The organism is Streptomyces sp. NPDC002773 (assembly GCF_040295605.1).
Classification (GTDB): domain Bacteria; phylum Actinomycetota; class Actinomycetes; order Streptomycetales; family Streptomycetaceae; genus Streptomyces.
The window spans coordinates 1-55,118 of the sequence record NZ_JBEOVO010000037.1 but is presented as its reverse complement, the minus strand read 5'-3'; the positions used below and the strand labels follow the sequence as shown (position 1 = coordinate 55,118).

At 71.6% G+C, this 55,118-nt stretch carries 56 protein-coding genes, 1 tRNA gene, 4 pseudogenes and 1 riboswitch (1 of these 62 running past the window's edge); of the genes and pseudogenes, 38 read left to right on the top strand and 23 right to left on the bottom strand.

Annotated elements, in window-relative coordinates; all coding sequences use genetic code 11:
• The 6 genes from ABT034_RS30435 to ABT034_RS30410 all read left to right on the top strand — a co-directional run.
• Positions 1–421, top strand: partial view of a DUF881 domain-containing protein gene (locus tag ABT034_RS30435; protein ID WP_502973089.1) — the 3' portion only. It extends 455 nt beyond the left edge of the window; the window shows 421 of its 876 coding nt (coding positions 456–876); the start codon falls outside the window, past its left edge; the stop codon is at positions 419–421.
• A gap of 81 nt (positions 422–502) precedes the next feature.
• On the top strand, positions 503–1,444 hold the full coding sequence (locus ABT034_RS30430) for an FHA domain-containing protein (protein ID WP_351220296.1): 942 nt from the start codon (positions 503–505) through the stop codon (positions 1,442–1,444).
• Between the two features lie 29 nt (positions 1,445–1,473).
• Positions 1,474–2,217 (top strand): transcriptional regulator FtsR, encoded by a 744-nt coding sequence (gene ftsR, locus ABT034_RS30425; RefSeq protein ID WP_351220288.1) that lies wholly within the window; start codon positions 1,474–1,476, stop codon positions 2,215–2,217.
• A 65-nt stretch (positions 2,218–2,282) separates the two neighbouring features.
• A complete protein-coding gene (locus tag ABT034_RS30420; RefSeq protein ID WP_017238433.1) occupies positions 2,283–2,756 on the top strand; it encodes a bifunctional nuclease family protein in 474 nt (157 codons plus the stop codon).
• A gap of 192 nt (positions 2,757–2,948) precedes the next feature.
• A complete protein-coding gene (locus tag ABT034_RS30415) occupies positions 2,949–3,617 on the top strand; it encodes a MerR family transcriptional regulator (protein WP_351220287.1) in 669 nt (222 codons plus the stop codon).
• 73 nt (positions 3,618–3,690) lie between these two features.
• The gene (locus ABT034_RS30410; protein ID WP_351220286.1) at positions 3,691–5,040 is read left to right on the top strand and encodes a DNA polymerase IV; all 1,350 of its coding nucleotides are present in this window, start codon (positions 3,691–3,693) and stop codon (positions 5,038–5,040) included.
• Positions 5,041–5,070: 30 nt separating this feature from the next.
• On the opposite strand, the gene ABT034_RS30405 is transcribed toward ABT034_RS30410, so the two are convergent.
• Positions 5,071–5,436 carry a PRC-barrel domain-containing protein gene (locus ABT034_RS30405; RefSeq protein ID WP_351220285.1) on the bottom strand — a complete coding sequence of 122 codons (366 nt, stop codon included), beginning with the start codon at positions 5,434–5,436 and terminating at the stop codon, positions 5,071–5,073.
• 113 nt (positions 5,437–5,549) lie between these two features.
• Positions 5,550–5,649: riboswitch (glycine riboswitch) on the top strand.
• 177 nt (positions 5,650–5,826) lie between these two features.
• On the opposite strand from ABT034_RS30405, the gene gcvP reads away from it, so the two are divergent.
• A complete protein-coding gene (gene gcvP / locus ABT034_RS30400; RefSeq protein WP_351220284.1) occupies positions 5,827–8,712 on the top strand; it encodes an aminomethyl-transferring glycine dehydrogenase in 2,886 nt (961 codons plus the stop codon).
• 126 nt (positions 8,713–8,838) lie between these two features.
• Here gcvP and ABT034_RS30395 read toward each other — a convergent pair whose 3' ends face one another.
• Together ABT034_RS30395 and ABT034_RS30390 are read right to left on the bottom strand one after the other, a co-directional pair.
• On the bottom strand, positions 8,839–9,045 hold the full coding sequence (locus ABT034_RS30395; protein ID WP_351220283.1) for a DUF5999 family protein: 207 nt from the start codon (positions 9,043–9,045) through the stop codon (positions 8,839–8,841).
• Between the two features lie 333 nt (positions 9,046–9,378).
• A complete protein-coding gene (locus ABT034_RS30390) occupies positions 9,379–9,969 on the bottom strand; it encodes a hypothetical protein (protein WP_351220282.1) in 591 nt (196 codons plus the stop codon).
• Between the two features lie 482 nt (positions 9,970–10,451).
• Here ABT034_RS30390 and ABT034_RS30385 point away from each other — a divergent pair, with 482 nt between their 5' ends.
• Positions 10,452–11,951, top strand: a complete 1,500-nt coding sequence (locus tag ABT034_RS30385; protein ID WP_351220281.1) for a glutamate-cysteine ligase family protein — start codon at positions 10,452–10,454, stop codon at positions 11,949–11,951.
• 97 nt (positions 11,952–12,048) lie between these two features.
• Complete coding sequence (locus ABT034_RS30380; protein ID WP_351220280.1) at positions 12,049–12,846, top strand: CPBP family intramembrane glutamic endopeptidase; 798 nt, start codon at positions 12,049–12,051, stop codon at positions 12,844–12,846.
• A gap of 107 nt (positions 12,847–12,953) precedes the next feature.
• Here ABT034_RS30380 and ABT034_RS30375 read toward each other — a convergent pair whose 3' ends face one another.
• Entirely contained in the window at positions 12,954–13,763 is an 810-nt protein-coding gene (locus ABT034_RS30375) for a PhzF family phenazine biosynthesis protein (RefSeq protein ID WP_351220279.1), read from the bottom strand.
• 165 nt (positions 13,764–13,928) lie between these two features.
• On the opposite strand from ABT034_RS30375, the gene ABT034_RS30370 reads away from it, so the two are divergent.
• Positions 13,929–14,561, top strand: coding sequence for a PadR family transcriptional regulator (locus ABT034_RS30370; protein WP_351220278.1), 633 nt, complete (start codon positions 13,929–13,931; stop codon positions 14,559–14,561).
• 110 nt (positions 14,562–14,671) lie between these two features.
• Here the strand turns inward: ABT034_RS30370 and ABT034_RS30365 are convergent, their stop codons facing one another.
• Both ABT034_RS30365 and ABT034_RS30360 read right to left on the bottom strand, forming a co-directional pair.
• Positions 14,672–15,100: a type II toxin-antitoxin system Rv0910 family toxin gene (locus tag ABT034_RS30365; protein WP_351220277.1), complete on the bottom strand. Its 429-nt coding sequence runs from the start codon at positions 15,098–15,100 to the stop codon at positions 14,672–14,674.
• A gap of 68 nt (positions 15,101–15,168) precedes the next feature.
• Positions 15,169–15,393: a hypothetical protein gene (locus tag ABT034_RS30360; RefSeq protein WP_351220276.1), complete on the bottom strand. Its 225-nt coding sequence runs from the start codon at positions 15,391–15,393 to the stop codon at positions 15,169–15,171.
• Between the two features lie 195 nt (positions 15,394–15,588).
• Between ABT034_RS30360 and ABT034_RS30355 the strand changes: the two genes are divergently transcribed.
• The 3 genes from ABT034_RS30355 (at position 15,589) to ABT034_RS30345 (ending at position 18,501) form a co-directional block, all read left to right on the top strand.
• Positions 15,589–16,191 carry a Clp protease N-terminal domain-containing protein gene (locus ABT034_RS30355; RefSeq protein ID WP_502973088.1) on the top strand — a complete coding sequence of 201 codons (603 nt, stop codon included), beginning with the start codon at positions 15,589–15,591 and terminating at the stop codon, positions 16,189–16,191.
• 113 nt (positions 16,192–16,304) lie between these two features.
• Positions 16,305–17,351 (top strand): EamA family transporter, encoded by a 1,047-nt coding sequence (locus ABT034_RS30350; protein WP_351220274.1) that lies wholly within the window; start codon positions 16,305–16,307, stop codon positions 17,349–17,351.
• A 175-nt stretch (positions 17,352–17,526) separates the two neighbouring features.
• Positions 17,527–18,501, top strand: a complete 975-nt coding sequence (locus ABT034_RS30345; RefSeq protein ID WP_351220273.1) for a DMT family transporter — start codon at positions 17,527–17,529, stop codon at positions 18,499–18,501.
• A 197-nt stretch (positions 18,502–18,698) separates the two neighbouring features.
• Here the strand turns inward: ABT034_RS30345 and ABT034_RS30340 are convergent, their stop codons facing one another.
• On the bottom strand, positions 18,699–19,370 hold the full coding sequence (locus ABT034_RS30340; protein ID WP_351220272.1) for a pyridoxamine 5'-phosphate oxidase family protein: 672 nt from the start codon (positions 19,368–19,370) through the stop codon (positions 18,699–18,701).
• Positions 19,371–19,406: 36 nt separating this feature from the next.
• Here ABT034_RS30340 and ABT034_RS30335 point away from each other — a divergent pair, with 36 nt between their 5' ends.
• Positions 19,407–20,741 carry an aminotransferase class I/II-fold pyridoxal phosphate-dependent enzyme gene (locus tag ABT034_RS30335; RefSeq protein ID WP_351220271.1) on the top strand — a complete coding sequence of 445 codons (1,335 nt, stop codon included), beginning with the start codon at positions 19,407–19,409 and terminating at the stop codon, positions 20,739–20,741.
• Here the strand turns inward: ABT034_RS30335 and ABT034_RS30330 are convergent.
• The gene (locus ABT034_RS30330) at positions 20,732–21,814 is read right to left on the bottom strand and encodes a DMT family transporter (RefSeq protein WP_351220270.1); all 1,083 of its coding nucleotides are present in this window, start codon (positions 21,812–21,814) and stop codon (positions 20,732–20,734) included. The two genes, ABT034_RS30335 and ABT034_RS30330, sit on opposite strands and share 10 nt — an antisense overlap.
• A 73-nt stretch (positions 21,815–21,887) precedes the next feature.
• On the opposite strand from ABT034_RS30330, the gene ABT034_RS30325 reads away from it, so the two are divergent.
• Complete coding sequence (locus ABT034_RS30325; protein ID WP_351220269.1) at positions 21,888–22,790, top strand: LysR family transcriptional regulator; 903 nt, start codon at positions 21,888–21,890, stop codon at positions 22,788–22,790.
• Between the two features lie 41 nt (positions 22,791–22,831).
• Here the strand turns inward: ABT034_RS30325 and ABT034_RS30320 are convergent, their stop codons facing one another.
• Entirely contained in the window at positions 22,832–23,299 is a 468-nt protein-coding gene (locus ABT034_RS30320) for a pyridoxamine 5'-phosphate oxidase family protein (RefSeq protein WP_351220268.1), read from the bottom strand.
• Positions 23,300–23,377: 78 nt separating this feature from the next.
• Here ABT034_RS30320 and ABT034_RS30315 point away from each other — a divergent pair, with 78 nt between their 5' ends.
• On the top strand, positions 23,378–24,103 hold the full coding sequence (locus ABT034_RS30315; RefSeq protein WP_351220267.1) for a cysteine hydrolase family protein: 726 nt from the start codon (positions 23,378–23,380) through the stop codon (positions 24,101–24,103).
• Here the strand turns inward: ABT034_RS30315 and ABT034_RS30310 are convergent.
• The 5 genes from ABT034_RS30310 to ABT034_RS30290 all read right to left on the bottom strand — a co-directional run bounded on the left by ABT034_RS30310 (position 24,090) and on the right by ABT034_RS30290 (position 29,024).
• Positions 24,090–24,500, bottom strand: a complete 411-nt coding sequence (locus ABT034_RS30310) for a Rieske (2Fe-2S) protein (RefSeq protein WP_351220266.1) — start codon at positions 24,498–24,500, stop codon at positions 24,090–24,092. The genes ABT034_RS30315 and ABT034_RS30310 overlap by 14 nt on opposite strands.
• 196 nt (positions 24,501–24,696) lie before the next feature.
• Positions 24,697–25,455, bottom strand: coding sequence for an anti-sigma factor (locus ABT034_RS30305; RefSeq protein ID WP_351220265.1), 759 nt, complete (start codon positions 25,453–25,455; stop codon positions 24,697–24,699).
• Positions 25,452–25,976 (bottom strand): ECF RNA polymerase sigma factor SigK, encoded by a 525-nt coding sequence (gene sigK / locus ABT034_RS30300; protein WP_351220295.1) that lies wholly within the window; start codon positions 25,974–25,976, stop codon positions 25,452–25,454. Before sigK ends, ABT034_RS30305 begins: the two co-directional genes overlap by 4 nt.
• A gap of 104 nt (positions 25,977–26,080) precedes the next feature.
• Positions 26,081–28,327, bottom strand: a complete 2,247-nt coding sequence (locus ABT034_RS30295; protein ID WP_351220264.1) for an MMPL family transporter — start codon at positions 28,325–28,327, stop codon at positions 26,081–26,083.
• Positions 28,328–28,532: 205 nt separating this feature from the next.
• On the bottom strand, positions 28,533–29,024 hold the full coding sequence (locus tag ABT034_RS30290) for a MarR family winged helix-turn-helix transcriptional regulator (protein WP_351220263.1): 492 nt from the start codon (positions 29,022–29,024) through the stop codon (positions 28,533–28,535).
• Between the two features lie 115 nt (positions 29,025–29,139).
• Here ABT034_RS30290 and ABT034_RS30285 point away from each other — a divergent pair, with 115 nt between their 5' ends.
• The 6 genes from ABT034_RS30285 (at position 29,140) to ABT034_RS30260 (ending at position 34,602) form a co-directional block, all read left to right on the top strand.
• Positions 29,140–30,768, top strand: a complete 1,629-nt coding sequence (locus tag ABT034_RS30285; protein WP_351220262.1) for an SDR family oxidoreductase — start codon at positions 29,140–29,142, stop codon at positions 30,766–30,768.
• A gap of 101 nt (positions 30,769–30,869) precedes the next feature.
• Positions 30,870–32,243: a cryptochrome/photolyase family protein gene (locus ABT034_RS30280; RefSeq protein ID WP_351220261.1), complete on the top strand. Its 1,374-nt coding sequence runs from the start codon at positions 30,870–30,872 to the stop codon at positions 32,241–32,243.
• 278 nt (positions 32,244–32,521) lie between these two features.
• On the top strand, positions 32,522–33,058 hold the full coding sequence (locus ABT034_RS30275; protein ID WP_502973091.1) for a sigma-70 family RNA polymerase sigma factor: 537 nt from the start codon (positions 32,522–32,524) through the stop codon (positions 33,056–33,058).
• A gap of 106 nt (positions 33,059–33,164) precedes the next feature.
• Positions 33,165–33,395, top strand: coding sequence for a DUF1295 domain-containing protein (locus ABT034_RS30270; RefSeq protein WP_502973090.1), 231 nt, complete (start codon positions 33,165–33,167; stop codon positions 33,393–33,395).
• Entirely contained in the window at positions 33,392–34,048 is a 657-nt protein-coding gene (locus ABT034_RS30265; RefSeq protein ID WP_351220260.1) for an alpha/beta hydrolase, read from the top strand. Before ABT034_RS30270 ends, ABT034_RS30265 begins: the two co-directional genes overlap by 4 nt.
• A gap of 95 nt (positions 34,049–34,143) precedes the next feature.
• Positions 34,144–34,602, top strand: a complete 459-nt coding sequence (locus tag ABT034_RS30260) for a hypothetical protein (RefSeq protein ID WP_351220259.1) — start codon at positions 34,144–34,146, stop codon at positions 34,600–34,602.
• Positions 34,603–34,613: 11 nt separating this feature from the next.
• Here ABT034_RS30260 and ABT034_RS35360 read toward each other — a convergent pair.
• Positions 34,614–34,763 (bottom strand): annotated as a pseudogene (locus ABT034_RS35360) (IS21-like element helper ATPase IstB); the annotation flags it as partial.
• A gap of 43 nt (positions 34,764–34,806) precedes the next feature.
• Here ABT034_RS35360 and ABT034_RS30255 point away from each other — a divergent pair.
• Positions 34,807–34,880 (top strand) — tRNA-OTHER (locus ABT034_RS30255).
• A 78-nt stretch (positions 34,881–34,958) separates the two neighbouring features.
• Here ABT034_RS30255 and ABT034_RS30250 read toward each other — a convergent pair.
• Complete coding sequence (locus ABT034_RS30250) at positions 34,959–35,339, bottom strand: DUF6221 family protein (RefSeq protein WP_351220258.1); 381 nt, start codon at positions 35,337–35,339, stop codon at positions 34,959–34,961.
• Between the two features lie 94 nt (positions 35,340–35,433).
• On the opposite strand from ABT034_RS30250, the pseudogene ABT034_RS30245 reads away from it, so the two are divergent.
• A pseudogene (locus tag ABT034_RS30245) lies at positions 35,434–35,650 on the top strand (helix-turn-helix domain-containing protein); the annotation flags it as partial.
• A gap of 373 nt (positions 35,651–36,023) precedes the next feature.
• Here the strand turns inward: ABT034_RS30245 and ABT034_RS30240 are convergent.
• Positions 36,024–36,452, bottom strand: a complete 429-nt coding sequence (locus ABT034_RS30240) for a DUF6086 family protein (protein WP_351220257.1) — start codon at positions 36,450–36,452, stop codon at positions 36,024–36,026.
• A gap of 162 nt (positions 36,453–36,614) precedes the next feature.
• Between ABT034_RS30240 and ABT034_RS30235 the strand changes: the two genes are divergently transcribed.
• The 3 genes from ABT034_RS30235 to ABT034_RS30225 all read left to right on the top strand — a co-directional run bounded on the left by ABT034_RS30235 (position 36,615) and on the right by ABT034_RS30225 (position 38,583).
• A protein-coding gene (locus ABT034_RS30235) for an IS5 family transposase (RefSeq protein WP_351220256.1) occupies positions 36,615–37,468 on the top strand; the annotation gives its coding sequence in 2 pieces (ribosomal slippage) (positions 36,615–36,957 and positions 36,957–37,468; 855 coding nt in all).
• 55 nt (positions 37,469–37,523) lie between these two features.
• Positions 37,524–38,024 (top strand): hypothetical protein, encoded by a 501-nt coding sequence (locus tag ABT034_RS30230; RefSeq protein ID WP_351220255.1) that lies wholly within the window; start codon positions 37,524–37,526, stop codon positions 38,022–38,024.
• Positions 38,025–38,277: 253 nt separating this feature from the next.
• A complete protein-coding gene (locus tag ABT034_RS30225) occupies positions 38,278–38,583 on the top strand; it encodes a DUF7677 family protein (protein WP_351220254.1) in 306 nt (101 codons plus the stop codon).
• Positions 38,584–38,614: 31 nt separating this feature from the next.
• Here the strand turns inward: ABT034_RS30225 and ABT034_RS35355 are convergent.
• Positions 38,615–39,019: pseudogene (locus ABT034_RS35355) on the bottom strand (transposase); the annotation flags it as partial.
• A 242-nt stretch (positions 39,020–39,261) separates the two neighbouring features.
• On the opposite strand from ABT034_RS35355, the gene ABT034_RS30215 reads away from it, so the two are divergent.
• The 5 genes from ABT034_RS30215 to ABT034_RS30195 all read left to right on the top strand — a co-directional run bounded on the left by ABT034_RS30215 (position 39,262) and on the right by ABT034_RS30195 (position 42,974).
• The gene (locus tag ABT034_RS30215; RefSeq protein WP_351220253.1) at positions 39,262–39,822 is read left to right on the top strand and encodes a GNAT family N-acetyltransferase; all 561 of its coding nucleotides are present in this window, start codon (positions 39,262–39,264) and stop codon (positions 39,820–39,822) included.
• Between the two features lie 140 nt (positions 39,823–39,962).
• A complete protein-coding gene (locus ABT034_RS30210; RefSeq protein ID WP_351220252.1) occupies positions 39,963–40,118 on the top strand; it encodes a hypothetical protein in 156 nt (51 codons plus the stop codon).
• 79 nt (positions 40,119–40,197) lie between these two features.
• Positions 40,198–41,010 (top strand): class E sortase, encoded by an 813-nt coding sequence (locus ABT034_RS30205; protein WP_351220251.1) that lies wholly within the window; start codon positions 40,198–40,200, stop codon positions 41,008–41,010.
• 210 nt (positions 41,011–41,220) lie between these two features.
• A complete protein-coding gene (locus tag ABT034_RS30200; protein WP_351220250.1) occupies positions 41,221–41,394 on the top strand; it encodes a hypothetical protein in 174 nt (57 codons plus the stop codon).
• A gap of 224 nt (positions 41,395–41,618) precedes the next feature.
• Positions 41,619–42,974 (top strand): outer membrane protein assembly factor BamB family protein, encoded by a 1,356-nt coding sequence (locus ABT034_RS30195; RefSeq protein WP_351220249.1) that lies wholly within the window; start codon positions 41,619–41,621, stop codon positions 42,972–42,974.
• Positions 42,975–43,516: 542 nt separating this feature from the next.
• On the opposite strand, the gene ABT034_RS30185 is transcribed toward ABT034_RS30195, so the two are convergent.
• On the bottom strand, positions 43,517–45,550 hold the full coding sequence (locus ABT034_RS30185; RefSeq protein ID WP_351220248.1) for a serine/threonine-protein kinase: 2,034 nt from the start codon (positions 45,548–45,550) through the stop codon (positions 43,517–43,519).
• Positions 45,551–45,752: 202 nt separating this feature from the next.
• Here ABT034_RS30185 and ABT034_RS30180 point away from each other — a divergent pair, with 202 nt between their 5' ends.
• Positions 45,753–46,337, top strand: a complete 585-nt coding sequence (locus tag ABT034_RS30180; protein ID WP_351220247.1) for an SMI1/KNR4 family protein — start codon at positions 45,753–45,755, stop codon at positions 46,335–46,337.
• A gap of 37 nt (positions 46,338–46,374) precedes the next feature.
• Positions 46,375–46,861 (top strand): annotated as a pseudogene (locus ABT034_RS30175) (hypothetical protein).
• A gap of 362 nt (positions 46,862–47,223) precedes the next feature.
• On the opposite strand, the gene ABT034_RS30170 reads toward ABT034_RS30175, so the two are convergent.
• A complete protein-coding gene (locus ABT034_RS30170; RefSeq protein WP_351220246.1) occupies positions 47,224–48,249 on the bottom strand; it encodes a MerR family transcriptional regulator in 1,026 nt (341 codons plus the stop codon).
• A gap of 71 nt (positions 48,250–48,320) precedes the next feature.
• Positions 48,321–49,025 (bottom strand): adenosylcobinamide amidohydrolase, encoded by a 705-nt coding sequence (locus tag ABT034_RS30165; RefSeq protein WP_502973087.1) that lies wholly within the window; start codon positions 49,023–49,025, stop codon positions 48,321–48,323.
• 235 nt (positions 49,026–49,260) lie between these two features.
• Between ABT034_RS30165 and ABT034_RS30160 the strand changes: the two genes are divergently transcribed.
• The 4 genes from ABT034_RS30160 (at position 49,261) to ABT034_RS30145 (ending at position 53,090) form a co-directional block, all read left to right on the top strand.
• A complete protein-coding gene (locus ABT034_RS30160) occupies positions 49,261–49,917 on the top strand; it encodes a fasciclin domain-containing protein (RefSeq protein WP_351220245.1) in 657 nt (218 codons plus the stop codon).
• Between the two features lie 254 nt (positions 49,918–50,171).
• A complete protein-coding gene (locus ABT034_RS30155; RefSeq protein ID WP_351220244.1) occupies positions 50,172–50,615 on the top strand; it encodes an STAS domain-containing protein in 444 nt (147 codons plus the stop codon).
• Positions 50,612–50,749 (top strand): hypothetical protein, encoded by a 138-nt coding sequence (locus ABT034_RS30150; protein WP_351220243.1) that lies wholly within the window; start codon positions 50,612–50,614, stop codon positions 50,747–50,749. The genes ABT034_RS30155 and ABT034_RS30150 overlap by 4 nt, the downstream gene beginning before the upstream one ends.
• A gap of 202 nt (positions 50,750–50,951) precedes the next feature.
• Positions 50,952–53,090, top strand: coding sequence for a hypothetical protein (locus ABT034_RS30145; RefSeq protein WP_351220242.1), 2,139 nt, complete (start codon positions 50,952–50,954; stop codon positions 53,088–53,090).
• A 43-nt stretch (positions 53,091–53,133) separates the two neighbouring features.
• On the opposite strand, the gene ABT034_RS30140 is transcribed toward ABT034_RS30145, so the two are convergent.
• Positions 53,134–54,081 carry a 3-oxoacyl-[acyl-carrier-protein] synthase III C-terminal domain-containing protein gene (locus tag ABT034_RS30140; protein ID WP_351220241.1) on the bottom strand — a complete coding sequence of 316 codons (948 nt, stop codon included), beginning with the start codon at positions 54,079–54,081 and terminating at the stop codon, positions 53,134–53,136.
• A gap of 133 nt (positions 54,082–54,214) precedes the next feature.
• The gene (locus ABT034_RS30135; RefSeq protein ID WP_351220240.1) at positions 54,215–54,982 is read right to left on the bottom strand and encodes an iron-containing redox enzyme family protein; all 768 of its coding nucleotides are present in this window, start codon (positions 54,980–54,982) and stop codon (positions 54,215–54,217) included.
• Positions 54,983–55,118: the final 136 nt, after the last annotated feature.

The following is a 55,118-nucleotide window of genomic DNA, read 5'->3' as shown; positions in this document are numbered from 1 at the left end:
GGAGCAGCAGCTCGGCATCCTGGCCGGCACCGTCGCCGCCGAGGGGCCGGGCATCACCCTGACCGTGGGCGACCCCACCGGGGCCGTCGAGTCGGACATGCTGCTCGACGCCATCCAGGAGCTGCGGGCCGCCGGCGCCGAGGCGATCCAGGTCAACGGCGTGCGGGTGGTCGCGGACAGTTATTTCACCGGGATCGGTGATGACATGCGGATCGATGGAACGAAGGTGGCCGCTCCGTACGTCTTCAAGGTCATCGGCAAGCCGGAGGATCTCGAGCCCGCGCTCAACATCCCCGGTGGAGTCGTGCAGACCCTGGAGAAGGAGCAGGCCACAGCCACGGTGGAGCGGTCGGCGAAGATCGTCGTCGACGCCTTGCGACCCGCGAAGCGGCCTGACTACGCTCAGTCGTCCTCCCAGTGAGAGGGGGACGAGGGGGGTCCCGCGACATGGGCAAGGCGTTGCGGGGGGTCGGCGCACCACAACAGTGGTGCGTGGTGGAAACTGTCCGGAGGATACGGACGTTGTGAAGGTGTCCGGGTCGGCAGGTGTGATGGATCTCGGTTCGTCCTGCCCCACGGGCGGGTCTGTTTCGGTCAAGGGGAATCGCCCGTGAGTTTTTTTTCGAAGTTGTTCGGCAAGAGCGGACGCGAGGACGGCGGCAACGCCAAGCACCGCGCGTCGCGCCACGCCCAGAGTGACGAGCAGAGCGGCGAGCGCCCGCTCTTCCGCGATGAGGTCGGCGGCCAGGGCGGTGACATTTCGGGCGCTCAGGGCGCGTCGTCTGTTGACCCTGCCGGTGCTGCCCGCATAGGTTTCGGAGAACCATCAACCTCAAGTACGGGTGGAGGGTTTGCCCCCGATCCGTACGCGACACAGACCTCGGCGGGGCAGCCGCGGCAGGAGGATGCGTCCATGCCGGTGTGTACGAGGTGCGGTCACCGCAACGCGGCCGACAGCCGCTTCTGCTCCCACTGCGGCACGCCGCTGCGGGGCGGGGTCGCCGCCGAGCGTGCTTCGGAGACGACGTCCACGATCTCCATCTCGGGCCTCGAGGCCTACGAGTCGGAGGTCACCGGCCAGACCCAGCTGCCCTCGCTCTCTCCCGAGGCGCTGGCGGCCGTGGAGGCGCTGCCGTCCGGTTCCGCGCTCCTCGTGGTGCGCCGTGGGCCGAACTCCGGCAGCCGGTTCCTGCTGGACGGCGAGCTGACGACGGCCGGCCGTCACCCGCAGAGCGACATCTTCCTGGACGACTTCACGGTCTCCCGGCGCCATGTCGAGTTCCGGCGGGGTCAGGACGGCAGCTTCACCGTGTCCGACGTCGGCAGCCTCAACGGCACGTACGTCAACCGTGAGCCGATCGACTCGGTCGTTCTGTCCAACGGCGACGAGGTGCAGATCGGCAAGTACCGGCTGGTCTTCCATTCGAGCCAGCGGGGCGTGTGACGCCTCGGAGAAGCCTTCAGGGAAGGTCCATGTTGCGAACACCGACGGGTGGCGCCGGTTCCGGCGCCCCCACCGCGGGCGACCGGCTGGTCAGCATCGGCACGGTGCTGAACCAGCTGCGTGACGAATTTCCCGAAGTGACCATCTCCAAGATCCGGTTCCTGGAGGCCGAGGGGCTCGTGGAGCCCCGGCGTACGGCCTCCGGGTACCGGAAGTTCAGCCCGCAGGATGTGGAGCGGCTCGCTCAGATCCTGCGGATGCAGCGGGACCACTATCTTCCGCTGAAGGTCATCCGCGAGCACCTCGACGCCCTCGCCAGGGGGGAGCAGATCAAGCTCCCGGCCCCCGGGCGTCGGCGGGACCTGGCCGAGGGGGCCTGGGAGCAGGACGTGGAGCCGCCCGCCGCCGTGCGGATCGGGCGGGCGGAGCTGCTGGCCGCGGCTGAGGTCTCCGAGGCCGAGCTCGTCGCGTGGGAGGCGTACGGTCTGATCGCCGAGTCCGAGGGCGGCGGCTATGACGCGGAGACCGTCACCGTCGCGCGGCTCGTCGCGGATCTGGGGAGATTCGGTCTGGAACCCCGGCACCTGAGAGCCGTGAAGGCGGCCGCGGACCGGGAGGCGGGGCTGATCGAGCAGGTCGTCGCGCCGCTGCGCCGGCACCGTAATCCGCAGACCAGGGCCCATGCGGAGGCCACGGCGCAGGAGCTCGCCGCGCAGTCCGTACGGCTGCACGCGGCCCTCGTGCAGACCGCTCTGGGGATCCGTCTCCAGTGAGCTCGGCGGGGGCCTTGGCAGGGCCCGACTATCCAAACCGGTCGGGCACGTCCTAGGGTTGCTGTGTGAACGAGCTCGACGTTGTGGGTGTCCGGGTGGAAATGCCCTCCAACCAGCCGATCGTGCTCCTGCGTGAAGTGGGAGGCGATCGGTACCTCCCCATCTGGATCGGACCGGGTGAGGCGACCGCGATCGCCTTCGCCCAGCAGGGGATGGCCCCGCCGCGGCCGCTGACGCACGACCTGTTCAAGGACGTGCTGGAGGCCGTGGGTCAGGAACTCACCGAAGTCCGCATCACGGATCTGCGGGACGGGGTCTTCTACGCCGAGCTGGTCTTCGCCAGCGGCGTCGAGGTGAGTGCGCGGCCGTCGGACGCGATAGCCCTCGCCCTTCGTACCGGAACGCCGATCTTCGGCAGTGACGGTGTGCTGGACGACGCCGGTATCGCGATTCCGGACGAGCAGGAGGACGAGGTGGAGAAGTTCCGCGAGTTCCTCGACCAGATCTCACCGGAGGACTTCGGGACCAACAGCCAGTGACGCGGAGCGCCGCGGCCGCGGCCCGTTCGCGGGGTGCCGTCAGGGCATTCGAGTAGCCTTTCCCCAGCGAGAGATATGGGAAACCACTCTCAGGGTGATTATCACTCGGCGTGCCGAGTGTGGCGATCGTTGACGCACCCCGAGTGACTGCCTACCTTCGTGTGGGCAGGTCAAGGACGGAGGGTCGGCGTGATGAGCAGCGCGGACGGTACGGCAGGGAGCTCGCTCGGACGCGCGTCCGGAGAGAGCGGTCCGTATCCGCTTCACGGCAGTGTGGGCGACTTCGGTACGGACGCCGGTGCGGCGGCCGGCCCGGGCGGCACGGGGGCGGGTACCGCTCCTGGAGCCGGTCCCGGCGAGGCGGGTGAGGTGGTCGGCTACCGCGGCCCTACGGCGTGCGCGGCGGCCGGGATCACCTACCGCCAATTGGACTACTGGGCGCGTACGGGGCTCGTGGAGCCGAGCGTACGGCCCGCGTACGGGTCGGGGACACAGCGGCTCTACAGCTTCCGTGACGTCGTCGTCCTGAAGATCGTCAAGCGTTTCCTCGACACCGGGGTGGCCCTCCAGAACATCCGGGCCGCCGTGCAGCACCTGAGGGCGCGGGGCTTCCGGGACCTGGAGCGGATGACGCTCATGAGCGACGGGGCCACGGTGTACGAGTGCTCGTCGCCGGACGAGGTCGTCGACCTGCTCAAGGGCGGGCAGGGCGTCTTCGGCATCGCCGTCGGAGTGGTCTGGCGGGACGTCGAGGCGGCGCTGTCGCAGCTGCACGGGGAGCGGGTCGACACGGGCGAGACGCTCGTCGGGCACAACCCGGGGGACGAGCTGGCCAGGCGGCGGAGGGACAGGGCCGTCTGAGGGGGCTGTGCTTCCCGGGCGCGTCTGCGGCCGTGAGGCGGCGTTGTCAGTGGCGTAGGGCAGCATCGGAAGCGTGAGAGCCGCGCCGACGATCCTGCATCTCGACATGGATGCGTTCTTCGCCGCCGCCGAGCAGGCGGCGAAGCCCAGCCTGCGCGGAAAGCCCGTGGTCGTCGGCGGGCTCGGGCCGCGGGGCGTGGTCGCCACCGCCTCGTACGAGGCGCGCCGGTTCGGCGTCCACTCGGCCATGCCCATGGGCCAGGCGCGGCGACTCGCGCCCAACGCGGCCTACCTCGTGCCGCGCTTCGCCTTCTACCGGTCGATCAGCGAGCAGGTCATGGAGCTGCTCGGCCGGCTCTCGCCGCTCGTGGAGCCGCTCAGCCTCGACGAGGCCTTCGTGGACCTGGAGGCCGGGGAGATCGCCGACGACAGCGCGAGCGCCCGGGTCGCCGGGGAGCGGCTGCGGGTCGACATCCTGGCGACGACGGGGCTGACGGGTTCCGTCGGGCTCGCGGGGTCCAAGATGATCGCGAAGATCGCCTCGGAAGAGGCCAAGCCCGACGGGCTCGTCCTGATCGAACCCGGCACCGAGCGTGAGCTTCTCGGGCCGCGGTCGGTACGGATCCTGCCCGGTGTCGGTCCGGCGACCGGGGAACATTTGCGGCGGGCCGGGATGACCACCGTGTCCGACCTCGCCGAAGCGGGCGAGGACGAGCTCGTACGGCTCCTCGGGCGGGCGCACGGGGCCTCGCTGTACCGGATGGCCCAGGGGTACGACGATCGGCCCGTGGTGGCCGAGCGGGACGCCAAGTCGGTGTCGGTCGAGGACACCTTCGACGTGGACCTGCACGACCGGGTGCGGATCCGGACGGAGGTGGAGCGGCTCGCGGAGCGGTGTGTGGGGCGGCTTCGGGCCTCGGGGCACTCCGGTCGGACCATCGTCCTGAAGGTGCGGCGGTACGACTTCTCGACCCTGACCCGGTCCGAGACGCTCCGGGGGCCGACGGACGACCCGGGCGTGGTGCGGGAGGCGGCGGCGCGGCTGCTCGACGCGGTGGACACGACGGGGGGCGTGCGGCTGCTCGGGGTCGGGGTCAGCGGGCTCGCGGACTACACGCAGGAGGATCTGTTCGCGCAGACCGAGGCGCGGGACGCTGCCGCTTCGGCAGGTGATGCCGCCGCCGCTGAGGTCGTGGCCGCCGTCGAGCCCGCGGCCGACGAGCCCGTGGAACGGCACTGGGCGCCCGGGCATGACGTACGGCACGCCGTGTACGGGGCGGGGTGGGTGCAGGGGAGCGGGGTCGGGCGGGTCACGGTGCGGTTCGAGGAGCCCGGGTCGGAGCCGGGGCGGGTGCGGACCTTCGCCGTGGACGATCCGGACCTCGTCCCGGGGGAGGCGTTGCCCTTGGTGGGGCGGGGGTGAAGCGCCGTCCCCTACGGCGCCGTCGCGGTGCTACTGGCCTGCCAGGCGGCCGAAGTCGGTGTCCTGGGTGTCCGTGGGGGGCGGGGGGAGCGCCAGGCTGTAGTGGCGGTAGAGCTGGAGTTCCTGTTCGGGGGAGAGGTGGCGGCCCACGCCGAAGTCGGGGGCGTCCTTGATGAGGGCCCGCTCGTACGGGACGTGGAGGCCGTCGTCGAGCAGATCGCTCGGGTCCAGGGGGACGAAGGCGTCCCGGCTGAAGAGCCCGGTTCGGACGGCCGCCCACTCGGGGACGCCGGTCGCGTCGTCCAGGTACACCTCGTCGACGGTTCCTATCTTGTGTCCGTTGCGGTCGAACGCCTTGCGGCCGATCAGGCTGCGCGGATCGATATCGGTCTGCACGGTCCCTCCAACTGGTCGCAACTGCACCTACCCCCTACGAAAGAGCACATGTGGGATGTCGGCCACTTGAGCGATAGGAGCCGTAACCGCGCTGGTAGGCTGGCTGTGGCTGTCGACCCTGTGCGGGAGAGTCCCCCGGAGAAATCTTCCGGTGGGCGCCGAAGGAGCAAATCCTCCCCGGAATCTCTCAGGCCCCTGTACCGCGCGGACGAGGTCACTCTGGAAAGCAGAGCGGTGTCCGACGGCATGCGCTCTCACCGACGGTGAAAGCCGGCGTGCCGCGAGGCGTGCCGGTGAAACTCTCAGGTTGAGATGACAGAGGGGGAGGCCGTCCGGGTACCCGCGCCGTGGTGCCCCTCGCAGGTCGTGACGACCAGGAGGCCTCCGTACATGACCGCCAACCGCATTCCGCTCTCCGAACTCGAACAGGGCATCCCGTTCGAGCAGCGGCACATCGGGCCCGACGCCGAGGCGCGCGCCAAGATGCTCGCCCAGGTCGGCTACGGCTCGCTCGACGAGCTCACGGCCGCCGCGGTGCCGGACGTCATCAAGAACACCGAGGCGCTGGGCCTGCCGGCCGCGCGGACGGAGGCCGAGGTCCTCGCGGAGCTGCGTACGCTCGCCGACCGCAACCAGGTCCTCGCGCCCATGATCGGCCTCGGCTACTACGGGACCTTCACGCCGCCGGTGATCCTGCGGAACGTGATGGAGAACCCCGCCTGGTACACCGCGTACACCCCGTACCAGCCGGAGATCTCCCAGGGCCGCCTCGAGGCCCTGCTGAACTTCCAGACCGTCGTCGCCGACCTGACGGGGCTGCCCACCTCCGGCGCCTCCCTGCTCGACGAGGGCACCGCCGCCGCCGAGGCCATGTCGCTGGCCCGGCGCGTCGGCAAGGTCAAGAACGGTGTCTTCCTCGTCGACGCCGACGCCCTGCCGCAGACGATCGCCGTCATCGAGACCCGCGCCGAGCCGACCGGTGTCGAGGTCGTCGTCGCCGACCTGAGCGACGGCATCCCCGCCGAGGTCGCCGAGCGCGGTGTCTTCGGCGTGCTCATCCAGTACCCCGGTGCCTCCGGAGCCGTCCGCGACATCAAGCCGCTGATCGACGCCGCCCACGAACTCGGCGCGATCGTCACCGTCGCCGCCGACCTGCTCGCGCTCACCCTGCTCACCTCGCCGGGTGCGCTCGGGGCCGACATCGCCGTCGGTACGACGCAGCGCTTCGGCGTTCCCATGGGCTTCGGCGGCCCCCACGCCGGCTACATGGCCGTCCAGGACAAGCACGCCCGCTCCCTGCCCGGCCGTCTCGTGGGCGTCTCCGTCGACGCCGACGGCAACCGCGCGTACCGCCTCGCCCTGCAGACCCGCGAGCAGCACATCCGCCGCGAGAAGGCCACCAGCAACATCTGCACCGCGCAGGTGCTGCTCGCCGTCATGGCCGGTATGTACGCCGTCTACCACGGCCCCGACGGCCTCAAGGGCATCGCGCGGCGCACCCACCGGTACGCCGCGATCCTCGCCGCCGGTCTGACGGCCGGGGGCGTGGAGCTGACCCAGGGCGCCTTCTTCGACACCCTCACCGCCCGCGTACCCGGCAAGGCCGACGCGGTCGTGGCCGCCGCCCGCGAGGCCGGCGTCAACCTGTACCGCGTCGACGCCGACCACGTGTCGATGTCCTGCGACGAGACCACCGGGCGCGCCCAGCTCGCCGCCGTGTGGGGCGCCTTCGGTGTCACCGCCGACGTCGAGGCGCTGGACGCCGCCACCGAGGACACGCTGCCGTCCGGTCTGCTGCGCTCCGACGCGTACATGACCCACCCGGTCTTCCACGCGTACCGCTCCGAGACGTCGATGCTGCGCTACCTGCGCCGGCTCGCCGACCGCGACTACGCGCTCGACCGCGGCATGATCCCGCTCGGCTCCTGCACGATGAAGCTGAACGCGACGACCGAGATGGAGGCGGTGACCTGGCCCGAGTTCGGTCAGATGCACCCCTTCGCCCCGGTCGAGCAGGCACAGGGCTACCTCACGCTGATCAAGGAACTGGAAGAGCGGCTCGCCGAGGTCACCGGGTACGACGCGGTGTCCATCCAGCCCAACGCCGGTTCGCAGGGCGAGCTGGCCGGTCTGCTCGCCGTCCGCGCCTACCACCGCGCCAACGGCGACGAGCAGCGCACCGTCTGCCTCATCCCGTCCTCCGCGCACGGCACCAACGCCGCCTCCGCGGTGATGGCCGGCATGAAGGTCGTCGTCGTCAAGACCGCCGACGACGGTGAGGTCGACGTCGCGGACCTGCGCGCCAAGATCGAGCAGTACCGTGACGAGCTCTCCGTCCTGATGATCACCTACCCGTCGACGCACGGCGTCTTCGAGGAGCACGTCGCCGACATCTGCGCCGAGGTGCACGACGCCGGCGGCCAGGTGTACGTCGACGGCGCCAACCTCAACGCCCTGGTGGGTCTCGCCAAGCCGGGCCACTTCGGCGGCGACGTGTCGCACCTGAACCTGCACAAGACCTTCTGCATCCCGCACGGCGGAGGCGGTCCCGGTGTCGGCCCGGTCGGTGTCCGCGCCCACCTCGCCCCGTACCTGCCGAACCACCCGCTCCAGCCCGCCGCGGGCCCGGAGACCGGTGTCGGCCCGATCTCGGCCGCCCCCTGGGGCTCCGCCGGCATCCTGCCGATCTCGTGGTCGTACGTGCGACTGATGGGCGGCGAGGGCCTCAAGCGCGCCACCCAGGTCGCCGTGCTCGCGGCGAACTACATCGCCAAGCGCCTGGAACCGCACTTCCCGGTGCTCTACACCGGCCCCGCCGGTCTCGTCGCCCACGAGTGCATCGTGGACCTCCGTCCGCTGTCCAAGGCGACGGGCGTCACGGTCGACGACATCGCGAAGCGCCTCATCGACTACGGCTTCCACGCGCCGACGATGTCGTTCCCCGTGGCCGGCACGCTGATGATCGAGCCGACCGAGTCCGAGGACCTGACCGAGCTGGACCGTTTCTGCGACACCATGATCGCGATCCGGGCCGAGATCGAGAAGGTCGCCTCCGGCCAGTGGCCCGCCGACGACAACCCGCTGCACAACGCCCCGCACACCGCGGCCGCCCTGGGCGGCGAGTGGAACCACGCGTACACGCGGGACGAGGCGGTCTTCCCGGCCGGGGTCTCGGCCGCCGACAAGTACTGGCCGCCGGTGCGCCGGATCGACGGTGCCTTCGGTGACCGGAACCTGGTCTGCTCGTGCCCGCCGATGGACGAGTACGACCACTGAGTCCGTGAGCGCCGCGGTGGATGCGTACCGCCGCTGAGCATGGCGTGAGGGCCGGTTCGGAGATTCTCTCCGGGCCGGCCCTCGGTGTTTCCTGGATGGCGTTCGTACGGAGTCCGTGCCGCGCCCTCAGGCGGCGGTCGTCACCCGTCCCACCGTCAGCGGCCGGTGCGGGGCGATGATCTGCCCGTCCGGCAGCAGTTCACCGGTGTCCTCGAAGAGCAGGACGCCGTTGCACAGCAGGCTCCAGCCCTGCTCCGGGTGGTGTGCCGTCGGTCGGGCCGCCTCCCGGTCGGCGGAGTCGGCGGTGGGACAGGCAGGCTGGTGCTGGCACATGGGTGGGTTCTTTCGCTGCGTCGTGGTGGATGTCCTGCGGCTCTTCGAGCTCATCGCCGCCCCCGTCGGTCGGTTCGGTTCCGGTCCCAGTCTTGCCCCATGGACGGCCTTCCGCAGGTATTTCACGTCAGCTCGTCCTCTCCTGGGAAGACGCGTCACCCGCAGGGGCGGTTCAGCTCAACTGCACCGTCTCTTCGGGTGGTTCGGGATGGCCCGAGCGGGCTAGTCCGTCCGGGAGGAATGTTCGGGTGGCGTGTTCGGGCGGGGTTTTCGGACAGCAGTGCGCCCCGTGACCCGGGTGGGTGCACGGGGCGGTGGTGCGCGTGCGGTGTATCAGGCGGGCGCCGGCGAACCCATGAGGGGCGGCGGCGCGAGTCGCGTACTGAGTACGGGCAGGAGATCGGCGATCTGGTAGGCGCGGTGGGCCGCGATCCCCGGCGGCGCTGGAGCGAGCGGCACCATCAGGTCGGCCGCGGCGGGGGCGGCGGTGGCACCGTCCGCCTCCGGGTCGGCGTGCAGCCACAGGGTCAGCATGTAGAGCTCCGGTACGGAGAGCAGCCGCGGCTGGTACGGGACGGGCAGCGCCTCGGCCTGGAGCAGCGCCCGCTCGGTGGCGGTGACGTACGGCCCCTCGAAGAAGTGCGAGAAGGACCAGCCGTCGGGGGTGAGCATGGTGTCCGCGGCGGCGATCGCCCGGTCTCCGCTCCTGATGAGGAAACGCCAGCCGGCGAGCCGGATGCGGGGCGCGTGCCCCGGTGCTCCGGTGACGTCCAGGACGTGCACGGGCAGGGGGAGTTCGGGGCTCAGCGGTCCCTGCGCGGCCCGCAGGGCGGGGGTTCGCGCCTCGTGGACGGCGGTCGGGGAGCCGAGGGCCGCGAGGACACTGCGGAGGGCCGGCGCAGGGGCCGGGGAGGGTCGGAGCATGGTGGGTCGCCTCTCGCTCAGGAGACACGGTGATGCGTGGGCAGGTACGACGGCGCTGTCGGCGGGCGGGGCCAGAGGAGGGCCACATGGCCATGGCCCGGGCGCCAACACTCTGCCTCGTCCGCGGAGTTTATACGACACGTGTTCACAGAGTGTTTCCGCTAGACGTCGCCGATATTCCTGGCAAGGCGTCATCAGGTCGTAAATCGCGGGCTGTGGAAGCGGAATCCCGCGGTGGCGCCGCTCTCACCTGCTTATTCCTCGCAGAGGCGGACGGCTGAATGTCGACCCGGGGTTCCGTGACAATAGGACATTGGTATATGTCGATTGCCCTGTGCCCTCGGGATGTGCCGGTGGGGTGCTTCATCCAGCCTATCGTCCGACAGCCCTCTTCCGCAGGCGTTGTGGATCAGCGGGGTGGGCATCATCGTCCGTGACACGCGGCCGTGGTGGCGGCCGGCCACTCGGGGAGGGACGCTTCGATGGGGGAGAAGGTCGTGGCCGACGGGTTCGGCCCGTCCGACCGGCAGCAGTACCGGAGAAAGCTCCAGCAGTGTCTCGCGGGACTGGCGAGGCTCCTGGCGGAGAAGCGGTTCGACCGTCCCCGCAATCTCATGGGCGTGGAGATCGAACTCAATCTCGCCGGCGCCGACGGGTTGCCCCGCATGCTGAACGGGCCGGTTCTCGAAAAGATCGCGAGCCCCGATTTCCAGACGGAACTCGGATTGTTCAACCTCGAAGTGAACATCGCGCCGCACCAGCTCGGGGGCCGTGTTTTCGATCGGCTCGCGGAGGAGATCGGAACCGGAATCGGATACGCCGACCGCAAGGCGGCGGAACTCGATGCCGGGGTCGTCATGATCGGCATACTTCCCACGCTCACGCAGGACGACCTGGTCTTCGAGAACCTCTCGGCCGCCGACCGCTACACGCTTCTCAACGACCAGATCCTCGCCGCCCGTGGCGAGGATTTCACGCTCGACATCCACGGCGTCGAACGCCTTCTGTGCACCTCGGAGTCGATCGTGCCCGAGGCGGCCTGCACCTCGGTCCAGCTCCACCTCCAGGTGACGCCCGCCCGGTTCGCCGCCGTGTGGAACGCGTCGCAGGCGGTGGCAGGCGTCCAGATCGCGCTCGGCGCCAACGCGCCCTTCGTCTTCGGCCGTGAGCTGTGGTGCGAGTCGCGGCCGCCGCTGTTCCAGCAGGCCACGGACACCCGCCCGCCCGAACTGCAGGCGCAGGGCGTCCGGCCGCGCACCTGGTTCGGTGAGCGGTGGGTCGACTCGGTGTACGACCTCTTCGAGGAGAACCTCCGCTACTTCCCCGCCCTGCTGCCCATCTGTGACGAGGAGGACCCGCTCCTCGTCCTCGACGAGGGCGGGGTGCCGCGCCTGGCGGAGCTCGTCCTGCACAACGGCACGGTCTACCGCTGGAACCGGCCCGTGTACGGCTGGGTCGACGGCGTCCCGCACCTGCGCGTCGAGAACCGGGTGCTGCCGGCCGGGCCGACCGTCACCGACGTCATCGCCAACGCGGCCTTCTACTACGGGCTCGTACGCTCGCTCGCCGACGACCCCCGGCCGGTCTGGAAACGCATGGCCTTCGAGGACGCCGAGGCCAACTTCGACACGGCCTGCCGCCACGGCATCGAGGCGGAGCTGCGCTGGCCCCGCTCGGGTCGCACGGGCGGCATCGCGACCGTGCCGGCGGTCCGGCTCGTCCTCGACGAGCTGCTGCCGCTCGCCGCGGCCGGGCTCGACGCCTGGCACATCGAACCCGCCGACCGGGATTTCTACCTCGGGGTGATCGAACAGCGCTGTCTGCGACGGGTGAACGGCGCCTCCTGGCAGGCCGACACCTTCCACCGGGCCCTGGAGTCGGGCCTCGACCGCGAGGCGGCGCTCGCGGCGATGACCCGCCGCTACCGGACCCTCATGCACGCGGGGGAACCGGTGCACACCTGGCCGGTGGGTATCGGCTGATCAGGGAGCGGGCGGCGCGGCGGCTGATCATGGCAAAGTGGTCGCGGCCGCCGGAACGGCGTCCGCCGTCCGCGACCGGGAAGTGGAGACAGGTGTGGTGTCGGAGCAACGAGTCAGTGATGCCGCCCTGCCCCCCGACGGTCCGCCCCGGCGGGTACTGCGCTCCGAGCTGCTCATCGTCCTGGCGCTCTCGCTCGGGGCGAGCGCGGTGTCGTCCCTCATCAGCTTCATCGGCTCGCTGACCAAGTCCGACGCCCTGAAGGACCAGGCGGCCACGCTCAACGGCTCGTACGCCCTGGGGCGGCCGTGGCTCGATCTGTCCTGGCAGCTCTTCGGCATCGCCACGGCCCTCGTGCCGGTCGTGCTCGTCGCCCATCTGCTGCTGCGCGAGGGTTCCGGACTGCGGGCCCTCGGCTTCGACCGGACTCGGCCGTGGCCCGACCTCGGGCGCGGGACGCTGGTCGCGGCCGGCATCGGGAGCGCGGGGCTCGCCTTCTACCTGGTGATGCGGGCGAGCGGGTTCAACCTGACCGTGGTGCCCGAGTCGCTGCCCGAGGTGTGGTGGAAGTACCCGGTACTGATCCTCTCGGCGATCCAGAACTCCGTCCTGGAGGAGGTCATCGTCGTCGGGTATCTGCTGCGCAGGCTCGGCCAGTTGGGGTGGACGCCGATGGCGGCCCTGGTGGCGAGCTCGGTACTGCGGGGCTCGTACCACCTGTACCAGGGGATCGGCGGCTTCCTCGGCAATGTGGTGATGGGCGTGGTCTTCGTCCTGCTGTACCGGCGCTGGGGCCGGGTCGGGCCGCTGGTGGTGGCGCACGCGCTGCTCGACATCGTGGCCTTCGTCGGGTACGGGCTGCTTGCGGGAAAGGTGGGGTGGCTGCCGACGATGTGAACGGGGCGGGGGTGAGGGGCATACGGGCGTCTCCGTATGCCCCTTCGTGTGTGCGGGGGCGTTGTCCGTGTTCGTGCCTGGCGCCGGGTGCCGGGGTCCGGGCTCGGTCAGGCGTGCAGGTCGCCCTCGATGACCGTGACCGCGTGGCCGTTCAGGAGGGTGCGCTCGCCGCGCAGGAGGGTGCGGACGATTCCGGTGCGGGTGCCGCCCTGGAAGCCGACGAGGTCGTCGCGGCCGAACCGGGCCGACCAGTAGGGGGCGAGCGCGGTGTGGGCGCTGCCGGTGACCGGGTCCTCGTCGATGCCGACGGCGGGAAAGAACCCGCGGGAGACGAAGTCGTAGCCACCGTCGGGGTGTTCGGCGGCGGCGGTCGCGATGACGCCGCGCGTGGAGAGGCTCTTCAGGGCGGCGAAGTCCGGGGCGAGCCCGCGCACGGTGGCCTCGTCGCGCAGCTCGACGACGAGGTCGCCGACGTGGCCGGCCGTGTCGTGTACGGAGAGGACCTCGGCGCCGAGGGCCTTCTCCAGGCCGTCGGGGACGGGGACGGGGGTGAGCGAGGAGGTCGGGAAGTCCATCGTGATCGTGCCGTCGGGCTCGGGGGTGGCGCCGAGGACGCCGCAGCGGGCCGCGAAGCGGACGGGGCCCCTCGCCGTACCGGTGGAATGCAGGACGTGGGCGGTCGCCAGCGTGGCGTGGCCGCACATGTCGACCTCGGTGGTGGGCGTGAACCAGCGCAAGGCCCAGTCCGCCTGCCCGCCGGCGGGCAGCGGGTGGGCGAAGGCAGTCTCGGAGAGGTTGACCTCCGCGGCGACCCGCTGCAGCAAGGTGTCGTCCGGGAAGGAGTCGAGGAGCAGGACTCCTGCGGGGTTGCCGGAGAAGGGCTGGTCGGTGAAGGCGTCGACGATTCGGATCCGCATGCCGTCGACCGTACCCGGGGCGGATTTCGGAGGGCCAAGGCCAATTGCTGAGAACTGGACGGGTCAGGGGTGGCAGTCGGATTGCTTGCTCGGCGAACACTTCCGATATATCGTTGAGACATCGCGACAGTTCGACGATGGAGTCCCGATGGAAGGAGCGTTGCGATGCGTTCACATGGACACGAGTACGGAAACGGACACGGAGCCGGTCGTGGAGGCTGCGGCCCCGGGCCTCGGAATGACTTCGAGGGACGGCGTGCCGCGTTCGGCCCCTTCGGGCCGGGCTTCGGTGGCGGACCTTTCGGCGGTGGGCCCTTCGGCGGCGGTCGTGGCCGCGGCGGCGGTGGCGGCCGGGGGAGGGCGCGGCGCGGTGACGTGCGGGCCTCGATCCTGGCGCTCCTGAAGGACCGCCCGATGCACGGCTACGAGATGATCCGCGAGATCGGCGAACGGAGCGACGGGGCGTGGAAGCCCAGTCCCGGCTCTGTCTACCCGACCCTCCAGATGCTGGAGGACGAGGGGCTGATCACCAGCGAGAGCGAGGGCGGCAAGAAGCTCTTCACGCTCACCGACACCGGGCGCGCCGAGGCCGAGGACGGGCCCGAGGCTCCCTGGGAGGAGGCCGGGCGCGGTGTCGACTGGGAGGCGCTGAACGAGGTCCGGCAGGCCGGTTTCGGTCTGATGGAGGCGTTCGGGCAGGTCTGGAAGACCGGCACCCCCGAGCAGCGGCAGAAGGCGGTCGGCGTGATCAACGAGGCCCGGAAGAAGCTGTATCTGATTCTGGCCGACGAGCACTGAGCCGGTGAGTACGAGTCGGTGGCCGGTGAGCATGGGTCGGTGGCCGGCTACGGTCGGAAGTGACCAAGGGCCCCGCGGCGTGCGCCGCGGGGCCCTTGTGTGCGTTTTTCTCAGGTGACCAGGCCCGACAGCTTCCGCAGGGACTCGGTCAGTGCCGTCGTCGCCGAGTCCTTGAGCTTTCCGGCCATCAGGGAGACCGCCGCGCCGGTGAACTCGCCGTCGATCCGTACGCGCGTCGCGTCCCCGTCCGCCGCGAGCGCGTAGCGCGTGGTGACCAGGACTCCCATTGGGCCCTTGCCTTTGATGGCGAAGGCGCGCTCGGTCTCCAGCTCCTCGACCGTCCAGAGCACCTCGGCGGGGAAGCCCATCAGCTTCATGTTCTCGGTGAAGGTGGCGCCCGTCTCCAGGGCGGTCGGGCCGCCGTTCGGGAAGTCGGTGTGGGTGGCGTTCCACTCGCCGTACGAGGAGAACTCCATGAGCCGCGCCCACACCTTCCCGGTCGGCGCCTCGATCCGTGCCTCCGCGCTGACTTCGGCCATGAGACCACCCCTTCACGCGTGCCCACTGGTTCCGGTGTCGCGGAACGTAGCCGGGCGGCCGTGAACATTCAATACTGATGAACCGTCAGTTCTGCGGCCGCCGGCCCCGCCCCGTTGCCGATCCACCAGATCTCGGCCGCGTCGAAGCTGTCGGAGGCGCGCGGCGCCCCGTCCTCCTCGTGGCAGTGGAACGCCGCCCAGAACAGATCGGCCCGCAGCGCTTCCCGGGGGGCGTACACCCGGTAGACGTACTGCCGCCCGTCGCGCGCGAGCAGAGCCACCATCCAGAACACGACTGGAAGACGTACGGAAAGGGCCCGTGGTTGCATCGGGGGCGCAAAGCAAGGCGGCGCGCGCCTCATGGGGGAGGTGCGCGCGATCTCATCCGTAAGGAGGAGGAACCGCGCGCGCGTGCCCAACTCCGGTGGGATGCGGACATGCTTCTCCTCGGCGATGCCCCGGCCGCCCGGGGCTGGTGAGGTGGGAGGGTGCACCGTCCCGTCCCGCTTCCTCTTCCCCAGTCGGTTCCTCAGTCGACACCTCAGTCCCTCCCTCAGTCGCTTCGGCAGCCGCTACGGCAGTCCGTCGCTCCGCGAGCGGAGCTCGCGCCCCTGCTGACGCCGTCCCTCATGACGGTCGTCACGGGCGCCCGCCGCCGAGCCCTCCGGGACGGGGACCGGCAGATCGACACCGCCCACCTCCTGCACTCCCTCCTGGAGTCCGACCCCGAGGCCGGTGCCGCGTTCGAGGGCGATCACCAGCTCGCCCGCGTCCTCGGCTATCTCGTCCAGCGGTCCATCGGCTACGGCCTGCGCTGGCAGCGCTCGGTCGAGGACTCGGCCGCCGGACGCCTGCTGCCCGCCGTACGAGGGACGGAGCCGCCGGACCCCCGGGCCTCCGGCTGGTCACCGGCGGCGTCCGCCGCTTTGGAGGAGGCCTTCCGGCGCGCGGCGGAGCGCGGCGAGGCGCAGGCGCGCGGTGTCGACCTTCTGGCCGTCATCGCCGCCGATGCCGAGAGCCGGGCCGTCGAGGTGCTGCGCAGGGCCGGCGTCGATCCGGCCGCACTGGTCGCCCGTATCGGGGAACGGTGAGCGGGCGCGCGTATCCGCGCTGCGGAGGGCGTCCCTAGGGGTGGTGAGGGCGGGCCGTCTCAACAGGTGTAACGGGGGTTACGCGCCTGACCGAGCCCTGTCATCATGGCCCGATGCACGCGTCTCAGGGGAGAAGCGCCGGCCTGGGACTCGCCCTGGCCTCGGCCTTCGCATTCGGTGGTTCAGGAGTGGCGGCCAAGCCACTCATCGAGGCGGGACTCGACCCGCTGCACGTGGTGTGGCTCCGGGTCGCCGGCGCCGCGCTCGTCATGCTGCCGGTGGCCTGGCGCCACCGCGATCTGCTGCGCCGCAAACCCGCGCTCCTCGCGGGCTTCGGCCTGCTCGCCGTCGCCGGTGTCCAGGCCTTCTACTTCGCCTCGATCTCCCGCATCCCCGTCGGCGTCGCCCTCCTCATCGAGTACCTCGCCCCGGCCCTCGTCCTCGGCTGGGTCCGCTTCGTCCAGCGCCGGCCCATCACCCGCGCCGCCGCTCTCGGTGTCGTCCTCGCCGTCGGCGGCCTCGCCTGTGTCGTCCAGGTCTGGTCCGGGCTCACCTTCGACCTCGTCGGTCTGCTCCTCGCGCTCGCCGCGGCCTGCTGCCAGGTCGGCTACTTCGTCCTCTCCGACCAGGGCGCCGACGAGGACGGGCAGGCCGACCCGCTCGGCGTCATCGCATACGGGCTCCTCATCGGCGCGCTCGTCCTCACGGTCGTCGCCCGCCCGTGGGGCATGGACTGGGCGCTCCTAGGCGGCACCGCCGACATGGACGGCAGTGCCGTGCCCGCGTGGTTGCTGCTCGGCTGGATCGTGCTGATCGCCACCGTGCTCGCGTACGTCACCGGCGTCATCTCGGTGCGCCGGCTCTCCCCGCAGGTGGCGGGTGTCGTGGCCTGTCTGGAGGCCGTCATCGCGACGGTCCTCGCCTGGGTGCTGCTCGGACAGCACCTCGACGCGCCGCAGGTCATCGGCGGCGCGGTGGTGCTCGTCGGTGCCCTCATTGCCCAGTCCTCGACGGCCAAGGCGGGGGCGGCTGCGGCCGCGGCCGGGCCCGTGGCGGGTTCGGGGACGGGGACGGGGGCCGGGGCCGGTATCGGTGCCGAGGTAGAGGCCGGAGGCGGGGAGCGGGATACCCAGTTGTCCGCCGGGCGGACAGCCCCGTAAGGTGCCGATCATGCATTCGACCGTCCTTCCGCCTCCCGCCTTCTAGGCGCGCGGCGACTCTCCTCGACGAAGACCGGGCTCGGCCGGGCGACTCCTCGCCCCCGAGCGGTTCGTCGCTGCCCGCGCGCGGAGCTGAGCGACCACCTTTCCCTCCTGTCTTCCACGGAGAAGTCACGTGTCGAACTCTTCGGAATCCGCCCTGTCCGTCGGGCGGAGCCTGCTCTATCTGATCGTCGCCGGGATCGCCTGGGGCACGGCCGGCGCCGCCGCCTCACTGATCTTCCGCATCAGCGACATGGGCCCGCTGGCCCTCTCCTTCTGGCGCTGCGTGGGCGGTCTCGTCCTGCTGCTCGGCGCGCTCGCGCTGCGGCCCCGGCGCGAGGCCGCCCGTACGGCCGGGGAAACGCGCGGCCGGCGGACGGCCCGCATCCTCGGTACGGGGATCGGCCTCACCGTCTTCCAGAGCGCCTACTTCGCCGCCGTCCAGGCCACCGGCCTCACGGTCGGCACCGTCGTCACCCTGGGCGCCGGGCCCGTGCTCATCGCGGTCGGCGCCCGCCTCACGATGGGCGAGCGCCTCGGCCGTGGCGGCGTCGTCGCGGTCACCGGGGCGCTCGCCGGACTGTTCGTCCTCGTCCTGGGCGGCGGGGCGGCGGAGGTACGACCGCTCGGTGTCGTCCTCGCGGTCGTCTCGGCGGCGGGATACGCGGCGATCACGCTGCTCACCCGTTGGCTCGGCCGCGACGGCGGCCGTACGGACGCCCTCGGGACCACTACCTGGGCGTTCGCGATCGGGGCGGTCGGACTGCTGCCCGCGGCGCTCGCGGAGGGAATCCTCCCGCACACCGACGCGCCCGTGAGCGTGCTCCTGCTCCTTGTGTACGTGGCGGCCGTGCCGACGGCGCTCGCGTACGCGCTGTACTTCGCGGGTGCGGCCGTCGTCCGGGCCGCCACCGTCTCCGTGATCATGCTCCTGGAGCCGGTGAGTGCGGCCGTGATCGCCGTATCGCTGCTCGGCGAGCGGCTCACTGCTGCCGTCGTGCTCGGCACGCTGCTGCTTCTCGCCGCCGTCACGGGGCTTGCCTACGCGGAGGCGCGGACGGCGGCGGCGGAGCGTCGGCGGGAGGCGGTGGCGGCAGTGGCGGTGTAGGGGGAGGGGACGCGGGGAGGGGGAGGGGTCGGCTCGGTCCGGCGGCTCGGCTCGGTACGGCTCGTCCGCGGCTCGGCCCGGTGGGTCGGCTCGGTACGGCTCGTCCGCGGCTCGGTACGGCTCGTCCGCGGCTCGTCCCGGTGGGTCGGATCAGGTCGGACCGGCCCGGCGGGCCGGGCCCCCTCTTTCCCTGCGGCTCAGAGCGCCGTCAGGTAGGCCGGCAGGCCGATCGTCGGGTCGAGGTCTCCGGCCGGGACGGGCGGGCCGTAGCCGCCCTGGACGGGGACGACGCCGGACCAGTAGGGGAGGGTGAGGTCCTCCGGGTCGTCGTTGGGGCCGCCGCTGCGTACCTTCGCCGAGACCTCGTCCAGGTCGAGCCGGAGAACGGCCGTGGCGGCGAGCTCCTTGGAGTTCGCCGGACGAGAGTCGGCGGAGCGGCCGGGGACGACCTGGTCCACGAGCGCGTCGAGCGCCGTGCGGCGTTCCTCGGGGTCGGTGACCTGGTGGGCGGTGCCGTGCACCACGACCGAGCGGTAGTTGAGGGAGTGGTGGAAGGCGGAGCGGGCGAGGACGAGGCCGTCGACGTGGGTCACGGTCAGGCAGACGGGCAGGCCCGGGGCCGCCACGCCGTCGCCGGCCGCGCGCAGCGGCCGCGAGCCGGTGGAGCCGTGCACGTAGAGGCGGTCGCCGACACGGCCGAAGAGCGTCGGGAGCACGACCGGCGCGCCGTCGCGGACGAAGCCGAGATGGCAGACGTACGCCTCGTCGAGTATCGAGTGGACCAGCGCCTTGTCGTACGAGGCGCGCTCGCGGGAGCGCGTGGGCACGGTCCGGTCGGTCGGCGTGTACGTGTCGGCAGTGGTGCTCATTGCCCTACTCCATTGCACTAGTGCATACTGTTGTTTGTGCTAGGAGAATATCGGATCGAAGGTCGTCGCGCATCGGACATTGCTGCCAGCGTGGAGAGGGGAGTGGGAGCCGGCAGCTTGCAGCCCGGCCAACTCCTGCCACCCATGCGGGAGTTGGCAGCCACACTCGGAGTGAACCCGAACACCGTCGCCGCCGCCTACCGCACCCTGCGAGAGCGTGGGGTCATCGAGACCGACGGGCGGCGCGGCAGCCGGGTGCGGCCGCGCCCCGCCACGACCGCGCGCGGCACCATCCGGGTGGAAGCCCCCGAGGGCGTCCGCGACGTGAGCAACGGCAGCCCCGACCCCGCCCTGCTGCCGCCCCTCGGCGAGGCCTTCGCCGAGGTCGCGCGGCGGTACGCCGAACAGCCCGGCCTGTACGGAGAGGAGCCGGTCGACGAGGAGTTCGGGAGGCTCGCGCGGGCCGCCTTCGACGCCGACGGGGTGCCCGACGGACCCGTCGGCGTCGCCTCGGGCTCCCTCGACGCCGTCGAGCGCGTCCTCGCCGTCCACCTCAGGCCGGGCGACGCCGTCGCCGTCGAGGATCCGGGCTGGGGCAGCCTCCTCGACCTCGTGCCCGCGCTCGGGCTGCGCCCCGTGCCCATGGCCGTCGACGACGAGGGGCCGCTGCCGGAGGAGGTCGAGCGCGCGATCCGGCGTGACGGGGCCCGGGCGGTGATCGTGACCGACCGGGCGCAGAACCCCACCGGGGCGTGTGTGACGGAGGGGCGGGCGCGGGAGCTGCGGCGGGTCCTCGCCGGCCACCCGGGCGTGCTGCTCGTCGAGGACGACCACGGGCACGGCATCGTCGCGCAGCCGCTGCATCCGCTGGCCGGGGGAGACGGCCCCTGGGTGCTGGTCCGTTCCGTCGCCAAGGCGTACGGGCCCGACCTGCGGATCGCCGCCTTCACCGGTGACGCCGAGACCGTCGACCGGGTGCTCGGGCGGCAGCGGCTCGGGCCCGGCTGGGTGAGCCGGCTGCTCCAGGGGACGGTCGCGTACCTGTGGGCGACGGGGGCGGTGGATCCCGCCGTCGTGGCGCGCTCGTACGGGAAGCGGCGCGACGGGCTCGTACGGGCGCTGGCCCGGCGGGGTGTCGAGGCGCACGGGCGTGGTGGCATGAACGTGTGGGTTCCGGTCGCCGACGAGACGGGTGCGGTGGCGCGGTTGCTTGCGGCGGGGTGGGCGGTGGCGCCGGGGGCGCGGTTTCGTATGGAGGCGGGGGCGGCGGTGCGGCTCACCGTTTCCGGCCTGGCCGTGGGGGATGTGGAGCCGTTGGCGGAGGCGGTGGCGGGGGCGGTGGGGCCGGTGGTGGCGCGGAGCTATGGGTGAGGCGGGGTGCGTGGGGAACGAATGCCCACAACGGGGTGGGCGGGTGGGGGTGTTGCCGCGCCGGGGCGCGTGTCCGCAATGGGGTGGGCGAGGGGCACAGCCGCGCCGAGGTGCGTGTCCGTGGCGGGGGCGCGTGGGGGTGTCGGGCGGGTTTGGGTGAGGGCTGCGCCTGCTAGGACCACTGCGGCGCCGACCGGCGTGTTCCAGGTGAGCTGCTCGTCCAGGAGCACGACGCCCGCCGCCGTCGCGATGACCGGGATGAAGTACGTGACCATGGCGGCCGTCGTCGGACCGACCTCCGCCACCACCCCGTACTGGAGCAGCATCGCGTACCCCGTCCCGAGCGCGCCGAGCGCGATCACGGCGAGCAGTGGCACGAGTTCGAGCCTCTCCGGCATTGAGGTGAACATCGGGGTGACCAAGGCCAGTTGCAGCGTCGCGAGCCCCACCTGGGTGCCGGCGAGGGAGAGGTTCGACGCGCCGGTGCCGCTCAGCGTCCTGCGGACGTAGATCCAACCGACCGCGTAACTGAAGGACGCGAGCAGGGCCAGCGCGGTGCCCGTCACGTCGAGGCCCGAGAAGCCCTGCCACGCCCCGAGGACGGTCAGTACACCCATGAAGCCGATGCCGAGACCCGCGGCGCGGACCCGGGTCGGCCGGTCCTCGGAGAGCGCGACGAGGGAGAGCAGCATGCCCCACAGGGGAGTCGTCGCGTTGCAGATGCCGGCCAGGGTCGACGGGATCGTCAGTTCCGCGTACGAGAAGAGGGTGAACGGCAGCGCGTTGAGGAGGAAGGCCGCGACCGTCAGATGGCCCCAGACACGGGCGCCGCGCGGCAACCGGTCGCGCTTCACCACCAGGGCGACGGCGAGCACCGCCGTACCGAACAGGAGCCGCCCGAAGGTGACCTGGAGCGGCGCGAACCCCTCCGTACCCACCTTGATGAAGACGAAGCTGAAGCCCCAGATCAGGGCCAGTACGCCGAAGCGGACCCGCCAGGAAGAGGAGGGCGGAGAGGGCGGAGAGGGCGGAGAGGGCGTGGAGGGTGGCGTGGGCGGGGCTGCGGGGCTCATGCACTCAGGGTGACGGGGCTGATTTCTTAGGACAAGCGAGATTTCCTCGACCCCTTCCCTTAGTATTGCTTACATGTTGAATCTGGAGCGCCTCCGCACCCTCGACGCCGTCGCCCGGCACGGGTCGGTCAGCGGCGCGGCCGACGGGCTGCACGTCACCACGTCGGCCGTCTCCCAGCAGCTCTCCAAACTGGAGCGTGAGGTGGGCCAGCAGCTGCTCGCCAAGAACGGCCGGGGCGTGCGGCTGACCGACGCCGGGCTGCTGCTCGCCGAGCACGCGGCCCGGATCCTCTCCCAGGTCCAGCTGGCCCAGGCCGACATCGAGGCCCAGCGCGGCCAGGTGGTGGGCGAGGTGAGGGTCGCCGCCTTCCCGACGGCGGCCCGGGGGCTCTTCCCCGCCGCGCTGGCCGCGCTGCGCGAGGGGCACCCAGACCTCCGGGTCCGTACGACGGAACTGGAGCCCGAGCAGGGCGTGCGCGCCGTCCTGCGCGGCGACGCGGATCTCGCGCTCGTTCTGGACTGGAGCAACAAGCGCGCGCCGGTGCCCGGCGGGCTCGAACGCGCCCATCTCCTCGACGACACCGCCGACGTCGCCCTGCCCGCCGGACACCCGCTGGCCGGGCGGGAGGCGGTGGACCTGGTGGACTTCGCCGACGAGGAGTGGGTCTCCTGGCCCGAGGGCGAGTTCTGCCACGACTGGCTGATGTTCACCCTGCGCTCGCAGGGCATCGAACCGCGCATCGGACATCTCGCGGGGGAGCACCACACGCAGCTGGCGCTCGTCGCCGCCGGGCTCGGGGTGTGTGTGACGCCCCGACTCGGCCGCCCGGTGCCGGACGGTGTCGTGTTCGTGCCCGTACGCCAGCCCGTGCGCCGCCACATCTACGCCACTTGGCGCGCCGACGCGGGCCGCCGCCCCTCCGTACGGGCGGTCGTTGGGGCCCTGCGGGCGACGGCCGAGCCGCTGGCCAGCTGAGCCCTGAGCCCTGGGGTGCCGCCACCGTCGGGGCCGGCCCGTCAGGGCGCGGCGAGCTTGCGGAAGTCCCAGGAGGCGACGGCGTCCGGCGTCAGCCGCATCCAGGCGTGCCGCCCGTCGTGCGGCATCGCGTCGAGGCCGAAGTTCTTGGCGGCGAAGAGCTGCTCCGGGACGTCGAGTTCGGGGCACGCTTCGCCGGTACGCGGGGCCTCCCCCACGAAGGTGACCGTGCCCGACAGTTCGACGCCGCGCAGCTCTCCGTACTCCTCGCCGTCGTCCACCACGACGGCGACCCGCGGGTCAGCGCGCAGCTCGGACCAGCGGCGGCTGCGCGTCAGCGAGTACAGCCACAGCGAGGAGCCGTCCCAGGCGAACCAGAGCGCGCTCACGTGCGGGCGGCCGTCGGTGGAGACGGTCGCGACCCGGCAGGTGCGCTGTTCGGCGAGGAAGGAGTCGAGCTCGGCCGGGGTCATCATGATCCGGCGTCCACGGCGCTGTGCGACGGTCATCGTCCGCACCCTTCTGGATTTCTGATGAGACGTCAGAAAGCATGGGGGTCCAGTCGCGCCGGTGCAAGGGGAGAAGCCATGGGGCAGGGGCAGAGTTCGAAGGAACCGCTCGCGGAGCGCATCCGGCCGGACGGCGGAGTCGTGCTCCTCACCGTCGAGTGCCAGCAGGGAGTCGTGGGCCCGGACAGCGCGCTGCCCGAACTGGCCGCCGTCGCCCGCGCGTCGGGCGCCCTGCGCAACGTCGCCCGGCTCGTCGCCGCCGCGCACGAGGCGGACGTCCAGGTGATCCACGCCGTCGCCGAGCGACGCCCCGACGGCCGGGGCGCCAACAGCAACGCCCGGCTGTTCCGGGCCGCCGCCCGCCTGCCCGTCCAGCAGCACAGCGGCAGCACGGCGGTACGGGTCGCCGCACCGATCCAGGTCGCGGACGAGGACCTCGTCGTACGGCGTCTCCACGGGCTCTCGCCGCTCGCCGGGACCGATGTCGACCCGCTGCTCCGCAACCTCGGCTGCCGGACGCTGATCGTCACCGGCGTCTCCGCCAACGTGGCCGTACCCAACGCGGTCTTCGACGCCGTGAACCTCGGCTACACGGTGGTCGTCCCCGCCGACGCCATCGCGGGGGTGCCGGCCGACTACACCCCCGCGATGATCCGTCACACCCTCGCGCTCGTCGCCACGATCACCACGACCGACGAGGTACTGGGGTGCTGGAAGCTCCCCAGAACGAGCCCCGGCCTTTCCGCTTCCGCCGGACTTACCGGAGCCACTGGAGCCGCCGGGAGCGCCGTCAGCCGAAGCTGATCTCCTCGCCCACCACCTGGATCGGCTCCGGCGGCAGCGGCGCGGTCGCCGGGCCGGACTTCACGCTGCCGTCCGACACGTCGAAATGGCTCTGATGGCACGGGCAGACGATGACCCCGTCCTTGATGCTGCTCACGGCGCAGCCCGCGTGGGTGCACTTCGAGGAGAACGCCTTGAACTCGCCCGCCTTCGGCTGGGTGATCACCAACCCCTTGTCGGCGAGGATCTTTCCGCCGCCCACCGGGATGTCCCCGGTCCGCGCGAGGGCGGCGCCCTCGGTGCCCTCCGGCGCCGGGTTCTTGTCCTCCTCGCCGCCGCCCCCGCAGGCGGCGAGCGCCGCCGCCAGGCCCGCGCTGCCCGCCGCGGCGACCACCGTCCGTCGTGCCACTCCGCTCATGTGCTGCCTGCCCCTCTTCCCTCGCTCCACCGGTGTGTGTCGACACGTCGAGATCCTTGACATCCTTGACATCTTCGACGCCTTCGACACGTCCGACACCTTCTACACCTTCGACACCCGAAGGTACGGGTGCGGCCTGTGTCCCGTTCACAGGTTGGGCGCATCGAGATCCGTACGGTCTCCGAGGAGCCCGTACTCAGGCCTTCGGCATGGCCATCGTGGCGACCGGCGCCGAGGTCGGGCGCGGGGAGCCGCCCTCGGGTTCCACGGTGATGCCGATCCCGGCGGATCGGTTCGCCGAGCCCTCCAGGAGGGTGGTCGAGGACGTCGTACCCGAGGCCATGAGGCCGGCCGACCGCATCGTCCCGGCGTCGTCGTACCAGAGTTGGTAGACCTTGCCGGCCGGCGGAGCCGGCATCCCCGCGGCGGCGAACACCGCCCGGTCGAGGGACGGGGCGTGCACGAGCGTCCCCACCGCCCCGTCCGCGAGCCGCGCGGTGGAGACCCGGGCGTCCGGCGCCGCGAGCACCGCCGCGACCGCCTCGGCGCTCGCCTCCGCACGGGCCGCCCGGGTGCCGGCCTCCTCGGCCCGCTGGTACTGCAGGCCCGCGAAACCGGCGAGCGTGACCGTCCCGGCGAGCGAGGCGGCGAGCGCCCAGCGGGGCAGCCGGCGCAGGCCGCGGAGACGCGCGAGCGTACGGCCGGACTGCACGGTCACCGGCGGCAGTTGGCGGACGTCCGCGATCCGGCGCAGCACCTCGGCGCGCAGCGCGGGGGTGACCGGTTCGGCGACGGCCAGGCCGAGGCGCGCCGCCGTCTCCGAGAGTTCCCGGACCTCGTGCGTACACGCGGAGCAGTGGGCGAGGTGCCGCTCGACCGACTCCCGTTCCGCGTCCGTGTCCAGCGCGTCGAGAACGTACGCACCGGTCAGCGTGTGCAGGTCGACGCCGGTCATGCCGTCACCCCCAGGCAGTCGCGGAGCCGGATGAGACCGTCGCGCATCCGGGTCTTCACCGTGCCGAGCGGCAGCGAGAGGAGCTCGGCGACCTCGCGGTAGGTCAGCCCCCGGTAGTAGGCGAGGGTGACGGACTGCCGCTGGCGTTCGGTGAGGCCCCGGAGACAGCGCCGTACACGCTCGCGGTCGAGTCGGTTCTCGACCTCCTCGGTCACCTCGTCGTACGCGGGGGTGTGCTCGAGGAGCGCGACCCGCCGGGCCCGGTCCGACGACGCCTGCTCGGAGCGCACCCGGTCCACGGCGCGGCGGTGGGCGAGAGTGAGCGCCCAGTTCAGGACGGAGCCGCGATCCGGCCGGTAGCGGGCGGCGGACCGCCAGAGGTCGACCATCACTTCCTGGGTCACCTCCTCGGACTGCGCAGGATCCCGCACGACCGAGCGGACCACGCCGAGGACGGGTCCTGAGACCTGGTCGAAGACGGCCGAGAAGGCGTCCTGATCCCCTCGGGCGACCTGCACCATCAGCTCGGGCAGACCGTCGCCGCCCCGGTCCGGGGCCGGACCTCCGTCGACGCGTGCGTGCTCTCTCACCGGTTATGCCCTCCTGCGTGTACTCGGATGCGCCTCTACTTCGGAGCGGGGGCGTCGGCGGATTGGTCGGTACGGCCCCGATCCCGGTGGAGGCGCCGATCCCGGGGAAGGCCCTGATCCTCCGGGACGCGGCTCAGCGCACCGGGCCACCACGCCGCGCGGCCGAGGTCCCGTACCAGCGCCGGGACGAGGAGCGAGCGGACCACCAGGGTGTCGAGCAGGACGCCGAAGGCGACGATGAACGCGATCTGCACGAGGAAGGCCAGCGGGATCACCCCGAGCGCGGCGAAGGTCGCGGCGAGCACGACGCCCGCCGAGGTGATCACGCCGCCGGTGGCGGTCAGACCGATACGGACGCCCTCGCGCACCCCGTGCCGCAGCGACTCCTCGCGGACCCGGGGCATCAGGAAGATGTTGTAGTCGACTCCGAGCGCGACGAGGAAGACGAATCCATACAGCGGGACGGAGGCGTCCGTGCCGGTGAAGCCGAGGGCGTGCTCGAACACGAGCGCCGAGATGCCCAGGGTGGCGGCGAAGTTGAGGGCCACGGTTGCGACGAGGAGCAGCGGCAGCACGAGCGAGCGCAGTAGCGCCACCAGGATCACCAGGATGATCGCCAGGACCACCGGCACGATGAGCGTCCGGTCCCGGGCGGCCGTGTGCTGGGTGTCGTACTGCTGGGCGGTGGAGCCGCCGACCAGGGCGTTCGCCTCTGGTACGGCGTGGACGGCGGTACGGAGCCGGGCGAGCGTCTCCCGTGCCGCGTCGCTGTCGGCGGCGGCGGTGAGGGTGGCGTCGATACGGGCCCTGCCGTCGACCACGAGCGGTGCGCCGGGCGCCGGGCGGCCCGAGGCGCCCACCGGGAACGCCGAGTCGACGCCGTCGACGTCCTCGGCGGCGGCGACCACCTTCGCGACCGCCCCCGCGTCGGTGATGATCACTGCGGGATTGCCGGCGCCACCGGGGAAGTGGCGGCCGAGGGTCTCCTGGGCGGCGACGGAGGGCGCGTCGTTGACGAAGATCTCGTCGAAGGGCACGCCCCGGGAGTTCAGAGCGGGAGCGAAGGCGGCACAGGCCAGGAGCCCGGCGAGGGTGACCGCCCAGACCTTGCGGGGGGCACGGTCGACGAGGGCGGCGATCCGGTGCCAGAGGGGGTGGGCGTCGTCGGGCTCGGTGTCGGGAGTCGCCTTCTCAGGAACCGTCTTCTCAGGAACCGTCTTCTCAGGCCCCGTCTTCGCGAGGGCCTCGCGGCGGGTCTTCGGGCGGGCCGGCCAGTACGCGGCGCGGCCCGTGAGGACCAAGGCCGCCGGTAGGAACGTGAGGGCGCTGAGGACGGCGCAGGCGATGCCGATGGCGCCGACGGGTCCGAGCGCCCGGTTGTTGGACAGGTCGCTCACGAGGAGGGCGAGCAGGCCGAGGGCGACGGTCGCGGCACTGGCGACGATCGGTTCGAAGGAGCGGCGCAGGGCCCGGTTCATCGCGGCGAAGCGGTCCGAGCCGGGTGCCGTGAGTTCCTCGCGGTAGCGGGCGGCCAGGAGGAGCGCGTAATCGGTGGCGGCGCCGATCACCAGGATGGACAGGATGCCCTGCACCTGGCCGTCGACCCTGAGGACGCCGGCGTCGGCAAGGACGTACACCACGGCGCAGGCCAGGCCGAGGGCGAAGACCGCCCCCAGGATGATCATCAGGGGCAGCAGGACGCTGCGGTAGACGACCAGCAGGATGAGCAGCACCGCGATCAGGGCGACGCCGAGCAACAGGCCGTCGATCCCGGAGAAGGCGCCGGAGAGATCGGCCTGGGTGGCGGCGGGACCCGCGATCAGGACGGTCGTACCGGGAACCGAGGCCGCCGCCTTCCGAATCGTGTCGAGCGTCGCCGGCAGGGCGTCACCCAGGCCCGGGTCCAGCGCGACGACGGCGCGCAGGGCCTTGCCGTCCTCGGACGGCAAGGCGGGGGAGGGAGGGCCCGCGATGCCCTCGCGCCCGGCGAGCGGTGCGAGGGAGCGGGTCGCCGCGGCCGCCGAGTCGGCGGGCACCGACCCGCCGTCCCGTGCGGTCCACACCACGATCGCGGGCACGGTCTCGGACCGGCGGAACGCCTTCTGCTCCTCGATGACGCGGGTGGACTCGGCGCTGCGGGGCAGAAAAGCCGCCTGGTCGTTGGTGGCGACCTCGCCCAGGCGGCCGGCGAAGGGGCCGAGCCCGCCGCCCACGGCGAGCCAGGCGATCAGGAGCGTCAGGGGCAGGAGAAGTCGGGTCCTGCGGAGGGCACTGGGCGGCATCGGGGGCTCCGTACTATATCTCTGTCATTAAGTATCTCAATGATTGAGAGAGTTTCTATCATGCGCGTGTCTCGGCTCTCGACACCCCTTCGGTAACCGCGTGCAGGACGGATGCAGGCACGCTTGCCCGCTTGGATTCCCGCTTGGATTCCTGCCTGGATTCCTGTCTGGATGCCTGTTTGCAGGCATCCGTGTTCCGCCCGCCTCAGCGGCGCGGCACGCGCAGAGCCCCGAGCTCGTCGTTCAGCGTGTTGAGGAAGCGCAGCGCCACCGACAGCTCGGCCGGGTCGAACTGCTCCCGCGCCCGCTCCGCCGCCTCCGCGAGCGGCAGGAAGTACCGCCTGGCCGCGGCCCGCGCCCCGTCCTCGTACCGCACATGGACGACCCGACGGTCCGAGCTCTCCCGGGTCCTGCGGATGTGCCCCGCCTTCTCAAGGCGGTCGAGACAGGCCGTGACCGCACCCGACGTGAGACCGAGGTGCTCGCGCAGCCGCCCCGGCGTCAGCGGCTCGGGGCTGTCCAGGACGACGGCCAGCGCCTGTACGTCCGTGGGGTGCAGCCCCTGCGCCTGCGCGAAACCGTGCACCAGGCGATTGATCTCGCCCTGCGTCCGCCGCAGCGCGACGGCGAAGCTCTGCAGGTCACCCGGGGGGCCCTCGGGGGCGGCGGGAGCGTCTCGGTCTTCTGTGCGGGCCACGCGTTCAGCCTATAGACATCGCTCCCGCGCATCCGCCCGAGCTGCGGAGGGGGAAGGATCACCAGGGCGTACCGGAAATGACGAACCCCCGGACGGACGGAACGGAGTACACACCATGGCGACGCACCCCCCGGCCGCGTCCGGTCGCACGCTCTGCCTCGTGACCGGGGCCGGCGGCTACATCGGCGGCCGGCTCGTCCCCGAGCTGCTCGACGCCGGACACCGTGTGCGTTGCCTCGCCCGCACCCCGTCCCACCTGCGGGACCACCCCTGGGCGGACCGGGTCGAGATCGTACGGGGAGACGTCACCGACGCGGCGGGCCTGCGGGACGCCTTCCGCGACGTCGAGGTCGCCTACTATCTCGTGCACTCCATGGGAGCCGGGCACGGCTTCGAGGAGACCGACCGGCGCGCCGCCCGCACCTTCGCCGAGGAGGCCCGCGCCGCCGGGGTCAGGCGCATCGTCTATCTCGGCGGGCTCACCCCGGCGGACGTACCCGAGGGGGAGCTCTCCCCGCACCTGCGCTCCCGGGCCGAGGTCGGCCGGATCCTGCTCGAATCCGGCGTCCCCACTACCGTGCTGCGGGCCGCCGTCGTCATCGGCTCCGGCTCCGCCTCCTTCGAGATGCTCCGGTACCTCACCGAACGGCTCCCCGTGATGGTGACGCCGAGCTGGGTCGGCACCCGCGTCCAGCCCATCGCCGTCCGCGACGTGCTGCGCTACCTCGTCGGCAGCGCCCGCATGCCGGAGGACGTCAGCCGCACCTTCGACATCGGCGGCCCGGACGTCCTCACGTACCACGACATGATGATCCGTTACGCGCAGGTCGCCGGTCTGCGCCGACGGCTCATCCTGCCGGTCCCGATGCTCACTCCGGGCCTGTCCAGCCAATGGATCGGACTCGTCACGCCCGTCCCCGCCTCCCTGGCCCGTCCGCTCGCCGAGTCGCTGCGGTACGAGGTGGTCTGCGCCGAGCACGACATCGCCGACCACGTCCCCGACCCGCCCGGCACCCCCGTCCCCTTCGACGAGGCCCTCACGCTCGCCCTCCAACGGGTCCAGGAGGCCCGGGTCACCACCCGGTGGAGCTCCGCCTCGCTCGCCGGAGCCCCCAGCGACCCCCTGCCCACCGACCCCGACTGGGCGGGCGGCAGCCTCTACACGGACGAACGCGAACGGACCGTCGACGCCGGACCGCAGGCCCTGTGGCAAGTCATCGAGGGCATCGGCGGCGAGAACGGCTGGTACTCCTTCCCACTGGCCTGGGCCGTGCGCGGCTGGTTCGACCGGCTCGCCGGCGGCGTCGGGCTGCGCCGGGGCCGACGCGACGCCCAGCGGCTCCGGGTGGGTGACGCGCTCGACTTCTGGCGGGTCGAGGAGATCGAGCCCGGGTCCCTGCTGCGGCTCCGCGCCGAGATGCGGCTTCCCGGGCTCGCCTGGCTGGAGATGCGCGCGGAGCGGGACGCCGAGGGGCGGACCCGGTACCGCCAGCGCGCCCTCTTCCACCCGCGCGGTCTTGCGGGTCAGGCGTACTGGTGGAGCGTGTCGCCGTTCCATGCCGTCGTGTTCGGCGGCATGGCGAGGAACATCGCGCGGACGGCGGAGAAGGGCGGGGGGATTTCGTCTGGGGGCGGGTCGGTCGGGCGTCGGTCGGTCGGGGGTCGGTCGGTCGGGCGTCGGTCGGTCGGGCGTCGGGCCTCCGGAAGCAGGCCACCCGGGGACGCCGGGCCGCCGCATCCATGAGTCGGCGGTACGAGGAAGGGGGCGGCACATCCACACTGCAGCAGCACGTCGGGCGTCCGGCCTCACGGCCCGCCCGGCGAACGATCCCCGGGAGTGGCCCCATGACCGTCTCAGTCGTCCTCTTCACCTCCGACCTGCGCGTCCAAGACCATCCGCCGCTCCGCGCGGCCGTCGACGCGGCGCACGAGGTGGTACCGCTGTTCGTCCGTGACCCCGCCGTGGACCGGGCCGGGTTCGCGGCACCCAACCGGCTCGCCTTCCTCGCCGACTGCCTGGCCGACCTCGACGCCGGACTGAGGAAGCGCGGCGGCCGGCTCGTCGTGCGCGCCGGCGACACCGTCGCGGAGGTGTGCGGTGTGGTGCGGCAGGCCGACGCCGACGAGGTCCACATGGCCGCCGGCCACTCCGTCTTCGCCCGCGCCCGGGAGGCGCGGCTGCGGCGGGCGCTGGAGTCCGACGGGCGCCGGCTCTACGTACACGACGCCGTGGCCACGGTCGTACCGCCCGGCGACGTCACACCGCAGGGTTCCGACCACTTCGCGGTGTTCACCCCGTACCTCAGGCGCTGGGTCTCCGAACCGCTCCGCGCGCCCCTCCTGGCCCCGCGGCAGGTGCCGGTGCCGCAGGAGCTGCGCTCCGAGCCGCTGCCGGAGCGCGCCTCCGTGGCGGACGTCTCCGAGGGGCTCGCCAGGGGCGGGGAGACCGAGGGACGCCGGAGGCTCGAAGCCTGGATGGTCCGGCATGCCGACGTCTACGAGGAGATCCACGACGACCTCGCGGGTGACGCCACCTCCCGCCTCTCCCCGTACCTCCACTTCGGCGCGGTCTCGGCGACCGAGGCCGTGCACCGGGCGCGGGCCCGGGGCGGCGCGGGTGCCGAGGCCTTCGTACGGCAACTGTGCTGGCGGGACTTCCACCAGCAGGTGCTCGCCGCGCGGCCGGAGATCGCCGTCGAGGACTACCGGCCCCGGCACGACCGCTGGCGGAGGGGTGCGGAGGCCGAGGCGGACCTGAAGGCCTGGAAGGAGGGCCGGACCGGCTATCCCGTAGTCGACGCGGCCCTGCGGCAACTCGCCCACGAGGGCTGGATGCACAACCGGGGCCGGCTGCTCGCCGCCTCCTTCCTCGCCAAGACGCTCTACCTCGACTGGCGCGAGGGCGCCCGGCACTTCCTTGCCCTGCTCGTGGACGGAGATATCGCGAACAACCAGATGAACTGGCAGTGGGTGGCGGGGACGGGCACCGACACGCGGCCGCACCGGGTCCTCAACCCCGTACTCCAGGGCAAGCGGTACGACCCCGAGGGCGCCTACGTCCGGCGCTGGGTGCCCGAACTGGCGGACCTGTCGGGACGGTTGATCCACGAACCCTGGCGGCTGAAGGGCCTGGACCGGGCCGCGTACGACTACCCCGAGCCGATCGTCGACCTCGCCGACGGCCTGAGCCGCTTCCGGCAGGCCAGGGGCCGGGACTGAGGCCACAGCACGGCGGGGCAAGACGACGCACAAACGATGCGAGTTGATCCACCTTCCCCGGCGGCCGGACGCTGAGGGAGCCGGGAGGCCAGAGCCCGGGGAGGAGGAGTACCGCCGTGACTTCAACCGCGACCGTGACCGCGACCGAGGCTGTCACCCCGACTGCGACCGCGACGGTCACTGCGACCGAGGCTGTCACCCCGACTGCGACCGCGACGGCCACTGCGACCGCGACCGCCGCCGCCCCCGTCCGTGTCCCCGTTGCTGTCCGGCCCGACGTGCTCACGGACGAGGAGATCGGCTGGGGGCTCGTCCGGGGCGACGAGCGCTGTCTCGTTCTCGCCCACCGGCGCTGGGCCCGGCTCGTCCACACCCTCGCCGCCCGTGCGCTCGGCGATCCGCGCGAGGCCGAGGACGTCACCCAGCAGGTGTTCCTCGCCGCATGGCGAGGCCGGGCCGGGTACCACCCGGAGCGCGGCCCCCTGCCGGCCTGGCTCGTCGGCATCACCCGGCGGAAGACCGCGGACGCGCTCACCGCCCGGACTCGCCGCCTGGACATCGTCGCGGCCGTGGGCGCGGCCCTCACGCCGCCCACCAGCACGCGCGAGGGGCCCGAGCACGTCCTCGACCGGCTCGTGGTCACCCGCGAACTGGCCCGCCTGCCACGGGTCCAGCGCGACGTGCTGACCCTCGCGTTCTTCGGAGACCTGACACAGGTGCAGATCGCCGACCGCACCGGCATGCCCCTGGGCACCGTCAAGAGCCACGCCCGCCGGGGACTTCAGCGGATGCGCCGCAGCCTGGCCGCCGCGTGAAGGGTGTTGCACAAGGTTGCGTTCGGGCAGGTCAGGGCCGGTGTGGGTGCCGGTCTGGTCATGCGGTCAGGGCGAGGTCGTGCATCTGGACGACGGCCTGGACCGCATGATCGTCTGGCGGGGTCCGTACCTGACAGCCGATGCGACCTGGCAGACTGCGGCCCTCACGGTCGTCTCCCCCCTCGTCATGAGCGACCTGCTCATCCGGGGGAGCGGCAAACGACTTCTGGAGGCCCACATGGCGAGGCGGCCCGGATACGCGGCCTACACGGCTCGGACGAGTGGGTTCTTCCCCCGGGCTCCACGCCGGCGCGGGAACGGGACGGACGCGCGATGACCTGCCGTACCCGGCGCCGTTCCGAGCCGAGCACGCCGAACACCCTGATCGTCCGCAGTGCGCCGCCCGCGCCCACCGCGGCCGTGCTGCTGCTCCACGGAGGCCGCGCCGACGGGCCCGAGCCGCCGCCGGCCCTCAACCTCCCGGCTCTCCGGATGCGCCCCTTCGCCTCGGCCGTGACCCGTGCGGTACGGGGCCGGGACGTATTGATCGGCGAGGTGCGCTACCGCCACCGTGGCTGGAACGGCCCGCGCGCCGACGCCGCCAAGGATGCGGAGACCGCCCTCGCGGCCCTCCGGGAGCGGGCCGGGGCCGTACCCGTCGTCCTCATCGGCCACTCCATGGGCGGCCGCGCGGCACTCCGTGCCGCCGGCGACCCGGCCGTGCGCGGGGTCGTCGCCCTGGCGCCGTGGTGCCCCGCCGACGAGCCGGTGGACCACCTCGGCGGCCGGCGCCTGTACCTGCTCCACGACGAGACCGACCGTGTCACCTCGGCCCGTGAGTCCTGGGACTTCGTCCGGCGGGCACGGGCGGCGGGCGCCGACGCCGTCGGCATCCCGATGCCGACCGGCGGCCACGCAATGCTCCGCTGCGCGGACCTCTGGCACCGCCGCGCGGCGGAACTCACCGCGGCACTGCTGTCGCACGGCTGAGGCGAGGGGACAGGGGGAACGGACCGCCGCATCAGAACGTGCGATCGATAGCATCGCGTCGCGACGTTGCAGTGGCCTGCCGAGGTGGGGGAGCTATGAGCGATGACATCCTGTCGATCATTCCGAATGATCCGCGGTGGCAGCCGGATCGCGATGCGGTTGATCGCGTCATCGCGCTCGTCGAGGAACTGACTCCCGGGGCTGCCGACGGCGTGGACGTGGAGATCGACGCGACGTGGCACGACGTGGTGACCGCCGTCGACTGCGGAGAGAACCTGGAGAGGATCGGCTGCCCCTTGTGTCAGGCGGCCATCGACACGGAGGGGCGGGGCGACCTCCTTGAGGCGCACTGCGACGACGGGTTCATCACGCTCGCGGTCGAGGTGCCATGCTGTGGAGGATCCACCACCCTGGACGTGCTGGATCACGACTGGCCCTGTGGTTTCGCCCGTTTCGAGATCGCCATCTGGAACCCCGAACGTCTCTGGTTCAGCGAGGACGAGCTGACTGCACTGGCGGACCGACTGGGCCACCCGGTGAGGGCCCGCATCTGAGCTTCCGCGGCTCAGGCGAGTGCTTGTTGCTCGGCTCGGACGCGGCGGGTGGCGAGGCGATCGACGATGGCGGCGCAGAGGCGGGGGTCGGTGAGCGTTTTCGTCCACTTCGGGGACGGGGACGGGGACGAGGCGGTAGCGGCGGAACCGGCCGACCCTCTGGCCCTCGACGGTGAGACCAGCTCGTATGATGGCGAGCGGGATGGGGCTCGTAGCGCAGCGGTTGTCGCGCCTTCACCGCGTGTGGGAGGACGCCGGTTCGAATCCGGTCGGCCCCATCCCAACCTACGACTCCAGTGGCGGGCTCGGTCCGGGGCGGCGCCTCCGTGATGCGCTCTACTCGTGGTTGCGCCGCTTCAGGCACTTCGGGGGAAGTCAGGGTGGTCGCTGTACGGCGACGCGAGGTCGAGCAGGTCGTCGCATGGCCAGAGGTCTCCGTCGAACTGGCAGTCATCGCGGTCGTCCCACGGTAGTTCCGGGTCGCCTACGGCCGGACTGAGGGCGTGGCGGGCCAGGATGCGTCGCTTGGCCTCGACCTCACGCAGAACGCGGGCCGGGTCGTGCAGAGCCACATGCAAGGCGATCGTGGGGTGGAAGCCTGCGAGCTCTACCTGACAGAAGTCGACGGTGTGCCCGTGGGCAGACCACCGCCCGCATCCGTCACCGTCGCAGCCCCGGGCCAAGGCGGCCTCTTCGTCCAGCCGCGCCTCCAGGAACGTCACCAGGTCTTCGCTCATGTGGACATTCTCGCGCGCGTGCCTGGCGCCATCGCCTGTTTTCTATCGTGTGAGCACGCTGTCTCTCACCTGTCGGCGCTGGAATGATCTTGCTGTGACGGGTGTGATCACGGCGTCGGAACCGCCTTGGGAAGCCCCGCTCGTGGGGTCTGAGCCCGCGCTGCTTCGGGAAGCGGGTAGCGATGCTGCGGCGCGAGGGTGCGGACCCGGTCCGCAAGGGTCGGCCATGGGTACTGCTTGTCGTGCTGTACTGGCGCACGAACTTGACGATGCGACATCTCGCCCCACTGTTCAAAGCTGCTGTCGGCAAGACCACCACGGTCGACGGCCAACAGGGCACCGGTAAGCCGACCGCATTCGTGACAGGCGCGTCATCGTCCGCACGCTGTGGGCGGCCAGCCACAGCCGACGCCCGATCGGCCGCCGGCTTCACACGACCCACCACACCGTCAAACGCTTGGCCGACGCCTTCGCTCCCGCTGGAATCGACAGGGACCGTGATGCCGTCGCGGATGGGCGCACCCGGCGTCGTCGAGGGGCCGTCAATCCGATCAAGAGGCCCAAGCACCAGATATCCGGCCGAGCCGGCTTCTATCTCCTCCGCGAGTCGCGAGCGTGTTTTGCTTCACCCCTAGTACATCGCCTTCCGATAGCCTCCGAGCGACTTCGCGGGGCGAGCCAGGCTCAGGCCGCCATAAAACGGCCCAGCTCGCGTGACTTCGACCGGAGGGCGGCTGCCCAAGCCTCCTCAGAGGAAACCGGGACCGCCGACACCTGGACGTTCTTACGGCCGTCGCCCTCGACGAGGCCTGCTGGCTGCCAGTTCACCTCGATGCCCGCTCTCTCCGCCAGGACCAGCATCGTGGCGACGAACCCCTCGGACAGGGCAGCAATGACGGCGTGACTCGTTCTCCGGTGCCACGCGACCAGGGCGTCGACGAACTCCTTGAACACGCGAGGGTCGATCTGGCACTCATCAGCCCGCATGGGGCCGATGCCGGACTGCATGCCCAGTTCGACTTGGTAGACGCTCACCTGGCTCATGAACAGCCGGGAGGCCCCGTTGGACGGGTTCCACAGGGTCTGGTCACCCATGTCGTAGTACTGGCTCAATACAGCCCCCTCCCTGCTGGTCATACTGGCCAGCTCGCGAGCACATGACATTACGGTCAGTCAGCCCTCCACGGAAAATGAGCCAGCACCCCTTAGAACTCCTAACGAAATGATCTTCAAGGTGGTTGGATCACTCCGGGGCCGTTGATCTGGGGGTGCGCGGTGGCTCGGCGGAAGCCGTGGGATGTCGAGGACGAGCTGTGGGCGGTGATCGAGCCGCTGCTGCCGAAGGTTGAGCGTCGGGTCCGGCATCCGGGGCGGAAGCGTCATCCGGACCGGCAGGTGTTTCAGGGCATTTTGTTCGTGCTGCATACCGGGATCGCCTGGGAACACCTGCCGCAGGAGCTCGGCTTCGGTTCGGGTATGACGTGCTGGCGTCGCCTGGCTGAGTGGACCGAGGCCGGCGTGTGGCGCCGGCTCCACGTAGCGCTCTTGGCCAAGCTCCGCAGCGCGGACGCCCTGGACCTCTCCCGGGCGGCGGTCGACGGCTCCCACATCCGGGCGCTAAAAGGGGCCCCAAGACGGGACGAAGCCCTGTCGAACGGGGCAGGACGGGCAGCAAGCACCACCTGATCACGGACGCCACCGGCATCCCGCTCGCCGTCACCCTGACCGGTGGCAACCGCAACGACGTCACCCAGCTCATCCCACTGCTGCAGGCGGTGCCGCCCGTCCGGGGCAAGCGTGGCCGCCCCCGGCGCCGCCCCGACGTCGTGCTCGGTGACCGCGGCTACGACCACGACAAGTACCGCCGCCTGGTCCGCGCACTCGGCGTGAAGCCACTGATCGCGCGACGAGGCACCGAACACGGCTCCGGACTCGGCACCCAACGCTGGGTTGTGGAGCGCGCCTTCGCTCATCTGCACGGGTTCCGCCGCCTGCGGATCCGCTGGGAGATCCGCGACGGCATCCACGAAGCCTTCCTCACCCTGGGATGCGCACTCATCTGCTGGCGACGCCTGTCACAGCTCGTCATCGTGCACCCGCCGGAAGGTCGTCGAACGAGTGCTCGGTAATGTCCGAGATCGAGCCCGCCGTCGGTCCTGCGGGCAGCCATGAAAGGGAGCAGTTGTGCCGTTCGGTGACTTCGATGCATGGCGGCAAGAGCTGTTGGCCACGGGCGACCTTGTCCAGGATGGCGACAGCTCCGTCTCCGATGACGAGGCCGGACGCCGCTACGACCGATACGTTGCGCTTGCGGACATGGTCGACGGCACCGAGGGCCCCCACACTGTTTGCGCCCTGATCGCCTCGCTCCGTGCGGAAGAGGACTACGGCGCCCACCAAGCCGTTTACGGTGCCTTGCAGCGCTTCCCCAGCCGAAATCTTGTCAGCGGCACGGTCCTGGCAGCTGCCGATCTTCTGAACATCCCGCGTGATCACAGTGGCCAGGTCCTCCAGCTTTTGACCCTGCTGGCCAGCGCCGACGACCTGCGGACGTTCACAGCCGCCTGCGATCGCCTGGAACCTGAGCTGCGGGCAGGACTGCGTGGCCTCATCGTCGACCATGAGGCCGATGAGTGGCTCGCCGATGAGCGCTCTCTCGGACGGCTCCAGCTCGCGCAGGATTGACTTCTCGCACCGGCACACAATGCCTGCCGACTTGCTGCAGAGAAGATCGAAGTCCATCGCCCCATGCTTCCCGACGGCACCTCACCACGAGGAGCCGACCTCAAAGTGTCATTCCGTTAGGAGTTCTTAGGGCGTTTCCTTCGGATCATCCGATCGTGGGTTGATGTGTACGAGATGGCTCCGGCCGAGCTGCCTAGGGCCTGTCGTCAAAGGATCTTGCTGAAACGGTGGGGAGGTCATGCATGATGTGTGCGTGGAGCATCTTTCTGTCGACGTGCGCGCTTCGCTTCGGCTGTTCGCCTTCTACTTGGCCAACGGCACCCTCGACGTTGAGTTGCTCGATGGGTTCGACTACCGGTCGACGGTCTTCCACTCCGGCTCGTCGCTGGAGCAGGTCTTCGCGATCTACGGCAATGTGCTGCAAGTTGACGCAGACGGCATGGTGCTGAACGACGGGGATGCGCAGTACCGGGTCGCGCAGTGGATTCGGGCGTGCTGCGACCCGAGCTATCGGGTCGCGCCGCCGTTCGAAGCCTGGGAGACCGAACTCCATCTCTGAGGATCAGGCGCCCGTCGTCGGGACATCACGTTCACATCAGGAGCGAGGCGGGGGCGACCGCGGCTTGGTAGGACTCAGCGGTCTCGTCGTAGCGGGTGGCGAGGCCGCGCCACTGTTTCAGCCGGTTGAAGCACCGCTCCACCACGGTGCGCCGCTTGTACAAGTCCCGGTCGAAGCCGGCGGGCGGTCGCCGGCGCTTCCCTGTCGGAGGCGGTTTGCGACCTGATCGGCCCGCTCGGGAATGGTGTGGGCGATGCCCCGCCTCCACAGCCAGGTGCGGATCGCCTTGGAGCTGTAGCCCTTGTCGCCGGTGACATGGTCCGGCCGGATCCGGGGGCCGTCCCGGCCCGATTCGGGGAACCCGGATCGCGTCCATCGCGGCAGTGAACTGGGTGCAGTTGTTGGTGTTCCCGCCCGTCAGCGTGAACGCGAACGGGCGCCAGCAGGTGCTCAGGAGCAGGACCGCCGCTGAACTGCACGACGAAGCCCTGAGCGTCCACTGCCCACCAATCCCACGTGAATCCAGGTCGAGGGTGCCGCAGGATCGTCGTCATGGCGTCACCGTACCGAGGCCGTACAAGACCGGTGGAGATCTACAGGGAACGGCCTAGAGGTGAACGAAGCCACCGCTGCGAATATCCGATGGCGGGGCCGACTGCCAGTAGTAAGGATTGCGGCATGCATGCCTTCCTGGAGACCGAACGGCTCGTCCTGCGCCCGTTCACCCACGCTGACGCAGACCACCTCCTGGCACTGGACAACGATCCCCACGTCATGCGTTTCATCAACGGCGGCAAGCCGACCAGCCGCGAGGCGATCGAGACGCGGACTCTGCCACGGCTCCTGCACGACTACCCGTGCCTCGGCACCCACGGCTACTGGGCCACTGAGGAGAAGGCCACGGGGACCTTCCTCGGCTGGTTCGAGTTCCGTCCTCTGGACGATCACAGTGCCGCCGTGGTCGAACTCGGCTATCGGCTGAACCAGGCCGCCTGGGGCAAGGGATACGCCACGGAGGGATCGTTGGCCCTGATCAATAAGGGGTTCACGGACCTCGGAGTGGAGCGGGTCACCGCGAACACGATGGCGGTGAACATCGGATCCCGCCGGGTGATGGAGAAGTCAGGGTTGCGGTTCCTGCGGCACTTCACCGGGGACTGGCCCGAGGCGATCGAGGGATCCGAGCACGGCGAAGTCGAGTACGAACTCACCCGGGCCGACTGGGGACAGCACCGGTAGCCGGTGATGCACCGGAGGTGCCCCGTGGCCGCCTCCCCCGTGCGGCCGAGACAGACGCGACCTTCGGATGATGTCCGGGCACCGGGTGGGCGGCGACGATCAAGGCGTACGCCCTCACACACCGAGATCGGAGCCTCACCGTGCTGAAGTGGACCCTGCGGGCCACCGCCGTCGTCGCCATCGCCGCCGCGATGGCCGCCCCCGTCGCCGTGACCGCGTCCGTAACAGTGGTCGCCGCACCCACCGTCGTCACATCGGCATCCGCACCCGATGCCCCGGAGCCCTCCGCCATCTAGGGGGAGGGCTCCTCGGGCCCTTCTGTCGCCCCTGTAGCCCAGGGGTGCCCGAGCGAGCGGAGTAGGCCATCCTTGGGGTATGGGTGCCAAGCGTGGCGCGTCTCTCCGGAAGGGCCCGCACATAGGCCGGGGCCCCTGCCGGGCCCTGGTCGCCTTCGTCGCCGCAGTGGTCGCGGTCGTCGCCGCGCTGGCCGGCTGCGCGGGCGGTGGCGGGTCGTCCACGGGAGCGAGCGGCCCGACCTCGGTGGTCCCCTCGACCTCGGTGGTCCCCTCGGCCACCGCGTCGGTCTCCTCGACCACCGCGTCGGCCCCCTCGACCAAAGCCCCTCCCGCCGCGCCTTCGGTCATTCCGGCGACCACGCAGGCTCCCTCGCCGCAGGGGCCTGTCGTCGCCGAGATGTCCATACCGTCGATCGGCGTCAAGGACCTGGACATCGTGCCGTACGAGGGAACCACCGACGATCCCGCGGGCACCCGCATCCAGGATCGTGGTGTGGCGGCCAGTCCCCACGGCGAGCGCGGTGGCGTGGGGCCGGGCCAGATCGGCAACTATCTGGTGACCGCCCACCGGCTCTCAGCCGGCGGCCCCCTGCGTGAGCTGCCCTCGGTCGAGGTGGGGGACGAGGTGCACGTCACCGCTGAGGCCACCGTCTACACGTACGAGATCGTCGAAACCCGGACCACGTCCTTCCGCTCGATCCGCTCGCTCGCCGAGCAGCGGGCAGCGGTGCCGGGTGAACCCGGCAAGAAGCCCACCAAGGCCATGATCACGCTCTCCACCTGCGCGACGCCGGAGGACGACGCGGCGGGCAACTTCTGGCGGGACGCCCAGGGGAACCCCGAGCACCGCATCGACAAGATCGGCGTCCTGACCTCGACGCGGCCGGCGTAGGGGTTGTGGAGCGGCGTAGAGGTGTCTCCAGTTAGCGGCAGTACGCGTGGGATTCTGTCGTGATGGATACAGGTCGGCGCCGTTCACCGAGGACTCGTGGCACGTACGTATCGGGCGGATCGCCAATTGGGCCGGGGTGCTCCGGCTTGCCGCCCGAGCAGGGGGGAACTCCAACCTGTCGTCGGGCACGGTCCGAAGCGCCCTGCGGGGATGGCCGAGCTGCTGTCCGGCATCTACGCGATCGGCGAGCAGGGCGAGAAATGGATGACGCAGCTTCTTCGGGAGGGTCTGGTACCGGCGGAGCAGGAGATCGCCGAAGCCGGGGGTTTCCTGACCGGGCCGGGGTCCATGGCGGATCTCGAGTTGTTCTTCTACGACAGCTGATCGTCATCCCTGCTCGGTCAGCTGCCGTGCCCGGATGAGGTTGGCGGCGAGGGGTGTCCCACCTCGTCGGACGGCTGGTGGCTCTGTTCGCGAGAATGGGTTCTGGCTCAACTTCTGTGGAACGGTGACCATCCGTCACGGCTACGGGACGAGAGCGGCGCGGGTGATCACCGTCCCCTAATCTGACGGGGCTTCGACCGTTTCGAGCCAGGGTGGGGATCCGTATGGCAGCCAGCACGACCGGCGACACGAAACCGGGACGGGCGCGATGGCTGGCGTACCGTGAGGGAACGGGGCGGCTCCGCCCCCTGTTCGCAGCCGTCGCCGCGCTGCTCGTTGTCGGCCTCGCCACGGGCTGCTCCGCCCTGGAGGGCTCGCTGCGCGTCGTCTGGGAGGCGCCGGTCGACGACAATGCCCGGGACTACGGCAACGGTGCCTGGGTGGTCGGCGACACGCTCGTCCGCAGTCGATACGACGCCGTCACCGCCTTCGACGCCGGGTCGGGCGAGCGGCGTTGGGAGTACGCACCGCCCGGTCAGGACCATGTGTGCGCGGTCGGTAGCCGTGTGGCCGGTTCCATCGTCCTGCTGGCGCGGGGGGACCGGGGCCCCGGCGGTCAGGGCTGCGCGACCGTCGCAGCGCTGGACCTCACGACCGGCCGGGAGCTGTGGCACGTCCGGCGCGCCCCGGCCGACCTGACGGAGTCGCTCACCGACATGGTTGCCGCCGGCGGCGGGCTCGCCGTGCTGCGGGACGGCGACGACCGCTGGGTCCTCGAGACGATCCGGCCTGCCGTGCCGGGAACGGAAGCCCTGCGCGCCTTCGACCTGCGGACCGGCGCCCCGCGCTGGAAGGCTGCGGTCCCGGCCGGTTGTGTGCCCGAGCGGGTCTCCGCCGGCGAGCGACAGGTCATCGCGGTGCTCACCTGCGGCCGCACCGAACTGCGGCTGGCCGCGTTCGACCGGGCCGACGGGAAGGCGCGGTGGTCCGTGCCGCTCGGCGGCCGCCCGACGCCGGGCACGGACGCGCAGGTGACGCTGCAGTCGACCGATCCGGTGGTCGTGCAGGTCGGCGGGACCGCGGAAGGCGGCCTGCCGGGCGCCTACCTCGCCTTCGGCGAGGACGGGACGGCCTTGGGCCGGATCGAATCCGTCGGCACCCACGGCACCGTCCTGTCGTACCGGCCGGCCGTCGTGGCCGTCACGGACGGGCGGCTCTACGCCGCCGCCGAGGCCAAGCGGGGCAAGGAGTACGTGAACCGGGTGGTCGCCTTCGACCTCGCGAAGGGCACCGAGGTGTGGCGGCACGACCTGGCCGCCAGCCGCGGCCCACTCGCGCTCACAGCGGCAGACGGCCAGGTGACCGTTCTCGCCCGCAGCCTCGGCCGCAGGCATGACGGTACGGAGGAACTGCTGGTCCTCGACGCAGCCACCGGCGACGAGCAGGACAGCCGCGACACCGGAGCCGACATCGACCACAAGACGGGCGAGCTCGCGGGCCTGCTCACCCACAAGGACCTAGTCGTCGCCGTGCGGTGGGGCTGGGGCGTTCGGCCCTTCTCGGCGTACGAACGCGGATGACGTCTTGGGCACCAGGCCATGAGGACGCGCTTTCGGAGGAGTCGGAGGAGTTCGAATCCGGAGCGGTACAGGTATCTGGCACTTGAGCATCTTGATCCTGTTGACGTGTCCTTCGACGACGCCGGAGTTCCAGGGCAGGGTGAGGCCGGTGGTGACGGCGTCGAGGTCGCGGTCGATGCTCCTCCAGCTGGAGCGACCTCTCTTCCACGACGCCGCACCATTGGCCATGCCAAGATCCGCACGGATCATATCCAGGCCACTTCTCGGAGGCCGATCCGAACTTCAGCCGTCACTCAGCCCGCCGCGGGAGCGTCCGAGGCCACGTTCTTCAAGCCCCCTTCAGCGGCCGCGTGCTGGTGGGCCCGCACGATCGTGGAGTCGATCGCGACCAGCCAGTCCACAGCACCTGGCGGTGATCCCGCCACCGGCCACGAGCCCGGCCCGCAGGCGGCAACAACGGTGCGATCACCGCCCACGCAGCGTCAGAGATCTCCCCATCCCTCACGACCGGACCGACGATCCGATGATCGGAAAGACACCCCCTAGGTGCCTGCGGGGGTCAGCTCTGCCACCCAGTGGCCGGCCTCGGCGAAGGGTGTGTCGGCGCCGAGGAGGGGACCGGAGGACAGCTTCCGTCTTCCCTTGTCCTCGCTCGCCCAGAACGTCAGGGAGGCGGTGCTTCTGGAGCAGCCCGACGGCTGCTCGTTGTCGGCCAGCTCCGCGGGCGCGGTGCGGAGCCGGGTCGGATCCTGGGAGAACACCTCCGCCTTGTACGTGCACCTCTCGCCCACCGCGCTGATGGACACGAGACGAATGTCGCGCTTCGCCGCGCCCTGACCCATCGTGACTTCGAAGCGGTAGGTGCCGTCCGACGCCCGGCCGCCCCACGAGCCCCGGAACTTCTCCGGCAGCGCGCCCGTGGCGGGCGGCACCTTCTCGAACATGGCAGGTGCGTAGGAGGTCTGTCCGTCGTTGTGGTGGTCGTAGAAGCCCGGGTCGTCCTCCCACTCGAACGCACCGTTCCATGAGGCGACGAACGCCCCGGTACCGTCCGGGCGGGAGGTGCTGTAGTCCTCGGTGGCGTCTTCGCAACGTTCCGCCTCGGACTGGGGGCTTACCCTCTTGAGCCGGCTCGAGCCGAGCTTGATCGCGTCACTTCTCGAGGCGGTGATGGTGCTCTCCCAGACGCACAGCCGCACCTCGTTGAGCAGGGAGTACTGGGCGGTGCCCTTCGCATCGACGAGCAGGCGTGCGAGCGCCCCCTCCCTGCTCAGGTCGCCCTTGCTCAGGCGCGCCTCCCAGCTCCCCTGCAACGCCTTCGGAGTACTCAGCGACGGTGGTTCCCCCGCCCCGCCCTGCCACGGGCGGAGCGCGAGCAGGCCACCGACGGTGACGAGCACCACGACGGCTGCCGTCCCCGCCACGACGGCCGGGCGACGCCGCTGTTCCGAGGGCTGCGCCGACACATGCGAGCGTGCCGTTTCGTCGTAGCCCGGCCCCACCGTGGGCGCCTGCGCGAGCGCGTCCGACGGGGCCGCGGCGGGCGCGGGCACGGGCTGAGGTGCGACGGGCACGGGTACGGGCCGGGAGGTGGTCACGGGCCGGGGTGTGGGTACGGGCCGGGCGGGCGCCGGCGGAGTGGGAGCCTGACCCGGCACGAGGGCCGTGTGCGGCCGCAGCGGATCGAAGTCCAGCAATTGTGCCGCGTGCCGTCCCAGTTGGCCGAGCAGCGCGCCCGGAAGCCATTCGTCGACGCCTTCTGTGGCGGTGCGGGCGGCGATCTGCTCCGGCGTGGGGCGTTGTGCCGGGTCTTTCTGCAGGCATTCCCGTACCAGTCCGAGGAGCGTCTCCGGCAGCCCGTCCAGGTCGGGCTCCTCCTCGGCGACCCGGAACAGCTGGGCGTGCAGCCCGTTGCCGGTCGCCCCGAAGGGCTGGCGCCCCGTGGCGGCGTAGGTGAGGACCGAACCCAGGCAGAACACATCGGAGGCGGTGGTGACGTGGAGCCCACGTACCTGCTCCGGGGACATGAAGCCGGGCGACCCGATCACCATGCCCGTGCGGGTCTGCAGGCTGTCCCCGCTGATGCTGTCCAGCGCCCGGGCGATACCGAAATCGATGACCCGGGGCCCGTCCACGGTGACCAGGACATTGGACGGCTTGAGGTCGCGGTGGACGAGGCCCGCCCCGTGGATGGCCTGCAGGGCGAGCGCGAGCCGGTTGGCCAGGACCCGCACCGACTGCTCGGGCAACGGCCCGTGCCGCTCGGCCACGACGGCGTGCAGATCGGGTCCGGGAATGTACTGGGTCGCGACCCAGGGCGTCTCCGCGTCCGTGTCCGCGTCGAGCACGGCCGCGGTCCAGGCTCCACCGACCCGCTTCGCGGCGGTGACCTCGCGGGCGAACCGCGAGCGGAATTCGGCGTGTTGGGCGAACTCGGTCTGCACGACCTTGACCGCGACGGTGCGCCCGCCTTCGGAGCGGGCGAGATAGACCCGGCCCATGCCGCCGGCGCCTAAGCGTGCGATGAGGCGGTAGGGGCCTATGCGCGGCGGGTCTTCGGCGGTCAACTGGTCCACGAGGAAGGAGAGTAGCCCAACGGTCCGACAACAAGGGGTCGGGCGGTTTCGTTCCGTGCAGCGGGCGCGGACCGCCCCTGCCCCGCGGGAAACTGCTTGTGTGAGACACCGCCGCCCACAGGCCCAGCCGCGTCCTGCCTCGTGCGGAGACCCTGCGACGACCAAAGAGACACGCCCTAGGGCCGTCACTTCCGGGTCTTGCATGATGACCGGCATGAACACGGAAACCTGCGTCCCGGCCGAGTTGGCCACCCTCCGCGAAATCATTGGGTCCCGTCCCGAGGCGGTGCCGCCGGCCGGTTGGGAGGCGGTGCGGATCTTTGAGGCGGAGCACGGCATCGTGCTCCCGGAGCCGTACCGCACGTTCGTGGCGGAGATCTGCGACGGACTGCGCGCGGGGCCGCCCTACTACGGTCTGCTGCCCCTCGCCCAAACGCCCTCGGACTGGGGCTCGGACCGCCCCGAGCGCATGCTTGCCGAGCCTTTTCCGCTCACGGCGGCATGGCTGTGGGAGGAAGAAGGAGACGCGCTGTCGGAGCAGGAGTTCGAGGCGCGGATGGGTCCCGTGTTCGACCACGGCTCACTGCTGCTGGGTACCGACGGCTGCGGCATGTACTGGCACCTGATCGTCACCGGCCCGCAGCGCGGTCACGTCTGGCTGATCGACGAGAACGGCGCGATGCCCTTCGGTACCCGGCCGGACACTTCCCTGATGCCCGGCCCGCCCGGTTTCGAGGGGTGGGCGAACCACTGGGCCCAGGGCCGCTCCTGGTTCGAGGACGCCTAGAGCGTGTCTCTGTGGTTCGCTGGTCGGCTGATCCGATATGTCTGTTCGATTAGTGATCGCTGATGCGATGTGGGGACGGGGCAAATCGTTGATGCCGGCCGATCCGGTTCGCGGCCGGCGGTGGGCCGATCATCGTCGCACTCTGGAAGCCATCGTGTGGATCCGCGTTCCTGGCAGCGGCCGACGAGCCTGCTGACATCGGCTGGACCGTGTTGGTGGACTCCACCGTCTGCCGGGCCCACCAGCACGCCGCCGGAGCCGGAAAGAGGGGGCGCCTGGATCGGGCTGAGTGCGCGTATTCGTCACGCGCGATCCGGAAGCATCTTCGCCGACGCGGGATCCGCGCTGTCATTCCCCAGCCGACTCAAGCAGTGGCGGGGGGCCTGGACATGCGAACGGACCAGCTCGCGATCGCCTACCAGGCAGCGCTCCATGTAGCTGCCCTCCTCGTCTGGGCCGGGCATAGGGGCGTCGGGCCGCGTCATTTGGAGACGACCTGTAGGCGGTGTCTTCAATTGATCTGATCACGTCCTTGGCGACAAGGGCTCCAGCTCGAAGGCCATCCGATTCTGGCTCCGCCGCCGCAGCCCGCAGCATTCCGCGCACGATTCCCGAATAGGCCGGTCAAGTCCGCAACCGCGCCCGGCGGGGCAGCCGCGGCGGCTGCCCCGCCGGCCTTCGGTCGCGCGGTCTCCAAGCACCGCAACGTGGTCGTACGACAAGACCGCCCGGTCCTACGAAGCAGCCGCCCCCCTCGCCTCACTCGCGATCAGCGTGTATCAAGGCCCAGACGGTCCGGGACATTACCCATCGTGCAGAGCGCCTTGACCTGCTCTTGCTCGCTGACCTCGGCGCTGCACCGTCCTCCGCGTTGGTCAGCCCAACCTCACGGGCCATATCCCGTGGAGAGCCTTGAGAGAGTTTCGAGTGCCTCCCGCAGGCCGCTGGGGCGCAGTATGCCCGGTTGTACGGTGCGGCCCGCCCAGCCCGGTCCGGCGAGCATTACCAGGGGGTGCGTCCGCGCGCCTTTTACGCCGAAGGAACTTGCGGCGACGTGCTGGGCCAGGGCGTGGTTCGCGGTCGAGCGGGCCTGTGACCAGAGCACGACCGCGGCCGGGCCCGTGCGTCGTACGGCGGCGTCGAGCGCCTCGGCGGGGACGGCCGCGCCGAACATGCGGCTGGGCAGGCCGCGTTCGGTGAGTCCCGCGGCCAGTGCCTCCAACGGCAGGGTGTGCTGCTCGGCGGGGACGCACGCGAGGAGGACCGGGGCCGTGGGGGCGGGGCCGACGGGCGTGATCTGCCGGAGCGCGGTCGACACGTGCCAGGACAGCAGATGCTCCACCTCGACGTAACGGTCTCCTGAGGACTCCCACTTGCGTCCCACCGCGTGCAGGGTCGGGGCCATCACCTCCTCCCAGGCCGTGACGAGGCCATGGTCGGCCACGGCGTCACGGAGCAGGGCGTCGAGGGCGGGGCCGTCGAGTCGTACGGCGGCACGGGCCAGGCCGCGGCACTCCCGGCGCACGTCGCCGAGGGGGAGGCCGTTTCCCGAGCCCGGCTGTCGGGTCGCGGCGCGGGGTATCCGCGTCCCCGTCTCTCTCCCGTCCCGTCCCGGTGCCTCGGGGAGGTAGGGGGTCGAGGCGCGGGCCCCCGTCCCGGCGCTCTGGACGGGGTGCGCGCGCCCGGTCCTGGCCGCCCGCGCCGCCTCGGCGGGAGGGACACCGGAGGCCGTCAGCCTGCACATCTCCTCCAGCATGGCGACGTCCGCCGGCGTCCACCGGCGGTGGCGCCCGCCCACCCGTGCGGCGGGACCGATCCCGTACCGCTGGTCCCATGACCGCAGCGTCGTCGGCGACACCCCGAGACGCCGGGCGACCGCCCCGGTGGTGATCCCATGCTCCGTATCGGCCATGACTCCCACCTTACGACGCACAAACGATGCGAGTCGGGGTGCGGGCTGCCGCGGGTTTCTTGGTGCGCTTCTCAGGTGATCGGGGGAAGCGGGCGTTCGGCGGCCAGCAGTTTTTCGCAGGCCTCCCTCGTCGCCCGGTACACCGCGCGGGCGAGTCGCGCGCCCCAGACGGAGCGCGGGCCGGCGAACGGTTCGGCTTCGGTCCCGGTCGGGGAGGGGGCGGCCACGCAGACGGCGTCCGTGGGCGTGCCCGAGGCGTCTGCTCCGAGTTCGACCAGGGCCTGTGTCTTCGCCTCGGTGGCGGTGGCGACCGCGTTCACCAGTGCGGCGTCCGTGAGGGCCACCGGCAGCGACACGATGATGTTGATCGTCCCGGGGCGCGGGGCGGCGACGCTGCCGCTTTCCGGCGCGGCGGCCCAGCCCCGTATACCGATCCCGGCGGTGACCAAAGCCTCGGCGCCGCCGTCCACGGCATGACGCCGGTCCGTGACGCAGGCCGCCGTCATCAGCCCCACGCCGGGCCCCGCGAGCCCCGCGTCCGCGGCCAGATCGCGGAGGTGTGCCACCGGGTCACGCCGGTCGTAGCCGGGCGGCACCTGGGCGTTGAGCACCCACCCCCGCGCGCCTATGCCTCCGCCCAGCACGGCGCTGGACACCATGCGCACGCCCGGTCCGGGAGCCCACACCAGGAGCGGCCACTCCCGGCCCCCCTCGACATGTGTGCGCAGAGCGGCGTGCGCGAGAGAAGCGCTGGTGAGGAGGGTTCGCGGAAGCACCCCACACCCTAACGCGCGGTCCTTTCGCACTTGGATTTCCCTGGATCTCACTCGAACGGGTGAAAGACCCATCCGCGAGGCCGTGGGCTCCGAAACACCTACGACAACAGGGCCGCGGCGGGGAGTTCCCCGCCGGTGGTCCGGACGCGTCACCGCACTCCCGGCCGGGGTGGTCGTGCCGTTCCTCCTCCCTGTGCGCCTTTTCCCGCGCACTCGATTCAAGGGGTTCCTCCTCATGAACGCTCTTCGCCTCCGCCGCGCCGCCGTCGCCGTGGCAGCCGCGGCAGCGCTGCCCTTCTCCCTGGCCGCCTGCTCGGACTCCGGCTCGGACACCAGCGCCGAGGCCGGTTCCGAGGCCACGTCCGCGGCGCCCCCGGCGCAGGAGAACATGCCCTCCACCGGGACGGACGCGGCCGCCGACGGCCCGTTCGGCCCTGGCTGCGCCTCGGTGCCGAAGGACGGCGCCGGTTCCTTCGACGGCATGGCGAAGGACCCCGTCGCCACGGCCGCCTCGAACAACCCGGCCCTGTCCACGCTGGTGGCCGCCGTCAAGCAGGCCGGCCTGGTGGACACCCTCAACAACGCGAAGGACATCACGGTGTTCGCGCCCACGAACGACGCCTTCGCGAAGATCCCCAAGGCCGACCTGGACAAGGTCCTGGCCGACAAGGACATGCTGACGAAGATCCTGACCTACCACGTGGTGGGCCAGAAGCTGACGCCGAAGCAGCTGGAGAACGGCTCCTTCGAGACGCTGCAGAAGGGCACGCTCACCACGGAGGGTTCGGGTGAGGCGTACACCGTCAACGACTCCTCGAAGGTCGTCTGCGGCAACGTCCCCACCGCCAACGCCACCGTGTACATCGTCGACACCGTCCTGATGCCCAAGTAGGGGCGACACGAGCCGGGGCATCCAAGCCGGTCCAAGGGGAGGCGGGGCCCGTCAGGTGACACCACGTGACGGGCTCCGCCGCGTGCCCGTCCCGGGCGCCGCACGCGGCTGGCGGCTTGCCGGGCTCCCCCGCACTTCCCTGACAGATGCGCCCATGGCTCGTACGAGTGACTCGTTTCCCCCGCACGTGCGCATCCGCGGGCCAGCGGGGTGAGCCCGCGTGCCGTCCGCCGTACCCGCCCCGTTGCCTTGGTGTGAGTACCGCTGGCAACCTTCCGATACTGACCGCCCCTTCCACCCCATCCGCCCCGTCGGGCGCCGGACCGCTGGACCAGGGTGCGGACTCCGCACCCTGCGCCATAAGCGTCCGTTCCTGCACCACTCCCGACGCGAACACCCTGCGGGTCGAACTCCACGGTGAGGTCGACCACCACAGCGCGGGGCCGTTGAGGGTGATGCTCGCCGTCGCACCCGTCCACGGCTACCACCGTCTGGTCCTCGACACCTCGCGTGTCACCTTCGCGGACTCCGCTCTCCTGCGGATCCTCACGGACTGGACGGATCGTGGCCGAAAACTGCGGCTGACCGGCATCACTCCGGCGATGGAACGGCTGCGCGCAGCCGCCTGGGGCGCCTCCCCACCCACCTCGCGCCGACGCGCCTGTCTCGGAAAGGAGTTCGCAGGGGAGGGAGCGTGACCTTCTCCCTGCTCGTCCTCGTACCTCTGCTGCTCGCGGTGGCCCTGCTGCCCCGCGAGCGACCCGAACGCCCTCGGCACCGCCGGGGCCGGCGCCTGGAAGCCGGGGTGACGTGGCGACGAGCCGAGGGATGACACCCGCCCTTCCGTGAGTGCCAGAGCCAGATAGCCGGAATCAGAGCCGGGGCCGTGGCGGACAGGACCGAAGTGGACCTGCCCGGCACGGCCCCGGTGGGCGGCCGATACGGTACGGCTCCCCGGCGCCGTCCCGCTTCCGGGGGAGTCGTACGGTCACAGGTACGAGGTGACGCCACCGTCCCGGGATCGTTCGCCGGTCATGCTGCTGTCCCGTCATGTCACCACCGGCACCGCGATATCGGCCGGCCGTCCCGCCCGTGAGGACGCCGAGGCGGCGCTCGTCGAGAACTATCCGCGCCTCGTCCGCCTCGCCTACCTGATCCTGCCGCCGACGCTCGGCCGCCATCGGCGGGTCCTGATCGCCCACGCCGTCGTACAGCGGACGCTCTCGGAATCCGCCGGCCGGCCCCGTCTCCGTTCCCGTCTCCGCCTCCCGGCCCTGCCTCGGTCCGGGCCGTCCGTGCCTCCGGAGGCACGCGGCCCCGAGCCCGCCCCGCCCTCCGCTCACTTTCCCGGGCAGCGGGGTGGCGAGCGGCCCGCGTACTCCTGGCTGCGGGAGGCCGTCGTGCGAGCTGCACTGCGTCCGCCGCGACGGTTCGCCCCGGCCGTTCGGCTGCCACTCGTCCTCGGTCTGCGGCTCTTCCCCCGCGCCGGCGGCTCCGACGAACTCACCCTCGACCGCGCCCTGGCGGGTGCCGCGCCCGAGACGAGGGCCGCGCTCGCCCTCCGTACGCTCGAACGCCTTCCCGAGGAAACGGTCGACCTCCTGCTCGCCCGTGCGGGCGTCGCGGAACCCGACGCCGCCCTGCGCGCCGCCGAGCGGCTCGGCTCCGCGCCGGGGGCGGACGTCGAGACCCTCCTGGGCAGCGCGGAGTTCGACCCGTGCACCGTCCACACCCGCCCCACCGACCTGCTCCGCCGCAACCGGCGTGAGCGGCTCGCGGCGCTCGCGGGGGCGGTGCTCCTCGTCACGACGGCCGCCGTGACGACGGTCGAACTCCGCTCCGGGAACGTACCGGGGCACGCATCCACCGGATCGTCGACCGCCCTCGCCGCCGGGGCCCTCGCCCGGGCCCTCGACCCCGCCGCGCTAGAGCACGCGCCCGCCGAGCGCTGGGCCGACACCTCACGCGTCGACTTCACCGCCTGGCCCGCGCGCGGTGCGAGGACGGGAGACACTGCCCTGCTGCGGCGGGCCCTGGACGCCTGGGCCCGGGGCGCGGGCGCCGGTGTGCGGTTCTCGGCCACGCCGGCAAGCGCCGACGTGCGGCTCTCGGTCACACCGGGCACGCCCACCTCGCCGCCCGCCGAACCACCCCGCCTCCTCTACGCGGGAACGGTCGACGGCGTCGGAGTGGTGCTCCTGTACGACGGACGGAGACTCGCCCGGTACGCCGAATCCGGCGACGGCCGCGGGCCCGCCGCCCTGGACCTCGCGCGCGTGGACGACGCCGATGTCACCACGGGCGCGGCTGTGGCGCTCACCCGCACGCCGGGCCGCGCGCGGTACCTCCTCGCGCCGTGGATCGCGGAGGCGGAGGTACGGGACCTCCGCACGCCCGGAACCGCCGCCCGTCCCCTGGCGGTCACCCCGGACGGGCTCACCGCGCCCGTACCGTACGAGAGGCCGTACGAGGGACCAGGCGGGTGCGCCAGGGTGACCGCGCTCCAGCTCACGTCCTCCGCACGGATCGTCGAGGACCACGCCTTCCTGCTCGCGGACCTGGGGGAGCTGACTCCCGTACATCTGACCTGGACGCCAGGGCCGGGTACGGGCGCCCCGGCGCGGGCACCGCGCGAGGCCACCGGTGCCCGGGGACTCGCGGCCTGGGCGCCCGCCGCCTGCTCCCTCGCGGGCCTGCACGGCACCGGCGTCCGCGCGGTCAACCGCTGGGAGTACGCGGAGCAGCCACTGCCCGAACGCGCCGGCCGGGCCCTGTGGGTCTGCTCCCGCGTGGACACCTGGGAGGGGAGCGGCCGGGTCTCCGTCTCCCTGACGGCACCGGCCGGGCCCGCCGCAACCGGGCCCCGTACGGTGACGGAACTCCGGGACACGGCGGCGTGCAGCCGCTTCGGCCAGCACGTCCTCGCCGGGGCGTACTGGACGGCGCCCTCGGGCACGCGGTACTTCCTCGCCGCGGGCAGCCGCCGCCTGACCGGCATCACCGTCGACGGAGCCGTCACCGCCACCGCCCGCGGGCCGGTGCTTTCGGCCAAGGCCGCGGGCACGGACGTCCCCGTCCGCCTCACGGGTCGTCTCCCCGACGGCTCCACGGTCCCCGGCTGGACGGCACCGGCCGGAGAAGCGGCGTCGAACGCACCCCGCCCACGGAGCTGAAGCCCTCGACGCGGACCCGCCCGCTGGCGGGCCCGTGGGGGCATCACGCCGAAGCCGGGTCCACGCGTTCGACGGCGGTGAGGGACCACGAGCGTGCGCTGCTCGCGAGCAGCAGGACGCGTTGGCCGTGGGCGAGCCGGCCGTCCGTCTCCAGCGCCGCGAGCGTGATGAGCTGGTCGGCGGAGTAGCAGTGGCCGTAGGAGGCGTGGTGGGGGGAGTACGCCTTCTCCTCGGGCATCTGGGCGGCCGTGGCGAGGAAACGGCGGGTGGTCGCGCTGTAGTTGCCGGTGATGAACCAGTCGAAGCCCCGCTCCGGCTCCGGGATGCCGGTGTTGATCCGGGCCAGCGCCTCACGTACCGCCTTCATGATGGTGCGCGCGCCCTTCAGGACCCGCTCCTCGGGGACCAGGTCGGCCTGGACGGAGGTCGCCACGGCGAGGACGCGGAACGACGGACGCCCCGGCGGCCCGGCGGTGACCAGGCAGGAGGCCGCGCTGTCGCTCATCACGGTGTCGCCGTCGGGCATGAAGCGGCTCGGGGTGGTGAGGCGGTCCGCGAAGGCCAGCAGCACGCCGGGGACGCGCTCCGCAAGGAGGACCCCACGGGCGGCCCTCAGCGCGGGTGCGAAGTTGCCGCAGCCGTTTCCGCCGACGACGAGACCGGGGGTGCGCGGCAGCGGCACGGACCGGAGCGTCTCCCAGAGGATCTGCGTGGGGGAGGGGCTCCGGGCCTCCGTCGCGAGGACGAGGGAGCCCGGTACGTGGCCGCCCGCGGCCGCCAGGGTGGCGCGGGCGCTGGCCGCGCCGAGGTGCGGCGCGGACCGCTCCGACACCCGGCACCGGCGCAGGCCCTCCGCGGTGAGCGCGTCCAGCCGCCGCGCGACACCGGAGTCGTCGAGGAGCGCGATGTTGACGGGGTCGCCCAGCTCGTAGGCGAGGGCGGAGAGATGGACCTCGTGCGCCGGCTGCGGGGCGGGCAGGGCGTTCGTCATGCTCAGGTGTGCTCCTCTGGAATCGTCAGGGGCGGCGAGGCCTGTAACCCTGTAGCCCCGTAAGCCCGCGCCCGCGACGCGAGCGCCGGGTGCGGGTCGCGACCGGGCGCGTCGTACCGCGGCCACCGGCGGGTCAGCCGCGGGTGAGCTCCCGGTGGACCTCGGTCCAGTTGTCGGCCAGCAGGTCGAGGTAGGCGGTGAAGCCCCGCTCCAGGTGCGCGATGTCCTCGGTCGAACGGCAGGCCTTGGCGGCCGTCGACAGCGAGTGGACCTTGTGCTCCTTCTCCGTGGCACCGATGTGCAGGTAGAAGTACTCGCAGTTCTCGTGGAACTCCTCGAAGCCGAAGAGGTGCCGGTAGTTGCGGATGCCCTCGTAGATCTGCACGAGCTGCGGGTACGCGTGCCACTCCTGCGCCAGCAGCGCGCCGCAGACCTCCTGCGGATGCGGGCTGTTGAACAGCTTCTCGCTCTCCTCGATGAGCCGCACGGTCGAGGGCAGCAGCGGGGCGGCCACCTCGTCGAGGTCGACCGCGTGGCCGCGGATGCGGCCGAGCAGCGTCTCCAGGAACTCGCGCAGGATGACGGAGTGGACCTTCGACGGGTTGCCGTTGCCCATCTCGTCGTAGAGGTTCTCCACGGTCTCGGCGCGCGCCGTGATGTCGGTCATGTTGAGGAAGGCCAGAGCGATCCGGACCGGGGTGCGGCGCACCCGGGCGTAGAAGTTCTTGGCGACGAGCTCCACCTGATCGGCGGAGAGCTCCTTGCTGATCCACAGGTCGTAGAACGGGTTGCGCACCGCGGAGTGCTCGGCGCAACCGCGCGCCAGGGCGTGCACACGGTCGTACGCCTCGTCGCGCGACAGCTCCTGCGGCTCGACCGGGCGGTCGGTGGTGACAGTCACTTCTTCTCCGTGAGGTAGTGGCGTATGGGGTGGGGCTTGGGTCCACGTCCTCGTCGTCGTACTCGTCGGGGCCGAACCCGTACAGCTTGCCCAGGTCTCCGATGTCGAGGCGGGCGGTGACCCGGTGACGGTCCCC

Coding starts and splice junctions, on each gene's coding strand:
- ftsR (WP_351220288.1), top strand. CDS start 1,474: ATGTTGCGAACACCGACGGGTGGCGCCGGTTCCGGCGCCCCCACCGCG.
- ABT034_RS30415 (WP_351220287.1), top strand. CDS start 2,949: ATGAGCAGCGCGGACGGTACGGCAGGGAGCTCGCTCGGACGCGCGTCC.
- gcvP (WP_351220284.1), top strand. CDS start 5,827: ATGACCGCCAACCGCATTCCGCTCTCCGAACTCGAACAGGGCATCCCG.
- ABT034_RS30395 (WP_351220283.1), bottom strand. CDS start 9,045: ATGTGCCAGCACCAGCCTGCCTGTCCCACCGCCGACTCCGCCGACCGG.
- ABT034_RS30390 (WP_351220282.1), bottom strand. CDS start 9,969: ATGCTCCGACCCTCCCCGGCCCCTGCGCCGGCCCTCCGCAGTGTCCTC.
- ABT034_RS30385 (WP_351220281.1), top strand. CDS start 10,452: ATGGGGGAGAAGGTCGTGGCCGACGGGTTCGGCCCGTCCGACCGGCAG.
- ABT034_RS30375 (WP_351220279.1), bottom strand. CDS start 13,763: ATGCGGATCCGAATCGTCGACGCCTTCACCGACCAGCCCTTCTCCGGC.
- ABT034_RS30370 (WP_351220278.1), top strand. CDS start 13,929: ATGCGTTCACATGGACACGAGTACGGAAACGGACACGGAGCCGGTCGT.
- ABT034_RS30365 (WP_351220277.1), bottom strand. CDS start 15,100: ATGGCCGAAGTCAGCGCGGAGGCACGGATCGAGGCGCCGACCGGGAAG.
- ABT034_RS30350 (WP_351220274.1), top strand. CDS start 16,305: ATGCACGCGTCTCAGGGGAGAAGCGCCGGCCTGGGACTCGCCCTGGCC.
- ABT034_RS30340 (WP_351220272.1), bottom strand. CDS start 19,370: ATGAGCACCACTGCCGACACGTACACGCCGACCGACCGGACCGTGCCC.
- ABT034_RS30330 (WP_351220270.1), bottom strand. CDS start 21,814: ATGAGCCCCGCAGCCCCGCCCACGCCACCCTCCACGCCCTCTCCGCCC.
- ABT034_RS30325 (WP_351220269.1), top strand. CDS start 21,888: ATGTTGAATCTGGAGCGCCTCCGCACCCTCGACGCCGTCGCCCGGCAC.
- ABT034_RS30320 (WP_351220268.1), bottom strand. CDS start 23,299: ATGACCGTCGCACAGCGCCGTGGACGCCGGATCATGATGACCCCGGCC.
- ABT034_RS30315 (WP_351220267.1), top strand. CDS start 23,378: ATGGGGCAGGGGCAGAGTTCGAAGGAACCGCTCGCGGAGCGCATCCGG.
- ABT034_RS30310 (WP_351220266.1), bottom strand. CDS start 24,500: ATGAGCGGAGTGGCACGACGGACGGTGGTCGCCGCGGCGGGCAGCGCG.
- ABT034_RS30305 (WP_351220265.1), bottom strand. CDS start 25,455: ATGACCGGCGTCGACCTGCACACGCTGACCGGTGCGTACGTTCTCGAC.
- sigK (WP_351220295.1), bottom strand. CDS start 25,976: ATGGTGCAGGTCGCCCGAGGGGATCAGGACGCCTTCTCGGCCGTCTTC.
- ABT034_RS30295 (WP_351220264.1), bottom strand. CDS start 28,327: ATGCCGCCCAGTGCCCTCCGCAGGACCCGACTTCTCCTGCCCCTGACG.
- ABT034_RS30285 (WP_351220262.1), top strand. CDS start 29,140: ATGGCGACGCACCCCCCGGCCGCGTCCGGTCGCACGCTCTGCCTCGTG.
- ABT034_RS30280 (WP_351220261.1), top strand. CDS start 30,870: ATGACCGTCTCAGTCGTCCTCTTCACCTCCGACCTGCGCGTCCAAGAC.
- ABT034_RS30270 (WP_502973090.1), top strand. CDS start 33,165: ATGATCGTCTGGCGGGGTCCGTACCTGACAGCCGATGCGACCTGGCAG.
- ABT034_RS30265 (WP_351220260.1), top strand. CDS start 33,392: ATGACCTGCCGTACCCGGCGCCGTTCCGAGCCGAGCACGCCGAACACC.
- ABT034_RS30260 (WP_351220259.1), top strand. CDS start 34,144: ATGAGCGATGACATCCTGTCGATCATTCCGAATGATCCGCGGTGGCAG.
- ABT034_RS30250 (WP_351220258.1), bottom strand. CDS start 35,339: ATGAGCGAAGACCTGGTGACGTTCCTGGAGGCGCGGCTGGACGAAGAG.
- ABT034_RS30215 (WP_351220253.1), top strand. CDS start 39,262: ATGCATGCCTTCCTGGAGACCGAACGGCTCGTCCTGCGCCCGTTCACC.
- ABT034_RS30205 (WP_351220251.1), top strand. CDS start 40,198: ATGGGTGCCAAGCGTGGCGCGTCTCTCCGGAAGGGCCCGCACATAGGC.
- ABT034_RS30200 (WP_351220250.1), top strand. CDS start 41,221: ATGGCCGAGCTGCTGTCCGGCATCTACGCGATCGGCGAGCAGGGCGAG.
- ABT034_RS30195 (WP_351220249.1), top strand. CDS start 41,619: ATGGCAGCCAGCACGACCGGCGACACGAAACCGGGACGGGCGCGATGG.
- ABT034_RS30180 (WP_351220247.1), top strand. CDS start 45,753: ATGATGACCGGCATGAACACGGAAACCTGCGTCCCGGCCGAGTTGGCC.
- ABT034_RS30170 (WP_351220246.1), bottom strand. CDS start 48,249: ATGGCCGATACGGAGCATGGGATCACCACCGGGGCGGTCGCCCGGCGT.
- ABT034_RS30160 (WP_351220245.1), top strand. CDS start 49,261: ATGAACGCTCTTCGCCTCCGCCGCGCCGCCGTCGCCGTGGCAGCCGCG.
- ABT034_RS30145 (WP_351220242.1), top strand. CDS start 50,952: ATGCTGCTGTCCCGTCATGTCACCACCGGCACCGCGATATCGGCCGGC.
- ABT034_RS30140 (WP_351220241.1), bottom strand. CDS start 54,081: ATGACGAACGCCCTGCCCGCCCCGCAGCCGGCGCACGAGGTCCATCTC.